Source organism: Variovorax sp. MHTC-1, from assembly GCF_003984645.1.
Classification (GTDB): domain Bacteria; phylum Pseudomonadota; class Gammaproteobacteria; order Burkholderiales; family Burkholderiaceae_C; genus Variovorax.
Map to the genome: position 1 here is coordinate 55511 of NZ_RWKI01000015.1, position 56922 is coordinate 112432.

Here is a 56922-nt window from a genome sequence, read left to right on the forward strand (position 1 = left end):
GATGAAGGCACAGGCGGGCGCCAGCGCGGATAGATACGCGCCCGCTTCGTGAGCGAGCCTTCGAAGGAGGTGCGCTCGTCGGAGCGGATGCGTGCCAGGTCGGCCGCGTACAGGTTGCAGTCGCGCAGCTGTGCCGAGAAGACCTCGGCGTTGCTCAGGATGGCGTCCATCAGATTCGCACCGCTCAGATCGGCCCGCTCCAGCAGCGCCTTGCGAAAGCTGGCCTCGCGCAGGTCCGCGTGCCTGAAGGCGGCACCGGCAAGGTTGCAGGCGGTGAAGTCCGCCTGGCGCGCCTGCACGCGGTCGAAGCGGCCGCCGCTCAGGTCGCTGCCCTGGCCGAAGTACGCGCCGGCCAGGTTGGCGCCGTCGAAGAGCGCGCCGGCGAGATCGATCGCCTCGACGAAACGAGTGCCCGGCAAGCTGGCATTCGAGAAATCGGCGCCGCGGCAGGCGAACTTGTAGAACACGGCGGTGCCGCCGGTGCACCGCAGCCACCGCGCGCCCTCGGCCTTGCAAGCGATGAACTGGGCGCCGCCGAAATCGGCATGGCTGAGGTCGGCCGACGACAGGTCGCACTCGATGAATTGGGCGTCGGCGAGCTCCGCATGCGAGAGGTCGACGCCGATCAACGATGCGCGGTAGAACTGGGCGGCCCCCAGGATTGCGCGCGCCAGTCCGGCTTGCTCGAGCCGCGCCTCCCACAGGTTCGCTCCGGCGAACACCGCGCCGGCCGCGTCCACGCCGGTCAGGTTCGCCTTCCCCAGATTGGCGTTGCTGAAGTCGCAGCCGGCCGCGAGGGCTTCGCCCAGGTCGGCGCGCACCAGCACGGCTGCGTCGAAGCTGGCGCCGGCGAGCTGCATGCCATGGAGGTTCGCTGCTTCGAGCATGGCGCCGGTGCAATCCACACCGCGAAGATCGAAGCGGCGCAGATCGGCGCCCGTGAGATCGAGGCCGCGCAGGCCGTGACCGGCAGCGAGCCGCTCTTCCACCCAGCGATGCTGCCGCTCGGCGAACCTGCCGGTCGCGACGGGCGCGGGATGCATGTGCTGGGCATGGCGGGAATAGATGTCGCGCAGCTGCCGGTCCTGCTGATCCCAGCGTGCGTGCAGCTTCTCGTCGGCCAGCATCTCGTCGACTTCGTCCAGCGGGGTATTGCTGCGCTTCGCCACGCCCTGGAGCTCGTTGAGCGTGTCCATCGTCTGCGGCTTCAGCGGCTTGGGCGGACCGCCCTGCCCCACGCCTGCCAACTCGTCGCGAACGACGTCGAACGAAAGGCCCTGCTGCGTGTACGCCGCTTCCGACGCCTGCAGCATCGCGGCGGCCGCCTTCTTGCCCTGCTCGATCCGCTTCCGCCCGTCCAGCGCGAGATTGCGCATGAACTCGCCGAGCTGGGGCAGCGGCGGCATGGGTGGAAGCGCCCCGAGCGTGGCCGCGGGCGCATGCGCGTCGGGATCGAGGCCCAGGGCGATCACCTCGTCGCGGCCCGCCTTCAGCTGCGCTTCCGCGCGCCTGCGCAGGCGCTCGCCGTAGCTGTCGGTGGACGGCTTGCGGTTGAGATCGAAATCGGCCGGCAGCAGGCCTTCGAAGGGCAGGTCCTCGGGCAGCAGCTGCTCGTCCATCAAGGACAGCAATGCCGCGTCTTCGGACTCGACGCGGTCGAGCAGCACCTGCTTGTAGTGCCCGCGCACGCGCGGGCGGCCGATGTGTTCGGCGGCCACCATCACAGCCTGGATGTCGCCGGCATCATCGTCCGCCACCTTGCACAGGCCTTGCCAGACCAGCACGACCCGGTCGACCTCGGGCAGGAAGACGACGGTGCGCAGCGCCGTGCTCAGTTCCTCCATCTCGTACGCCGCGCTCTTGCGCTGGATGAACGCGCGCACCGCGACGCCCGGCAGCGCGCCGCGCACGAGCGGCTCCGAAGCCGAGAGATGCACCAGTTCGTAGCGCTCGTCGCCGGCAAAGGGCGCAGCGGTGCGCTGGTCGACGGGCGCGATGTTGTGGATGCACAGGTCCGCATCGAGCGCCAGCCCGGGAAACTCGGTCTTCAGCCAGGCGTCGTCATAAGTGCCGGCGCAGGCGAGTCGCTCCGGATGCGCGAGATCGAGCACGCCGAAGCCCATCGGCCGGTTGCGTGCCGCATCCGGATGCCAAGGCTCGTCCACCGCCTCGATGCACGGCAACGGAAGATAGCCGTCGGGCCGGACGGACGAGGGATGCCCGCATCCGCGCACGTTGAGCGGGAACTCCTCGCCGCCATAGGCATTCGCCCAATCGAGGGCGACGCGCGTGAGCAACTCCTGATGGACGATCGCCTGGCCGTCGCCGAACCGCCGTCCGTGCGCCAGCGCGATCTTCTCGATGCCGGCGAAGCGAATGCCGAAAGAGATGCTCGCCGCCTGCGACCCCGGCGGCGCGTGGACGGCGCCCGCCAGCAGGAACTCGCCGCCCTTCTTGGGCGCACCTGCTTCGGCGAATTCGGGAAAGGCCCGCGGCAACACCGTCCAAAGATTCTGCTCGGAGAACAGCATGGCCGCCTCTCGCAGCGGAACCATCGCAAGAGTCGACACGCAAAGGAACAGCTCCCGCCTGTGCTCGATGCATCGGGGGAGCACGCTGAGGCAGTTGGGCTTGACGATTCTCATGAGGCTCGGGCTCGCTCACCCGATCAGATGCAGGCCGGCCTTGTCCACCACCACGGCGGCCTTCTTCAGCACCGGACCGGCGTTCTCGAGGAAGCTTCCCAGATGCAGCAGCGCCACCCCGGCTTTCTTGTTGAAGAGGCCGCCCTCGTCGATCTTGATGCCGCAGGCCTCGGCCTTGAAGCCCGTGCCCTCGATGCTCATCGGCGTCAGCTTGACGATGTTGTTGTAGTTCTCGAGCAGGTTGCCGCCCAGGCGGCTGAAGAAGCTGTCGATGTATTTCACGCCTCCCGGTGCGCAGACCGTCAAGCCTCCGGTCGCGGTGATGGTGTAGGCACCGGCCGTCGTCGTCGTGATGCCGCCGGCGACGGTCTGCTTGAGCGAGCCGCCGATACTCTGGGTCATCGACCCGCCGACCGTGTCGGTGCGCGAGGCGCCGACGGTGATGCTTTCGCCGGCACCCACGGTCTTCGTGTCGTCCGCGCCGATGGTGTGATCCCGCGCCGCGCCGATCGTCACGGTCTCGCTGGCGCCGACGGACTCGGTGCGGTTCGACGCGATGGTGATGTCCTCGTTGGCGCCAACGGTCTCGGTGCGATTGGCGCCGATGTCGATCTTCTCGTCGACGCCGACCTTTTCGGTGCGGTTGTTCTTGATCGCGCTGGTCTCGTCGTTGTCCACCGTCTTCTTGCGGTCGTGACCCACCCAGTGCGTCTCGTCGTTCTCGACCTCGATGTCCTGGTTCTTCTCGGCATGCAGGAAGACCTGCTCCGAGCCCTTTTTGTCCTCGAAGCGCAGCTCGTTGCAATTGGCCGCGCTGCCCTTGGGCGTGGAGCGCGTGCGAATGCCGCTCTGCGTGTGCGAGTCGAAGGGGATCGGCTGGTCGTCGTTGTAGACGCGTCCGACGATGATCGGGCGGTCCGGGTCGCCGTTCAGGAAATCGACGATCACCTCCTGCCCGATGCGCGGGATGAAGTAGCCGCCCCAGCCCTTGCCGGCCCAGGGCTGCGACACGCGCACCCAGCAGGTGGATTTCTCGTTGCTCTCGTCGTAGCGATCCCAGTGGAAATGCACCTTCACGCGGCCGAAGTCGTCGGCATGGATCTCCTCGCCCTTCGGCCCGACCACGATCGCGCTCTGCGGGCCGGGCATGGTCACGCGCGGCGTCAGCCGCGGCGGGCGGAACAGGGTTTCGGCCGGCAGCACGGTGAGCAGGAAGACGCCGTTGCCGCGCACCGGCTGGGAAAGCTCCGGCGAGGCGCGCACGATGTCCTGCAGCGCCTCGATCCAGTGCGCGTTGATCGGGTCCTCGCGCAGCAGATCGAGCAGCACTTGGCCCTGCCGCTCGACCTGGCTGTCGCTCTCGCTCATGCTCTCGTAGCCCGGATGCGTCACGACGAAGGCGCAGCTCGCGATCAGGTAGTCGCCGTCGGCGCCGCCGGCCGGATGGCCCTTGAAGCTGAAGTTCATCCCCGCGGCGACGTCGGGCCAGCGCGTGATCGCCCAGTTCAGGCGACGGCGCGCCACCAGCTCCTCGGTGCGCACCTTGGCGGCGTCCTCGGTGTCGGCTTCGCGAAAGTAGCCGCCGGGAAATTCGAAGGTTTCGAAATCGGCCAGCTCGTGCACGTCCGGGTCGCCCTTGTCGGCGCTGAGCTTCTTGCGGATCGCCTTGAAGTCGCTGTCGCGCGAGGCGAAGCTTCCGGTGTCGAGGCGGCGCGAATCCACCCACAGGCTGATCTCGTTGAAGCGCGCCTCGCTCGCGCCGGTGGACAGGTAGTTCAGCGTGTCGACGACCGGCAGCTTCTTGTGCGCCACGTCGCTCGCGTCGGCCAGGTGCATGGTGCCGGGCGCGTCGTGCGCGTCGAACCAGTAGTAGACGCCCTCGTCCTCGAGCAGCCGCGAGAGGTACTGGTAGTCGCTCTCCTGGTGCTGCACGCTGTAGCGCCGCGCATCGTGCGTGCCGATGACCTTGTCGGTCTTGATCTTCTTGAAGCGCTTGATCGGACTGTCCTCGAACACCGCGTCGAGCAGGTCCAGCACCGGCTTGTCCTGCAGGATGCGCGAGTTGCTGCGCTTGGTGAGCAGCCAGAACCACGAGCGCAGCGTGAAGCGGTATTCGAAGTAGCGCCCCACGCTGCCCTTGCGCATGAAGCGCACCGCATGCCCCTGGCAGTGGCGCTCATGCTTGGCGCCGTCGGCATCGAGGAACTCGAACACCACGTCGAAGGCGCGGCCGAGAATGTCCTTGGCGTCGATCTTCTCGTTCGCCGACAGCACGGTCAGCTCGTAGATCGCCGGCCGCGACAGGCTTTCCTGGCCCACCACGCTCCAGAACATCAGGTCGTCGTTGACGGGCGAATCGCTCTTGATGATGAACTGCGTATCGGCCATTGCCTTTTCTTTCTGTGTGCTTTTCTAGGACGAACGGGAGGTCGCCGCTTCGCGGGCTTGCGCCGAAACGATCCAGCCGTCGACCGGCTTGCCGCCTTCGATGCGCAGGTGCGCGGCCGCCACCGCGCCGGCGACCATCCCCGCTTCCGCAAGCACTTCGCGCAGGTAGCTGTCGCGATGGCTGTAGCGGCCGTGGTGGTGCAGATGGAAGCCCGCCTCCTTCGCATCCTCCTGCGCATCGAGGGCCTCGACGGTGAACACCAGCCAGCCGCCCGGCCGCAACGCCCTGGCCGTGGCCTTGGCCACCGCACGCAGGTCGCCGAAGTAGCACAAGGTGTCGGCCGAGATGACGAGGTCGTAGGAAGCCGGCGCCGCGCCTTCGATGAAGGCCGTGAGCTCGGCCTTGGCCAGCGCGTCGTAGACCTGCCGCAGACGGGCCCGGGCCAGCATCCGCTGCGAGAGATCGACGCCTTCCAGGCGCCGCGCGTAGGGCGCGAGCAGCGGGCCGCACAGCCCGGTGCCGCAGCCGGCGTCGAGCACGTCGAGCTCGCCGCGCGGCGCGCCCAGCAGCCCGGCCACGGTCTGCGCGATCAGCTCGGGCGCGCGGTAGTGCAGGTGCGCCAGCTTGGCGTCGAAGCTGTCGGCAAACCCGTCGAACACCTTCTCCACGTAGTCGTCGGCAGCACGCTCCGGCACGCCTTCGCCCGAGCAGGCCGCGAGATGATGGCGGGCCGCCGGGTTGCCGGGTTCGTCCGCCAGCCAGTCGCGGTACACCTGCGCCGCCTCCTCGAAGCGCCCGAGCGTGTAGTAGGCCAGGCCGAGCGCCTCGCGCGCCGGCGCATGGCCGGGCTTCAGCAGCAGGGCCTCGCAGAAGCAGCGCATCGATTCCTCTTCGCGCCCGAGGCCGTTGAGCAGGCGACCGAGATTGGTGTGGGCCTCGACGTTCTTCGGATCCAGCTCGATGGCGCGCCGGTAGGCGCTCTCGGCCGCTTCGGCGCGGCCCTGCTCGCGCCGCAGCACGCCGAGGTTGTTGTGGATGTCGGCGCGCGCAGGCGCCAGGCGCGCGGCCTGCTCGTAGGCATCGGCGGCGGCGTCGACCTGGCCGGTTTCGAGCAGCACGTTGCCCAGGTTGTTGTGCCAGTCGGGCACGGCCGCGTTCAAGGCGATGGAGCCGCGGATCAGCTCCAGGGCCTGTTCGCTGCGGCCGCGCTGGTGCGCCAGCACGCCCTTGAAGTGCATCGCATCGGCGTGGGCCGGCGCTACCTGGAGGATGCGCTCGTAGAGTTTCTCCGCATCGTCGAGTCCTCCGGCGCGGTGCAACTGCACGGCCAGCGCCAGAGCCTGGTGAGGCCCCAGCCCCTCGGCGAGCGGCACGAGACGACGATGGGAGCGCGTCTTCCGTTTCTGCATCCTAGATCGTTTTCAAGAAGCTGATGGCGTAGTACGACCAGCAGTCGGCCAGCTGGCGTGCATCGCCGGGGTTCGTCCGGGCCAGCGCCCTGCATCCGGGAATGCCATAGACCAGCGCTCCCGCGGAGTCCTTGTCCGTGGTGCCCAGCACCTTGTGCGTCAGCTCGTGGTAGATGGTCGCGGCCGGCCCTTCGTAGCGGTCGGGCTTGGTGAGGAAGCGCTGGTTGATCACCACGCGCATGCCCGAGCCCGTGTGGTTGCCGGCATTCCACACATAGCCGTAGACGCCGGGTCCGACCACGTCGTCCACCGTCGGCCCGAGCGGATCCACGCCATTGATGTAGTGGTTCGTGATGGTTTCGCGCAGCACGAAGGTGACGGGCCGCGTCTTCATGGCCAGCAGCATGGTCTCGGCCTTCTGCAGCATGTCCTCCATGGCCGCTCTCGACGCGGTGCCGAACCAGGTGGTGTAGCGCTCGAGCTCGGGCGAGCCGGCGCCGCGTCCGGTGGCCACGCCCATCAGCGCTGCGCGCATGCCCATGGTCGCCTTCTGCGCGCCGAGCATCGCGTCGGCGTAGCCGAGCCGCGCCTTCTGCAGCTTCTCGCCCGCGAAGCCTTCGTAGCGCACGTTGTCGAAGTTGGGGTCCGTCTCAAGCTTCAGCAGCATGCCGCTGTAGTCCGCGCCGAGCTGGCCGGCAGCCAGCTTGCCCGCGCCGCCGGCGATCTCGCCCAACAGGCCGGCGGGCCGGTTCATGCGCTGGATGCTGCTCTTGGCCGTCTGGTGCTGCGCGCTGGCCTTGTCCTCCTCGCCCAGCTGGCGCAGAAGGTCAGCCACCGCCCCATCGCTGTTGCGGATGCTCCTCAGGGGCTCGTCCTTGGAGTCCGTCCAGTTCTTCACTGCCAGCTTGAGCGCTCCCAGGGTCTGCGAGTCAGGGCGCTCGGTGAAGGACTTCAGCGCGGCATCGACCACGCGCAGTTCGGAGCTGCGCGGCTTCGTCAGGCCGCGGCGCGTGCGCCGCATCCAGGTGTCGTAGCTCATGACGGGCATGCTCGTCTCCTCGACGTCAGTGGAACCTGTAGGAGAAGCCGCCGTCGGCCACGCCCACCTCGACCTTCTCGATCGCCTTGCCTTCCATCATCCGATTCAGGAACTCGCGGCTGACGTCGGGCAGCATGGTGTTGGTGAGGATGGCGTCGATCATCCGGCCGCCCGACTCGCTCTCGGTGCAGCGGCTGACCACCAGCTTCACCACATCGTCCGAGTAGTCGAACGGGATCTGGTAGCGCGCCTCGACCCGCTTCTTGATGCGCTTCAACTGCAGCTCGACGATCCTGCCCAGCATCTCGTCGGAGAGCGGGTAGTACGGGATGGTGACCAGCCGGCCCAGCAGCGCGGGCGGGAAGATCTTCAACAGCGGATCGCGCAGCGCCTTGGCCATGCCTTCGGGCTCGGGCATGAGCTCCGGGTCCTTGCACATGCTGGCGATCAGGTCGGTGCCGGCGTTGGTGGTGAGCAGGATCAGCGTGTTCTTGAAGTCGATGCTGCGGCCTTCGCCGTCTTCCATGAAGCCCTTGTCGAAGACCTGGAAGAAGAGCTCGTGCACATCGGGATGGGCCTTCTCCACCTCGTCCAGCAGCACCACGCTGTAGGGCCGGCGGCGCACGGCCTCGGTGAGCACGCCGCCTTCGCCGTAGCCGACGTAGCCGGGCGGCGCGCCCTTGAGCGAGCTCACGGTGTGCGCCTCCTGGTACTCGCTCATGTTGATGACGATCATGTTCTGCTCGCCGCCGTACAGCGCCTCGGCCAGCGCGATCGCGGTCTCGGTCTTGCCGACGCCGGAGGTGCCGGCCAGCATGAACACGCCGATCGGCTTGCTCGGGTTGTCCAGCCCCGCGCGCGAGGTCTGGATGCGCTTGGCGATCATCTCCATCGCGTGGTCCTGGCCGATCACGCGCTGGCCCAGCAGCTTCGGCAGATTGAGCACGGTCTCGATCTCGTTGCGCTGCATGCGCCCGACCGGGATGCCGGTCCAGTCGGCCACCACCGAGGACACGGCCTGCGAATCGACCGAGGGCAGGATCAGCGGAGACTCGCCCTGCACGCTGCTGATCTTGGCTTGCAGTTCGTGGAGCTCGGCGAGCAATGCGGCGCGGTCTCCAACTTCTGGTGTCTCCGCATCCACCGGCTTGTTGCCGGCGCGCAGCTTGCCGCGCAACTCGAGCAGTCGGTCGACCAGCCCCTTCTCTTCCTTCCAGCGCGCATTGAGTTTCTCGAGTTCGGCATTGGATTCGGCAAGCAGCGCCTGCGCCTGCGTCGAGCGCTTGCGCACGTCGATGCCGATCGCCTCCTCGCGGCCGATGATCTCGCTCTCGACCGTGAGCGCCTCGATGCGGCGCTGGCAGTCTTCCACTTCGGGCGGCATCGCGTGCTGCGACACGGCGACGCGCGCACAGGCGGTGTCGAGCAGGCTCACGGCCTTGTCGGGCAATTGCCGCGCGGGGATGTAGCGGTGCGACAGCTTCACCGCCGCCTCGATCGCCTCGTCGAGCAGCTGCACGCGGTGGTGCTTCTCGAGCACGCTGGCGACGCCGCGCAGCATCAGGATCGCCTTGGTCTCGTCGGGCTCGGGCACCTGCACGACCTGGAAGCGCCGCGTCAGCGCCGGGTCCTTCTCGATGTACTTCTTGTACTCGGCCCAGGTGGTGGCGCCGATGGTGCGCAGGTTGCCGCGCGCCAGCGCCGGCTTCAGCAGGTTGGCCGCATCGCCGGTGCCCGCCGCGCCGCCCGCGCCCACCAGCGTGTGGATCTCGTCGATGAACAGGATGATCGGCGTGGGCGAAGCCTGCACCTCGTCGATCACCTGCCGCAGGCGTTGCTCGAACTCGCCCTTCATGCTGGCGCCGGCCTGCAGGAGGCCGATGTCGAGCGTGAGCAGCTTCACGTCCTTGAGCTGCGGCGGCACGTCGCCGCGCGCCAGGCGCTGCGCGAAGCCTTCCACCACCGCCGTCTTGCCGACGCCCGCCTCACCCGTCAGCAGCGGGTTGTTCTGGCGGCGCCGCATCAGGATGTCGACGATCTGGCGGATTTCCTCGTCCCGCCCGGTCACCGGATCCATCTCTCCCTTCTTCGCCTTCTCCGTGAGGTCGACAGCAAACTTCTTCAGCGCATCGCCCTTGCCCATGGCGGCCGGCGCCATCGCGCCGCTCTCCTCGCCGGGGGCGCCGCTTCCGATGCCGGTGCCGTCCTGCGCGCGCATCTTCGATTCGGGCGAGGCATCGCAGATCCTGGCGAAGTTGTCGGCCAGGTCCTCGAGCTTGACCTTGTCGAACTGCTTGGACAGGCCGAGCAGCGGATTGCGCAGGCTCGGCGTCTTCAGCATGCCGACCAGCAGGTAGCCGGTGCGCACCTGCGCCTCGCCGAACTGCAGGGTGGCGTAGGTCCAGGCGCGCTCGATCGCGTTCTCGATGTGCGGCGAGAAGTCGCTGATCGCCGTTGCGCCGCGCGGCAGGCGGTCGAGCGCGGCCGTCATGTCCTTGGCGATGACGGAGATGTCCAGTTGGTAGTGCTGGATCACGCGGTGCAGGTCGGAGTCCTGCGCCTGCAGCAGCTGGGCGAACCAGTGCTCCAGCTCGACGTACGGGTTCCCGCGCATCTTGCAGAACACCGTGGCGCCCTCGATCGCCTTGTAGGCCAGCGAATTGAGCTTGCCGAACAAGGCCGTGCGGCTGATTTCACTCATGAGTTTCTCCGTGTGTGCATGACGAACCACTTCCGTGTTTATTGAAGTGCCGCTCGATGGACAGGCGCGTCGCCGTCGATGCGGACATCGAGCGCATCGCGCGTGCGCTTGCACTCGCCGAGCCATGAAGCCCAGCCCAGGCGCGGCGCGTTGCCCTTCCGCTCGCCGAGGCGCGTGGGCGGCACCTGCTGCTTTTCCAGAATCAACTCGGCATCCCAGTGCAGCTCGTCGCCCAAGAGCTGCTGCATCCAGCGCTGCAGCGCGGGCCGCGCCGAACCGTTCGGCAGGAACATGCGATAGCGCTCGAAACCGAGCGGCCCCAGGTGCAGCCGCACGCTGTGCTGGCGATCCCAGGCGCGCCGGCCGAGCATCGCGCCCATGCCCAGAGAACGCGACGCCTCGCCGCGGCCCAGGCGCGTGAGTTCCTCCGCGGGCAGCGTCATCCAGTGCCCGACCCAGGGCTCGAGCCGCACCGGCACGCCGAAGTAGCCTTGCAGCACCGCCTCCACGCCCTCGGCGTTGTGCACGCGGCGTGCGAGCCAGCCTGAGAAGTGCAGCCGCGCGTCGTCGTGGATCTCGTCGCGCTCCTGCCGCGCGGCGGTGCCGATGCCGACCAGCGCGCCCACCTGGCGGCGAAAGGCATCCTCCTTCGGCCGGTCGAGCCCCACCGCCGGCCGGGCCTGGGCCCAGGCGCGGTAGAAGAACAGGCTGAAGCGGTGCGCGAAGCTGTCGAGGAAAGCGAGCCAGGTCGGATCGCCATGGTTGATCGTGCGCTCGCGGATGAAGTCGCTCAGGTGCACCGGCAGCGGTCCGTTGGGGCCGAGGTAGCCGAAGAAATGCTGGCGCAGCCGCGGCGGCGAATGCGCGCCGGCCGGCTCGAAGCGGCTGAAGCTCGCCGGCGCGAAGGACAGCGATGGCTCCTGCCCGACGCGCACCGGTTCGGCGCCGGGCAGCAGCGCGCGGCCCCAGCGCGGCGACGGCGCGGCGAGCGCCTCGAGCCGCCGCATGAGGGCGAAGTAGTCGTAGGCCCAGGGCTGGTCCGCGCACGCCTGCACGCGCTCGGCCACGCTCTCGGGCCGCGACGCCGGCACGGCTACAGGATCGGGCGTGCCCCGCACAGCGGCCTCCATCGCATGATCTCGCCCTTGCCCGAGGCCGTGAGCACGGTCTCGACGAAGTGGTTGACCTCCACGTGGCGCGCCAGATAGCGCGCCATGACGGCGCCGAACACGAAGGCGCTGTGGCCGTGGAAGGCATTGCGGTCGACCTCGAGCGTGACTTCGAGCCCGCGGCCGAAGGCGATCGGCCCGGCCAGCGGCAGCCGGCGCGCCACCGGCTTGGCGCGCACCGACAGCAGCCCGCGCACCTGGCTCTGGCGCACCTCGTCGGCGTGCGTCGCATAGAGCATCAGCATCTCGCGCAGCGCCGCTGCGCCCTCCTCGCGCGAGCTGTCGGCAAGCGACAGGTAGTTGAGCGCCAGGTGGTCCACCACGCGCCAGCCCAGGCCCTGGCCCACCACCGGCGAAATCGGACGCGAGGGGCCGCGCACCATGCGTATGCGCTGCACCGGCGACGAATCGATGCAGTCGAAGTCGCTCTCGCGGCCGAGCGGCATCAGGAGCGGCAGGTCGCGGTTGGTCACCAGCGCGGTCACCGCCAGCTGCCGCAGCGCGCCGGAATACGGCGCCTGCTGCGGATCGACGATCTGCATGTAGAGCTCGGAGCCGATGTGGCTGCTGCGATGCCCCTCGGTGCGCTGCTTGGCCGAGAGCATGCGCGGCTCGCGCGTGGTGGTGAAGTAGGCCGGGTGGCTGTGGCGGCTGCCGTGGAAGGCCGCATAGAAGGGCAGGAAGAGCTGCTCCAGCGCCGCGCCGGGGGTGCCGGGGTTGCCGTGGCCGACCACCTCGGTGACGGTGTGCACCTCGAAGTCCTGCGGGCGCGTGCGGTCGGGCACCAGGTGGAACTGGCTCACGCCCTCGGTCACGGCCACGCGGTCGAGCCGCTTGCCGAAGAGGTTGACGACCGGCACGCAATGCAGCTGCACGTTGTCGGCGCTCACCAGTTTCTCGAGCGCCGCATCGCCGCGCGAGAACAGCACCACGATCTCCACCTCGGTCACCACCATCGACGCGAGCACGCGCTGCAAGCCAGTGATGCGCGCGAACTGGAAGCGCTGCGGAAAGGCGAAGTACTCCTGCACCAGCCGATGACCGGAAAAGCCGGTTGCGGTGACGGGCAGGAGCGCCTCGTCGTCCTCGAAGCCCGCGGGCTGCACCGCGCTCGCGGGCAGGTGGCGCACCGCGCTGCCCGCCGCACCCGAGGCCGCGCCGCCGGCGGCCAGCGGCTGCACCATCACGCCGATGGGTTTGCCAAGCATGCACTCGTGCAGCTGCCAGGCGACGTCTTCGGCGCCGCCGAAATGGATCAGCAGTTCGTCGAGCGGGATCTGGTCGAACTTGAGGCCGGCGGTGGCGCGCAGCGCGATGCGCAGGCCGCCGCGGATCTCGCGCGACTGCGCATGCTGGGCGAGCGGCAGGTCGGGCGCGTAGCTGAAGTACTGCGCCCGCAGCACTTCGATTGGCCAGAGTCGCAGCGCCCGCGCGGTGCGGAACTCGCAGTGCGTGTTCTGCCCGACGGCCTGGCGCGCGCGCAACCCGCTGCCGCGCGGCAGCGTGGGCCCGGTCGCGAGATTGGCATCGTCGGGATCGGCCGTCATCGACACCACGGCCATCGATGGCGTGGGCGCCATGAAGTGCGGATAGACGATGTCGAGCAGGTGCCCGGTGAAGCGCGGGTATTCGGCATCGAGCTTCAAGGCGACGCGCGCCGACAGGAAGGCGGTGGCCTCGATCAGCCGTTCGACATAGGGGTCGGCGACCTCCTGGCCCTCGATGCCCAGGCGGTTGGCGATCTTCGGGAAGGCGCGCGCGAACTCCGCCGAGCTCTCGCGGAAGTAGCGCAGTTCCTGTTCGTACAGGGTCAGCAGGCGCGGGTCCATGACTGGGTTACCTCCGGGCGCCGCCGGGCCGCCCCAAGGCGGCCGGGCCTCCCCCACGGGGGGTGGCGAAGTACGCAAAGCGACAAGCCGGGGGGCTCATGTTCTCGGGCTTGTCATGTCCTCAATCTCGATCCGGCCCTCCTCTAGATCGATCCGGCTGCGCATCAGGAACTCCAGCGGCACGGGCTGGGCCCAGAGCATGCCGCGGATCCGAAGGCCGATGCGGTTGTGAGAATCAAGTGCCGAGCCTTCCATGACGAGTTCAACTTCGAGTGTGCGAGGCAGGATGCGGGGCTCGAACTGCAGGATGGCGTTCTTCAGAGCCTGTTCCATGCTGACACGCTGAACGGAGGACGTGAACTGGCCGGACAGCATAGGCAATCCGTAGTTGAGCACCGAGCGCGCCGCGTTCGGAAAGCGCTTGTCGTCGAAGGCGAGGCCATGGCCCGTGGCATTGAAGAGCCAGCTCAGGTCGCGCAGCACGGCCTGGCGCAGCGCCTGCCGGGTCAGGGTGCGCTTGTCGTCGCTCTCGCGCTGCTCGCCGGGCGCATGGTCGACCAGGCGATCGAGCAGCGAAGGCTGCAGGCGTTCCTGTGCGGTGAGCTCAGGCATCGCCGGTCGAGAACAGGATCTCGCGCACGTCCATCAGCGCATGCTCGGCGCCGTCGCTGCTGCTCAGCATGCGCTGGCCGAGCCCGGCCCAGACCTCGGGCTGCAGTTCGCGCCACTCGGTCCTGCGCGCGAGCTGCAATGCGCCGTCGCTGCTCTTCTCGGTGCCTTCGTAGCGCACGGGCACCAGGGCCAGCGTCTCGCCGCCGTTCTCGAATTGCAGATGCGCCGGCAGCCAAACGCAGTCGCGCAGGTCTTCGGGCGGATCGAGCTTCACGTGCGCCAGCCGCGCATAGGGAATCCAGTAGTAGCGGCCGTTGACGAAGGCTTCGAGCACCGGGCCCAGGCGCATGTCGGCATCGGCGAGCCATTCGAAGGGCTTGCCGTCGAGCGTGCCCGGCGTCGCGGGCGCGGCGTCGAAGGCGCGCCGGCGCAGGTCTTCGGCCAGCTTCGCATCGCCCACGCCCTGGCGCAGCAGCGACTCGATCAGCAGCGCAAGCCATTCGTCGGGCTGGCCGAAGACCATCGGCGTGCGCGTGCCGGCGAACACCTCGGCACGCAGGCCCTCGCAGCGCACGGCCTCGCCGTAGACCTGCTTCATCGGAATGGCCATCGCATCGAGCTCGGCCGCGACGTTGAGCTGGTTGAGCGCGCGCTCCCACTGGCCGAGCACGCACAGCAGCTGGGCCAGGAAGACGCGCAGCTTGCTGTCGGCGGGCTTGGCGCGCACCTCGTCGGTCAGGGCCTTGAGCGCGGACGCGGGGTCGGCGGACTGGAGGAATTCGGCAGAGCTGGTCATCTCAGTGACTCCTTGGCGCGATGCGCAATGCATGAAACAGTCGTAACCCATTCGGGGAACACCGCGGAACCGGCTTCGCCGGGCCGCTGGTGTTGCCCCCTGCAAGGGGGTTGGCGGCCACACGAAGTAGGCAAGCCTGGGGGTGGGTTCATTTTTTGATGGTGCAAGTGCGCACCGCGCCGCGCAGGCCGGTCTCGCTCTGCGGCGCGGAGCGGATCTCGAGGCCCTGGTACTCGATCTGGATGATTTCGCGCGGCCGCGCCGACCTGGCGGCGGTGAGCATCGTGTGGTTCAGCAGGCGCGCCTGGGTCAGCTCCAGCTCCAGGTGCGGCTGCAGGTCCTTCGAGGTGTCGCCGCCGGCCTTGTAGACCGAGATCACCACCTTCAGGTCATTCACCTGGTCGCGCAGCAGGCTCGCGATCGACGCGCTCGCGGCATCGCAATCGCGAACGACGAAGACCGCGGCGGCGCGCAGCTGTCCCTTGGTGGAACCCGGGGGCGAGAAAACGTCCAACTGATAGCGGAAGCCGCCGACTTCCAGGCGCGGCTTGCCGTCCGCGAAGGGGCGCGCCGAATCGCCTTCGATCGCCTTGCCCTTGGATTCGAGCAGCATCCAGTAGTCGTCGCCCGCCTCTTCGGAAACGAGGTCGAGCAGGCGCAGGCCCTCGTCCGGGTCCACCGCGCCATCAGAAGTCCAGCCCATGTCGATCTCCTAGAAAAAAACCATCGCGGCAAAGAGCTGCCGCTCCTTCGGTGCACCGAGCTGCCCGCGCACGCGCAGATCGGCCAGGGCCGGATCGACGCCCGCGCCGAACAGGCGCGGCGCGCTGTGCGGCACGGCCGGCGTCGCCAGCACGAAGAGGCGCGCACCCGCGCCCGCCAGCCACGGCAGCTCGAACTGCTTGGCCGCCGGCTGCTCGCGCGTGCCGCGTTCGAAACGGTTGCTTGCGCCGGCGGCATCGGGATACACCGGCCGCAGGCCGCCTTCCGCATCGATGCCGACGATCACCATGTCGAGCGAGGTCCCGCCGGTGTTGCGCACGTGGAGCACGAGGCGCTCGCCCGCGAGCAACGGGTTCGGCGTGGCGCTGCGGGCGAGGGGCTCGCTGCGCAGCAGGCGGTCGGCGCGCCAGGTTTCCAGCGCGGCCTCGAAGCCGTCGAGGCGCGCGCTGCCGGCCAGCCGGTTCAGTTCGCCGAGCCACTTGAGACGCGCGAGGCCCTGCAGGCGCTCGCGCAAGGCCGCGGGGTCGGCCGCGATCCCACTGGTGCCCGTTCCGAGCGCGGGCGAGAGCGGCTCCAGCCGGTGGCCGGCGGCGCCGAGATCGGTCCAGCGCAGATCGGCCTCGCTCGCGTCCTCGCCCGCGCGCGCCAGGCGGATGGAAGCGGGGTAGTCGAGGCTCAGTCCCGCGGGCAAGGGCTTGTCGGCGCGCACGCGCAGCGCGAAGGCGGCCGGCTCGGCCAGCGGGGTCACGCTCCACAGCGCGCTGCCCGGCACATCGCGCAGCGCGGCCGGCACCGGCAGCTGCGCGCTGCCGAGTTCGAGCTGCGCGAGCGTGGCAGAGGCGCTGCGCCGGGTGCCGTCGTCCAGGCTCGCGAGTACGCGCAGGTCCTGCCGCGGCACCAGCCCGTCGAGCTGGCCGGCCTGGATCGCGAGGCTCGCACCGCTGCGCTGCGCACGCCACACCGGACGCGTGCCGAGCGGCTGCGCACTGTTGGCGAACAGCGGCGCATCGAGATTGCCTTCGGCCACCGGCGACGGCAGCTCGCGCTGCGGAAAGCGCGCCTCGAGCTCGGCGATCACCGGCGGGTAGAGCGCGAGCACGCCGTCGAAGAGTTCGCGCCAGGTCGCGGGCCGGCGCTGCAATGCCTCCGCCACGGCCCAGGTCAGGAGGCCCTGGGGCTGCGCGTCGCGGCTCTTGCGCGGCAGCCGCAGCTCGGGCGTGACCTGGTGGCTTTCGGAGGCGAAGAAGGCCACGTAGCGCGCTCGCGGCACGGCCGGCGCCGCGGGCGCGGGCGGCACGGCGGCGCCGGCCGTGCCCTGCGCCAGCGAGTCCGCGCGGATGCCGCGAAAGCGCACCTCGTCGTCCGGCGAGCCCGCGACAAGCTCGGCGCCCGCGGGCGCGCGGCCGCGCGTCATCGACGCGGCCGAGCAGGTGTCGAACACCGACCAGACGAACACGTTGCGCGCCAGGAAGGCCTGCACCCAGCGGTCGACATCGACGTCGCGCAGGCCGCCCGGCAAGGCGCCGCTGCCGCCCACCGCGCCACGCACATCGCGCGCGAGGAAGTTCTCGGCCAGGCCGTCCGGCTCCTGGTAGCGCTTGCTCGCATCGCGCCAACGCGTGCCGTGGCCCGAGAAGTAGAGCAGCACGAAGTCGCCGCTCTTCGACTGTTCGAGCAGCCGGGCCAGCGCCTCGTGGATGCGCTCTGCCTCGGGCAGCGCGGCGCCGCTCACGCCGTCGGCCAGCACCGCGATGTCGGCGGCCGCGAAGCCATGCTCGAGCAAGGCCTGGCGCATCAGCATCACGTCGTTGCGCGGCGCCTGCAGCCACAGCGACGCCGGCTGATGGACCAGCTCGGACACGCCCACCAGCAAGGCGCGCTGCGCCGCACTCGCGCAGGCGGCTGCGGCCAGCATGGCCAGCAGCAGCACGATGCGCAGGCGGCGCCTCGTCATGGCGGTCCGACCGATTCGACCAGCGGCGAGCCGGCCAGCATGACGCGGCCCTGTGCCGCATCGGCCACGAAGCGCAGGCGCCAGCGGCCATCGGCATCCGGTCCGCCCACCGTCTCGGCGCCGGCCGAGCGCAGCAGCGCGCTCGCATCGTCCATGCCGACGCCGGCCTTCCAGCGCAGGCTCAGCTCGGCCGGCGCGGCGGAAGTGACGGGGCCCTGCACCGAGCGGAACCTGACCTCGTCGTCTTCGGCGCCGGGCCGCAGCAGCGCCGCGTTCTGCACCACGACCACCAGCGCCAGCAGCGCCAGTGCGGGGCGCACCACGCGGTCGGCGCCGAACCAGGTCTTCACGCGCGGCCACCAGCCCTCTCCTGCCGGCGCCGCGACGGCAGGATTGCCGGGCTTCGGCGTCGCCTGCAGCGGCGTGGCGAGCCGCGCCGCGGCTTCGAGGTAGAGGCTCTGGTAGTCGGCGCGCGGATCGCCCACGCCCAGCGGCGTGCCCGAGAGCACGGAGAACACGCCGCCGGCCGTTCGCAGCGCGATGCGGCCGGGCTCGGGCTCGATGGCCAGCGGCTGCTGCACGGCCCATTCGTCGTGCACCGCGCGGATCGCGGCCAGCCGCGTGGCCGAGACCTCGCCGAGCACGCGGGCGCAGAGTTGCGGCGTCTGTTCGAGCGTGAGCACGTTCCAGGTCTGGATGAGCCCGAACATAGGCTCGAAGGGTTCGTCGCCGGGTTCGAGCAGCACGTCGAAGGCGCTGGCCCAGTCGGCTTCGCCGGCGGCCATCCACCCGCGCCACAGCGTGTCATGCAGGCACTTGTCGAGCAGCACGCCGAGCAGTCGACCCTCGTGCAGCACGCTCACCAGGCGGCCCGGCGCCCAGCGGGCCGGAAAGGCGCGCTGCGCCAAGGCCTCGCGGCGGCGGGCCAGCTCCGTCAAGGGCAGCAGCAGGGTCTGGTCGGACTGTCGCGCCGGCATCGCGGCCGACTCGGCCAGCGTGGCAGCGCCCTCGCCAGCAGCGGCGAGATCGCCACCGCGCCCGAGGGTGCCGCGGATGAGGCTGAGCGGGGGCCAGAGGTCGATGGGCATGGTGCTTTGTCCTATGTCTTCAGGCATAAGACGCTTCAGCGCCCAGGATTTTGAAAACCTGCAGGATCGCACCCATGTTGCCGGCCTCGATCGCGATGCCGAGGGTCTGCGAGATCCACTGGCCCAGCGTGGTGCGCGCATAGTCGGCCGGCAGGCCTTCGCGCTTGTGCACGAGGCCGAGCCGGCCGGCGCGGTAGTGGTAGGAGGCGATGGCATGGCGCGCGGCCACGCCCGACAGGCCGCCCGCCGCCTCGCGGCCGAAGCCTTCGCACAGGAGGATGCGCTCGGGCTCGGGCAGCCCCGCGATGAAAGCACGCGCCGCGGCGTGCACCGAGGGCGCACTGAGGCCGTGCTCGGCCAGCTCGTCCTGCGCGTTGTCGGCTGCGCCGACGTGGGCCTCGAGCTGGCTCTCGGTGATCTGGTCGCCGATCGAGAGCTTGCGGCGGAAGGCGCTCGCGCGCGTGCAGTCGATCAGGTAACGCCGGAAGTAGGCGCACAGCGCGAAGGCGCTCGAGGGCGCACTGTGGCTCGCGGCCTCGCTGCGCGCGGCATCGTCCGCTTCGTCCGGATCGGCGTCGAGCCGCAGCACCTTGACGTAGATGAACTGGGCCACCAGTTCCTGCCGGCCTTCGCCGAGCACGCGCAGCTCGGGCGGGTTGCAGCTGCGCAGCGCGTCGCCGACCATGCGGTACATCTCGCCCATCTCTGCCGCAGACAGCGTCTGCCTGCGCCGCCAGAGACGGACGAGTTCGATGCTTTGTTCCGAGGACAGGGTTTCCTGCATGGCGTTGTTTCGGCTAAAGCAGGTTCTCGCTTTGGGCCGTTCGCTCGGGATGTGGTGCGGGTGGTCGATATGTGCGTGCGCCAGGGATGCCCAGCGCCCCCACCCCCGCCCTCCCCCAGAGGGGGAGGGAGTCATACCGCCTGCGCGCCAGAGAATCGCATCGCATCCTGTCTTGCTCCCTCCCCCTCTGGGGGAGGGTTGGGGTGGGGGCACCGGGCGCGTCCACACCGCCCGCCGCCGCGCCCATCAGCATTCCGCCTTTCCTAGTCATCGACGCACGCGCCTTCTTCAGGCACAAGGCATTGCGGCAAGTCGGCACCGACCGCCGCCCCGCGCGTGCGGATGGTCGAGGTCGCAGCCGCCGCCACGGCGAGCCCGCGCGGCAGCAGGATCCACAGCTGGCCGCGCTCCTTCATGCGCCGGGCCTGGGTCGCGGCCTGCTGGCCGTTGCCGAAGAAATAGTCGGCGCGCACCGCGCCGCGGATCGCGCCGCCGGTGTCCTGCGCGATGGTGAGCCGCTGCATCGGCGTGCCGGTGCCGGGCGCACGCGTGGAGACGAAGACCGGATAGCCCAGCGGCGTGCTGCGCGGATCGACGGCGATCGAGCGGCCGGCCGACAGCGGCACGCCGAAGGCACCGACCGGCCCGCCGCCGGTGCTCGGCGACTCCTTGAAGAACACATAGCTCGGGTCCTTGATGCCGGTGCCGATCACCGGCCCGGTCGCGCGCCGCCCCGGCACCACGACGGCGCCGCTGTTGACCGGGCGCGCGAGCGTGAAGCCGCGCGTGCGAATCACCGAGGTGTCGTTGTCGTCCTCCTCGTCGTCGCCGTCGTCGAGCTCGAGTTCGATCGCGCCGCCGCGCACCTTGACCGGACTGCGCGCCTTGCCCGACGAGGACCGCGCCAGCGTCGGCCGGAAGGGCTGGCCGTTCTGCTCGGCATAGGCGACGCGGATCACATCGCCGTTGGGCAGGCGGATGCGGCCCGAGCCCTGGATCTGCATCTCGTAAAGCGCGGTGGCGCTGTTCACGAAGGCCAGCACGCGGGCGTTGGGCGCGCCCTTGGTCTCGATCTCCTCGCGCGTGTAGTAGGGCAGGAGACGCTTGCCCTCGATGCGCAGGCGCACCTTGCGGTCCAGCGTGTCGCGCGTGACGGCCGAGAGGTCGAGCGCATAGAGGCCGGGCGCCCCCATGTCGCGCGTGCTGAGGCCGCTCTGCACCACCACGTTGCGGCCTACGACGCGCGCTGCCACCGTGCCGCTGCCGGCCGGCAGCTTGCGCGCATCTGCGAACAGCATGTCCTCGGGCTGTCCGTACACCGGGTAGATGAAGGGCGGCGCGTACTGCCGGCTGCCGGTGATCTCGGGCTCGAAGTAACCGGTCACCACGCCGTCGGGCCTTCGGTCGTCGTCGCGGATCTGGTAGGCCGAGAACTCGCGCTCGAAGAAGCCGCGGATCGCCGGGTTGTTCTTGTCGTCGACGGCGCGGGCGCGCTCGCAGACCTGCCGCCACTCGGTGCCGCGGCCGGTCAGCACCTTGCAGCTGCCGAGGAAGGCGGGCCAGCTCTCGGCGAAATCGTCGCGGCCCCAGCCCGGCACCGCGTCGAAGCCGACAGAGGTGTAGGTCGCGAGCTGGGTCGAGAAGGTGCGCGACTGGCCGGCGACGCTGGCGCCTGTCGAAGGCGGACGCGAGGCGGCGGGTGCGGGCGCGGCCGGTGCCGGCGCGGGTGCCGCAGGCGCGACGACCGAGGCGCTGGCCGAGGCCGGCGCGGGCGCCGGAGCCGGAGCCGGAGCCGGAGCCGGAGCCGGAGCCGCAGTGGAACTGATGGCACCCGGTCCCGGCATCGTGCCGCAGGCCGCGAGCGCGGCCATGGCGACGAGGGCGGCACCCCGGCGGGCGGGTGAAGCGAAGATCGGCGAAGAGAGCTTGTTCATGAAGAACTCCTGGTCTGGGGGGCGAGGCCTGGCAGGCCGCTGCCCCACAGACGATTACTTCTCGGTGATTCTGAAAAACGCCGTGCCATAGACGTCGCTGCACGGCGTGTTGGGCGCGCACACCGGCTTGCCTGCGAGCGGCGGCGGCCCGCTGCCTCGTGCAGCCTCGAGCGCGGCCAGCACGGACAGCGGGAACTGCGGGAACACGCCGTCGTTCTGGACGCCCGAGGCGCTGAAGTCGCGCTCGTGCTCGCTGACCAGCACGGCGAACTCGTTGATGCCGGCCGGCCCCCCCGCATCCATCGGCCACGAGGCGCGCGGCAGCGAGAGCGAAGCGCCGGCGGCGATCTTGTTGTGCTTGTCGAGCAGGTTCGGGAACAGCAGGAACATCTCGCCGCCGCTGGACAACAGGTAGACGTAGACGAAGCCTTCGCGCTTGCTGCGCACCTCGAAGCCGAGCCTGTCCTTGCCGACCGCCACCTCGGCCTTGCGCGGGCTCGCCGTCACTTCGAAGCCCGGCGCGGCGCCTTCGGCCAGCGACCGCAGCGACTCGGCCGGCGTGCGCGGCTTGGCCGGCGGCGGAGGCGGCGGCGGTGGAGGCGCCGGTGCCTGGGCGACTTCGCTGGGCGGCGGGGGAGCGGCAGCTGCCGGCGTCGCGTCGTCGGACTGGCCCTGGAACCACCACCACCCGCCCGCGGCGGCAAGAGCCGCCACCGAAGCCACGGCGGCGATCGCCGCGCCCTTGCCCTTGGGAGCCGGTGCGGGCGCGGGCACGGCAGGACTTGCGCCGGCAGCACGCCCACCCGCGGCAGCGGACGAAGGCGCCGGCGGACGGATCACCGTCCGGTCGCCCTCCAGGCCCAGCGCCGCGCGCAGCGCTTCCATCGACTGCGGCCGCGATTCCGGCCGCACGCCCAGGCCGGCATCGATGGCCGCGAGCAGCCCGGGGCTGTAGCGCTGCAGCAGCGCGTCGTTGCCCGCCAGCGGCACATAGCTGTCGGCCAGCAGGCGTGCGACCGAGGGCGGCGGCGCGCGGCCGCTGACGGCCACGTGCATCACGGCCGCGAGCGCATAGACATCGGTCCATGCGCCCTGCGACATGTCGGGCATCTCGGCGTACTGCTCGATCGGCGCGTAGCCGGGCTTGAGGATGACGGTGATCGCCTGCGTCTTGTCGGTGATCACGCGCCGCGCGGCACCGAAGTCCAGCACCACCGGCCGGCCCGAGCCTTCGAGCAGGATGATGTTGTCGGGCGCGATGTCGCGGTGGTAGCAGTGGGCGTGGTGCATCACCGCGAGCGCCTGCGTCACGCCGTCCATGATGCGCATCAGCCAGGCTTCGTCGACGCCTCCCGGCATGCTAGCCAGCGCCTGCCGCAGCGTGTCGCCGCGGTAGAAGGGCATCACCATGTAGGTGGTGCCGCGCTCCTGCCAGAAACGATAGACCTTCAGCAGCGAGGGATGGTCGAACTGGGCCAGCAGGCGCGCCTCGTTGATGAAGCTGCGCATGCCGAGCTCGAAGGTCTCGCGATGCCGTTCCGAGAGCGGCGCGACCGTGCCGTCCAGCTGGCGCGTCGAGAGCGAGGTCGGCAGGTACTCCTTGATCGCGACCACGCGTTCGAGCGTCGGGTCCCAGGCCTCGTAGACCACGCCGAAGCCGCCCTGTCCGACGATGCGCGTGACCTCGAACTCGGCCAGCCGGCTGCCCACCGGCAGCAGCCCGGCCTCGGCGTTGCTCGGCGCCTTCTCGGCGCGCGTGATGCCGGCGCCGGTGGGCATCTCGCTCGAAGGCAGCGCCGCGCCGCCCGAGATGACCGTCGCGCCTTCGTCGGGCGCGGGCGCAGGCACGGGCCGGCCGGTGACGACCTGCGTGCGGTCGTCGCCCTCTTGCGGCGGCGCGCCGGGGGGCCGGTCGTCGTCGGGCGTGGCGTTCATCGGGCAAGCTCCGCGCTGCGCGCTGCGGTATTCGCCTCGGGAGCGGCCCGGCGGCTCATGGTGCCTCTCCCTCCTGCGCCGCCGCATCGGGCCCGAAGCCGAACAGCGCATCGAACTGGTCGTCCTGCGGCAGGCCCTTGCTGGTCATACCGGGGCCTCTTTCGGCCACCGGATCGGTGAACCACAGCGAGTGGCGCGCCACCGGCAGCGCCAACGGCGGCCTGTCGCCCTCGCCCGCTTCGGCCGCGAAGCCCGCAAACAATTCCTGCAGGCGCGCATCGAAGCGCTGCGCATCGAGATCGTGCTCCAGCCCTTCGAGCGCGACCTGCGCGGCCAGCGTCCACCAGTGCTGCGTGCGCGCCAGCACCGGGCCTTGCAGCGCGGGGCGCGAGGACACCAGCTCGGCCGCGATCGTGAAGGGAAAGTAACGCCCCACGCCGTCCACCGAAGGCATCATCACGCCGAGCCAGCCGCCGGCGCCGATCACACCCTCGCCGAGCACGAAGCACCACAGCGGCGCCTGGAGATAGCGATCGGTCCAGTCCTCGTGCCGCAGGCGCAGGCGCGCCAGCCCTTGCTGCAGCCAGCGGTCCCACTCGCTGCGAAAGGTCTCGGGCAAGCGGCGGTTCGCAAAGTCGCCCATGCCGGGCAGCTTGCCGAACCAGCCCGGCGCCATGTTCGAAGCGGCATCCTGCTGCGAAGTCACAAGCCCTCCGGACATGCGAACTCGCGCAGCTCGCGCAAGCGGATCGGATGCTGCACGCTGTTGGTCGTGACCTCGAAGCGGGTCTTGCGCGCGCCGATCTGGAAGGTGATGAAGAACTTCTCGGGCGCGTCGCCGGCTTCGAGCTGGCCGTCGTCGAGCACGCGGAACAGGGCCCAGGGCCCGTCGACCGCCATGCCCGAGCTGCCGCTGGTCGAGGGCGGACTGACCTGCACGCGCACCTGGTTGCTGCCCTTGGGACCGGGCCACTGCACGGCCATCGGCACCACCGGGCCGTGCGCGTACTTCACGAGCTGGCTGTCGACGTCGAGGATGAACTGCGTGATGCCGGCATCCATCTCGACCGGCTTGAAATCCAGCCGCATCGCGGGCGTGCGGCCGGCGGCGCGGAAGAAGATGTCCTTGATGCGCGCCGCGCGCTCGAACTGCGCGATGGCCTGGACCGTGATCGCGCCCTGCTCCGCCACCGGCTTGTAGCGCCAGGGCCGCGTGCTGGTGTCGACCAGCGAAGCCAGCCGCTTCTGGAAGAACTCGTCCATCAGGCCGCCGGGGCCGAACATCTGGCCGAAATCCTCGGGCAGCACGTCGCGCTTGCTGCTCTGGACGAAGGGGTAGCGCCCGGCGATCGCGCGGGTGCAGAACTCGGTCACCGGACGCAGGTCCTGGCTCAGGCTGCCGCGCTCGGCCACGCGTGCCTGCGTGGCGCCGGCCTGGCTCAGGTTCTCGACCATGGTGCGCACCGGTTCCGGCAGGCGCCCGGCATCGGACTTGAGCTTGCCCGCCACGTCGCCGGGCGGCGGCGAACTGCGGCTCTTGACCGCGGTATCGACCGCGGTGAGGTAGACGTAGACCTCGTTGAAGAGCTTGAGCGCATCGTCGATCGGCGCCGGCCCGTTGGGCGTGGGCGAAGTGACGAGCCGGCGCAATGGCTCGAAGCGATCGTCGACGATGCTCTCGATGCGCCTGGGCGCGGCCGTCGGCTTGCCGGGGTCGCCGCCGAACAGGTCTTCGAGGCCCTTGCGGGTGTTGCGCACGGTCTCGGTGGCCTTGCTCACCACGTCCTTGCCGGTCTCGGCCGGCGTCAGCGTGGTCTCCTTGACCACCGCGCGCAGGAAGCTCGCGAGGGGCGAGCCGGTGCCCGAGAGGATGCGCGCGGTCTCGATGTTCTTCTCCAGGCCGGTGGCGCGCACCAGGCGCACGTCGGACAGGAGCGCCTCCCACACCTTGACGTATTCCTCGAGGTAGAGCCGGCGCACGCGGTCGGTCAGCGCGCCGAGCGCGGCGGCGTCGCGCAGCCGGTCGGCCGCGCCGCGCTCCTGGCCCAGCACCCACGGGTCTTCGCCGGCGAGCAGGCCGGTGAGCACCGTGACCTCGTTCTGGAAGCGCTTGTGGTAGCCGTCGTAGGTGAACATGCCCGGCACGCCGTCTGCGAGCGGCTTGCCGCTGATACGCTCGAACACCAGCGGGCCCGCGGGGCCGGCGGCGCTCGCGACGCTGAAGGGCGGAATGTCCTTGCCGAGACGCTGGCGCTTGAGGCGGCTGAAGACGCGCTGCTCCAGCGGGTAGCTCGCGAGCACGGCGCGCACGTTGCGCACCAGGTTCTCGTCCATCTTGAGCGGCGAGCGCGGCGGGCCCTGGGCGATCAGCACGTCGAGCTGGTCCTCCAGCAGCTTGCGCTGTTCTTCGGGAACGCCGCGGTCGAGGCTGCGCGCCCAGTCGAGCGTGATCCAGGCCTTGAGCGCATCGGCATCGAAGCGCTCGGGCTGATGCAGCATCAGGTAGGTCTTGAGCGCCTCGTAGCTGAACTCGAGATTGTCCTTCTGCGCGGTGCGCAGCTGATCCTCGATGCGCTTGGCGAGCTGCGGCAGGAAGGCTTCGTTCAACGCGCGCTGATGCGCCAGCATCGCGGCGGCATCGAGCTTGTCGCCCTGGTAGAGGCCGAGCGTCATCGACAGCGGTTCCTCGCCTTCGCGGTTCTCGGGCGTCTTCCAGATGTTGCGCAAGGCCTGCAGCACCGGCGCCACTTCGACCAGGTTCGACACGCGTGCAGGCAGCGCCGCCAGCGTCTGCCGCGCCGGCTCGACGCGCGCCTCGACTGCCTTCAGGTAGTTCATGTTCTGCCAGGTGCTCCAGCCCCAGGCGGCGAGCAGCGCGACGGTGAGCAGCGTCATCGCGGCCACGCCGACCAGGCGCAGCACATTGCGGCGGCGTTCGAGCTTGACGTCGGCGCCGGCTAGACGCTGCTCGGGGAACACCACGTCGCGCAACAGCGAGGTGAGGAAGTAGCTGCGCCCGCTGCTCTTCTGCGGCGGGAGCATGGCGCGTTCGAGTCCGAAGCTGCGCGCGAGGCTGCCCATCACGCGGTCGATCGGGCTGCCTTCCTGCGTACCGCTGGTGAAGTAGACGCCCCGCACCCAGGGCGGCTGCGCGAAGCGCGAGCCGGTGAAGACTTGGTCGAGCAGGTCGGACAAGAGCGGCCCGATGGAGCCGAACTGCGCCGGAAAGCCGAAGATCGCGGCGCGGCGCGTGCCGTCGGTCTCGCGCTGCATGCGCTGGATCAGGCCGTCGTTGATGCGCTCGTGCAGCAGGCCGAACTCGCGCTGGAAGGCGGTGGCGAGCCCCTTCTCGTCGACCTGAGCGCCCTCATCGACCGGCAGCGTGAACCCGAAGACCTGCGCGCGCTGCTCCTTGCCGAGGTCGGCGAAGTATTCGCTGAAGCCGTAGAGCAGATCGCTCTTGGTCACCAGCACATAGACCGGCAGGCGCGTCGTGAGCTTGGCGTCGAGCTCCAGCAGGCGCGCGCGGATCGAGGCCGCGAGCGTGCTGCGCGCCTCGGTGCCCTGGCTCAGCAGGTCGGCCACGCTGACGGTGAGGAACACGCCGTTGAGGGGGCGCCGCGGCCGCACCTTCTTCAACAGGCCGAGGAAGCCTTCCCATGCGCTCTTGTCTTCGGTCTGGTGGCTGTCCTGCGTGGTGTAGCGGCCGGCGGTGTCGATGAGCACCGCGTCGTCGGTGAACCACCAGTCGCAGTTGCGCGTGCCGCCGACGCCGCGGATCGCGCCGGGACCGAACTTGTCGGCGAGCGGAAACGAGAGGCCGGAGTTGATCAGCGCCGTGGTCTTGCCCGCGCCGGGCGCACCGATGAACACGTACCACGGCAGGTCGTAGAGGTAGTTGCCGCCCGAGAGCGAGAGCCAGTCGCGCCAGCCCGGCTTCTTGCCGGCCGCGTGCAGGCGCATCTGCCTCAAGGTGGCCACGGCTTCGGTGAAGCGCGTGTTGAGCACCTTCTGTTCGCCGTTGTCGGCGCCGGCCGCGGGCTGCGCGGTGGGCGCCTTCATGAGGCCGTCGGTGAGATGCCGGCTGGCCTTGCGCGTGCGCCAGCGGCGGTAGACGGCGCGCAGCGCCACCAGCAGCACGATCGCGCCGATCAGCACGGCACGCGAGAGCTCGCTTTCGAGCGGGGCCAGGGCGCCGATCTTGATCAGCGGGCCGATCCACCAGATCAGCAGCGCGACGACGAGCAGCGCCAGCGCGGTCAGCAGGAGGGGATGGAAGAGCCATCCGAAGAGCTTTTTCATCGCTTCGCTCCCGCGAGCTCGGCGGCCACCTGGTCCGGCGGGCTCAGGAGCACGATGTCGACGCGGCGGTTGCGCGCGCGGTTGGCCGGCGTGTCGTTGGCCGCGACCGGCTCCGCATCGGCCTTGCCGTCGGAACGCATGCGCGCCGGCTCGACGTAGTTGGAGAGCGCGCCCTTCACCGCATCGGCGCGCGCGGCCGAGAGATGCCAGTTGGACGGATAACGCATCGAGCGGATCGGCTGGTTGTCGGAATGGCCGGTGATCAGCACGTCGCCCTTGACCTCGGCCAGCGCCTCGCCGACGCGCTTCAACACCGGCAGCGATTGCGCCATCGGATCGGCGCTGCCGGAGCCGAAGAAGCTGTCGCCGCGCAGCCGCACGGTGCTGCGGTCGGCCTCGTCTGTGACGGTGACCAGGCCCTGCTTGATCTCGGGCTCGAGGAACTTGGCGAGCCGCGGCGACTTCGCCAGGATGGCGGGCGGCGCGATCTGCAGGTGCGGCACGCGCAGGCTGGACACGGCCGCGTAGGTGGTGTCGGAACGGTGGTTGAGCGTGAGCCGCAGGCCGAACCACGCGAGCGCCAGCAAGAGCGCGAAGCCGGCCGCGAAGACCCACATCGGCAGCGATTCGCGCAAGCGCGCCGAGCCCGTGCCCTGCCCGCGCCAGTGCGGCGAGAGCTCGGCCTCGACCGGCGGACGGTCTTTCGCGATCAGGTCGGCCAGGCGCTGGCGCACGGTGTCGAGCTGCGCGCGGCCGTTGTCGATCACGCGGTAGCGGCCTTCGAAGCCGAGTGCGAGCACGCTGTAGATCAGCTCCAGCAGCTGGCGGTGCGTGGGCACGTCCTGCGCGAGCTTGGCCAGCAGCTGGAAGATTTTTTCGCCGCCCCAAGTCTCGTTGTGGAACTGCACCAGGAGGCTCTGCTTGTTCCAGCCGCCCTGCACGCCCCAGGGCGTGTTGGCCACCGCTTCGTCGAGAGAGGTGCAGAGGACGTAGCGCGCGGCCAGCACCGTCTCGTTGGAGATGCCGGCGCGGCGCGCGGCGGCATCGAACTGGTTCACCGCATCGGCGGTCGATGCCCGCAGCGCCGGCACATTGGGCGCATGCGCCAGATTGCGCAGCTTGCCGATCAACACCAAGAGCTTGGCCGCGGCCGACACCAGCGGGTTGAGCAGGCCCAGCTCGCCGATCTCGGCCGGCAGCGGATCGGCGCCGCCGCCCATCGAGTTGGGCGGCACGGCCGGCGTGTTGCCCGGCCCGCGCGGCTTCGGCTTGATGACCGTGCGCTCCGACTCGAAGGCGGCGAAGGGGTCGGGGGTTGTCATGGCAGTGTGGCGCCGGATGCCGGCACATCACCCGGCCCTGGACGCGATGAAGGGAAACGAACTCGGGAGACACCGCGGAGCCGGCTTTGCCGGGCCGCTGGTGTCGCCCCCGGCGAGGGGGTTGGCGTAGCGACACGAAGTGCGCGAAGCCTGGGGGAGAGCAACAAGCCTTCGCGGAACCGGCTTTGCCGGGCCGCTGGTGTCGCCCCCGGCGAGGGGGTTGGCGTAGCGACGTGAAGTGCGCGAAGCCTGGGGGAGGTCATGATCGGATGGCCCAGAACGCCAGGTCGAGACCCGGGAAATCGCCCGCGATATGCATCGCGACGCCGCCCGACTGCTCGAGCTGGCGCCAGAGGTCGCTGTTGCGCGTGTCGAGCTCGAAGTAGTTGGCCCCTGAATGAAAGGGGATCTGCCGCGGCGCTACCGGCAGCGGCATCAGCGTGACGCCCGGCAACGCGAGGTTGACCAGGTCGCGGATGCGCTCGACCGGCGCGATCTTCACCTGCGTGGGGAAGCGCGCGCGCAGCGCCTCGCTCGGCATCTGCGCGTTGACGGCGAGCACGAAGGTGGCGTTGCGCTGCAGCTCGACGTCGGGAATCACGGCCACGCGCACGCCGTGCTTGCGGTCGTGCAGCTCGATGCGGATGGCCGACTGCTCCAGCACCATCGAGAGGCTGCGCCGCAGGTCGTCCATCACCGGCTTGAAGCTCAGCGCCAGGTCGTCGTGCACGTAAGGCCCGAAGCGCGCGACGCGGCGCGAATCGCGAAAGCTCGCCAGGTCGCCGGCCAGCGCCAGCGCGTGTTCGTAGAAGTGCTGCGGATGCAGCATCGCGCTCCTTGCCAGGTGCGCGAACACGGCCTCGTTGCGGTTGACTGTCTGCAGCAGCATGAAGTCCGCGATCTCGGCCACGCCGCCGGTGCCGCCCTGGCTCATGCGCCCGGCCAGCGCCTCGCCGCGCTGGCGCAGCAGGCCCAGCAGCTCGTCTAGCCATCCGCGGATGACCGCATGGCCCGCCACGTCGAGCAGCGGCGGCAGCAGCACGCGGTCGAGCTGCACCTGGTTGTCGACGCGCCGCTCGACGACGCGCGCGACGTTGAGCGTGGTCCAGGCATCGGTCGCGTCGCCGGCACGCATCAGGCGCGTGTGCAGTTGGCCCAGCTGCAACATCGCGGTGCGCTCGCCGGCGGTGTTGGAATCGGGCACATCGGACTCCAGCACGCGATGGCGCACCAGGTCGTCGTAGGCTTCGGCATCGGCCTCGCGCGCGCCCGCGCGGCGCAGCGGCAGGGCCAGCACCACCGCCTCGTCGCGCATGGTGCCCGGAATGTCGATGGGCTCGGGCAGCGGATCGACGGCCGGCATGTCGAACACCGTGCCGTCGCCGAACACGCCGACCGCGCGCACCAGCGCCAGCTTCCCCAGCGAGAGCGCGGCCTGATCGATCTCGAGCTCGGCAAAACCCCAGGCGTAGGGCGTGGTGCTTCGCAACAGAAGATGCCGCGCATGATCGGCATGGCGCTCGCTTTGCTGCAGGTGCTGAGGCTGCAGCAGCATCCCCTCGCTCCAAACCACTTTAGTTCGCCAACTCATCCGCGCTCCGTCGACGGCGGGGGCTCCCGCCTGAATGGAAACATCTAGTTTCCGGCGCGAGGGGGCCCAGGCAAATCTGGCTAATGGCCTAGGCGACGGGGACGGGATAGTGCTAAGGGGCTAGGCGCAATGAAGCGCGAGCCCTCGCAGAAATGCGATTGCCATCGCGTTGTGGCAGGCGGATATTGATGGCATGTCCGCCTCGCATGCCGCCGACGTTCCAGACGCGATGAGTGCGCTCATGCGCCGACTGCTCGGAATGCTGATGCTGACGCTGTCCGTCGCACTCGCACTTGCGCTGGCGGCAGCCGTCCCTGCGCAGGCCCAGCCGACCGACAAGCGCATCGCGCTCGTGATCGGCAATGCGCGCTATCCGAAGGTGCCGCTGGACAACCCGGAGAACGACGCGCGGCTGATCGCAAACAACCTGCGCAAGCTGGGCTTCGACGTCAACGAGCAGCTCAACGTCAACGTGCTGCAGTTCAGGCGCGCGCTGCGCGAGTTCGCGCGCCGGGTGCAGGAGGACGATGCGATCGCGGTGCTGTACTACGCCGGCCACGGGGTGCAGATCGACGGCCGCAATTTCCTGCTGCCGGTCGACATCAACCTGCGCGACCAGGAAGAAGTGAAGGACGAGTCGGTCGACATCGAGGAGCTGTTCCTCTCCCGCATCGAGAAGGCACGCTCGCACCCGCGCATCGTGATCCTCGACGCCTGCCGGGACAATCCCTTCGCCGGCAAGACGCGCAATATCCGCTCGGCCGGCGGGCTGGCGGAGATGGGTGCGCGCGGTACGCTGATCGCCTTTGCATCGGCCCCCGGCGCGCCGGCCGAAGACGGCCCGAGCGGCCGCAACAGCGTCTACACCAAGCACCTGGCCACGGAGATGATGGTGCCGGGCCTGGAGGTCGAGCAGATGTTCAAGAACGTGCGCGTCAAGGTGCTGCGCGACACCCGCGAGCGGCAGCTGCCCTGGGTCAACACCTCGCTGACCTCGAACTTCAGCTTCAATCCGGTACGGGATGCGCAGCCGGCCCGAGAGCAATCGACCCGGGAGCAATCGGCCCGAGAGCAGCCGGCGGCGCGCGAAGCAGTGCAGAAGCCGCCGGCACGCGAACCTGGGGGCCGGCGCTTCGAGCCGAACGAACTCGAGAAGCAGCTCGAGCGCGCGCAGCGCGAACTCGATGCGGGCCGCGCAACGGCGTCGCCGCCCATCCAGCCACCGGCGCCGCAGCCCCCGCCACAGCCGGCCGCACAGCCGGCCGCGCAGCCGGCCCCGCAGGTGGCGGCGCTCTCGCCTCCGGCGAGCAGCGCCACACTCGCCTCGGCGGCGCGCAAGTTCCTGGACCGCGCCGAGGTGGAGCAACTCCTCGTCGGCAAGACGCACACCCTCAAGGACATCGGTGCCGGCTACCTGATGCGCTGGGACCTGCGAAGCGGCGGCCTCATCTACTACAACAGCCAGAGCATCGGCAACGCGAGCAGCAACGGCTCGGGCCGCTGGGAACTAAAGAACGACGGCAGCCTCTGCGCCAGGTTCAATCCCGTGCCGCCGGGCCGGCTGACCGACGCGCGCAGGCCCGATGACGGTTGCTGGCACTTCTACCGCGACGGCGAGAAGCTCATGCGCGCCAGCGCCGCGGCGCCGCAGGCCCAGCCGCAAGCGGAGATCGTGAGGATCCAGTAGCGAGTGGCTAGGTCTACTCGGCGCGGATGTCGTTCGCCTTGACCACGTCGCCCAGCAGCTTGTAGTAGTCGCGCGTGAGCTGCCCCAGCTGCTCGGGCGTGCCGCCGCCGGCTTCGTCGCCGCGGTCGGCGATGGTCTTCTGCACGTTCGGGTCCTTGAGGGCGCTGTTCATCGCCGTGTTGACCTTCTTCACGATGTCGGCATTCAAGCCGCCCGGGCCGTACAGGCCGATGAAGGAGATGACCTGGAAGTCCTTGATGCCCTTCTCGGTTGCGGTGGGCACGTCGGGGAAGGCCGGCACGCGCTTGGCGCCGGTGGATACCAGCGCCTTGAGCTGGCCGGACTTGAGGAAGGGCGCGACCACGGACGAAGCGTCGAACATGGCGGGAATGCGCCCGGCGATCAGGTCGGTCATCGCCGGGCTGCTGCCCTTGTACGGCACGTGGCTCATCTTGGGCTTGCCGATGCGTTCGCGGAACAGCTCCATCGCCGTCTGCACCAGGCTGCCGGGGCCGCCCGAGGCGTAGTCCACGGTCTTGCCTTCCTTGTCCTGCGCCTTGACCCAGGCGATGAATTCCTCGAGGTTCTTGACCGGAAGGCTGGCCGGCACCACCAGCATCAGCGACGAGGTCAGCAGGAGGCCGATGGGCGTGAGCTTCAGAGGATCCGCCACCGGCGTGTTGCGGTAGGTGTGCGGGTTGAGCACCATGTTGCTGCCGTTGCCCACCAAGAGCCTGTAGCCGTCGGGCGGCTGCTTCGAGACGAAGTCGGTCGCGATGTTGCCATTGACGCCGGGCTTGTTGTCGATCACCACGCTCTGGCCCAGGCTGGCCTGCATGCCGGCGGTGAGGATGCGGCCCGCGAAGTCCGTCTGTCCGCCGGGTGGATAACCGACCACCAGCGTGATCGATTTGGTGGGCCAGGCACCCTGGGCGGCGGCGAATCCGGGAAGCATGTTCGCGCCGAGGCCTCCCAATGCGAGTTGCAACGCGGTGCGCCGCGACAGGGAGGCGTTCGGCTCGATGGGCATGGTGGTCTTCTCCAGATGTTGGGGGTGTGAGCGGCACATCTTAGAAGCGCGCCGAGCGCCCCACAAGGCTCACCTGGCCGCGCCGGCGCCCGTCGAGAAAACGAAGCTCTTGGCGAAGGACACGCCGTCGTTGGTGCCGGCGACCCTCACCGCGTAGTCGGTGTTCGGCATGAGCGAAGCATCGGGAATGATCAACGCCTGGTTGGCAGCCAGCACTGCGTTGGGGTCGTTGTCCCGGGTCATCGTCGGCCGCAGCACCACGGGAACGTTCCCCGACACCGTCTGAATCGCGGCCGAGGAGATCGCGAGCGTCTGTCCGCTTCGCACGGCCACCAGCAGGCCGGGGCCGATCGGGCTGGCCCGCAGGTCGCGGCCCGGCACGGGGTTGGGGGTTTCGTTGGTGACCTCGAAGAAAATGCCGCTCGTTCCTTCGCAAGGATAGGTGAGCACCTGGTCGCTGGCCGGCTCCTGCCGCCCGGCATCGCGCTTGTAGCCCAGGTTGAACTGCTGCACGGTGCGCACGCCGAAGATGCCGCTGGTGCCGAGCTCGTCGCTGCCGCGGATCCCGATCCCCACATCGCGATAGCCTGCCAGCATGCCCGCCGCGTGGTACGGCAGCGCAAGCAGCGCGCGCACGGCGAATACGCCGGTGCCCGCGGTCGAACCGGAGTAGTAGAGGCCGGAGATCTCGTCGCCTACGCCGCCCAAGGGGTAGCCCGCTGCGGTGACGCGGTCTGCCGGGGTGGCGCCGGTGAAGCCGGTGGTGCCCGGCGTTTCGCTGTGACTCAGCTGGTTGTTCAGGATCTGCCAATCCGCATGCGCCGTGGCGGCGCTGTCGAGCTGCGCGTTCTGCGCCAGAAGACCGAATCCGCAGCGCCCGCGCTCCGCATTCAGCAGCACGAAGGCCTGGTGCGCCTCCGAAGATGCGCCGTAGCTGTCCGGCGGGACGGAGCTCACCAGCGTGGAGGCCTGCCCGCCATCGGCAGGCGCGCTCGGCGGGGTCGACACCGTCGTCCCCGGCGGCAGCGCCGCCACGCCGCCGCCTCCGCCCCCACCGCAGGCCGCGATCAAGGCGCAGGCGAGGGCTGCGAGCGCATGGGGGAAATGGTAAGCAGATATGGAAGAAGAAAGCGAACGCGTCATGGCGCCATGACGTCACGAAACCGCGAACCTTCTTGTCAGCGCGCGGCCATCGTTGACGTAGGCAGGCCGACCCCGGAGACTAGCCCCCGGCTAGGCAAGTCCCGAACAGACGCTGACGGCATCGCCGACTAAGCTCGAACCGACGGCGCATTCCTGCCGTGGCCAATCAACCAAGGAGCCGACATGCCTCGCTATGTAGTCGAACGCACCTTTCCCGAAGGCCTGGAGATCCCGGTGACCGATGTCGGCGCGCGGGCCTGCGGCATGGTGATCGCCAACAACGCCAAGAAAGGCGTGACCTGGGTCCATTCCTACGTGAGCAAGGACCATCGCAAGTCCTTCTGCGTCTACGATGGCCCGAACCCGGAGGCGATCCGCGAGGTGGCGGGCGACAACAGCCTGCCGGCGGAAGGCATCACGGAAGTGACTGTGCTCGATCCCTACTTCTATCGAGCCTAGGCGGCGCGCCCGTGCTTCGGGCCGGGACTCATCACGCCGACGATCATCGCGCCGGCGATGCCGAGCAGCGGGAGGGGCGTGTCCATGGTTGTGCTTTCGCTCCAAAAGCGCGATGGTATGTGCTTGTCTTCAGGCTCGCGATCACAGGAGAAAGCCATGCTTCAGAAGTCACCGATGTACGCCTACATCCCGGCGCAAGACGTTGCCCGTGCGAGGCAGTTCTACGAGCAGAAGCTCGGCTTCAAGCCCACGGCGGAAGTGGACGGCGGTGTCATCTACGACTGCGCAGGCGGCACCAGCTGCTTCCTGTACCCCACGCCCAACGCCGGCACCTCCAAAGCCAGCCAGGCCTTCTGGCAGGTCGAGAACATCGAGAGCGAAGTCGCCGACCTGAAGGCGCGCGGCGTCGTGTTCGAGGACTACGACATGCCGGGCAAGGACGAGAACGGCATCGTGAACCAGGGCGGGGCGAAGGCTGCGTGGTTCACGGATACGGAGGGGAACATCATGGCGGTGATACAGGGCGTTTGAATGCGCCCGTCTCCGGGTGTTGGAACTTAGAGCTCCCCAAGTGCTGCACCGTTGATAGGCTTTTGCAGCCATTTCGCGATATCGCCGCCCAGAGCGTAAGTCACCACACCCACCATGCTGCAGGTGCTGCGCGGCAGCCCGAAGTACATGAACATCTGTCGTTGCGCGGTGAACCCGGCGGGGGCCTCGCCCCGGCGCTCCAACGTGCCACGCAGCTGCACGATCTTGGGGCCGCCATAGAGGCCGCCAGCGTTCGCGAGGATGTCGGTGATCTCGATCTTCAGCACAGGTGCGCCGTCGACGCTGGATGCGGGAGGCGAAAGCAGGTATTCGTATGGCGTGAGCAACTGGTCTTGCACAGACTGCTGCAACGAAGTCGGCACATCGCATGGATCGTCTGCCTTCGACAATCGGATGCCCTTGGCGGTTGTGCCATACGCGATGGCGGGCATCACTACGGTGTTGTGCACGGCGGCAGCCGCTGGCGCTGCCTCGGGTCCCGGCGGTTGACGCGAGCCGCAAGCGGTCAATAGTGCCCCGACGATGAGCAAGGCGCTCATTTGTGCGGATGTTTGTTTGTTCATGATCGATCCCTGTGTGGGAGCGCTGGCGCGTCCGGTATTGGCGCGGCAACTTCTGTTGCAGGATCTGCTTCAGCTCCCTCGTCCTTTTAAGCGGCGAATTCTGGTGTGCACGCCCGCTGTTTTGGGCCGTGCCCGAAGAATCACCACGCTTTCGTGACTGAATGCGCGGCCGTCGACGAGTCGTGGTGATTGTCTTAAGTCGTTCGTGCTAACGCACTGATTTGCCCGGCGCGGCGCTCGGTGAGGAAGGACATCTGATGCTGCGATGGACGAGGGTGACCTGCGCGAGACGCCCGGAGAGAATGCGTCTCCCCCGGGGCGCAGGACGGAATACTTTGAGTCTTGATGAGGGTCCCGACAGGCAGGTTCTTCACGTGGGCCGCCCTTGACCGTGTCGCCGGCCACCTGCTCGCCTCTCATGTTGAGGTCGCCCGCCGCTCTTGATTTTTTTTGTGTCGGTCGCGGTGACGAGGGTGTTGTCGTAGCGAACTTCGTTGCCGATCGACTTGCCCTGGTTGCTGCCGGCGTTGGCTTGGAGGTGTTCCAGTCTTTCACCAGGGCACCCGTGCTCGTGGCGTCGCCCGTACGCACCGATGGGTCTCCGGCCAGTCCCGAGATGCCCGACTTCGTTGTGCTGGTCTGGCTGCCGCTGGCGCTACCCACACCGGCGCTGCCGCCCGGGCGCGCATTGCTCTGCGCATTGGCTGCCGCCTTCTTGTCCGCATCGGTCGTGGCCGTGCTCTGACCCCCCGCCGCAAACCCCACGCTGCCGCTCACCGAGTAGCTGCTGCCCTTCGAGGTGCTGTGGTTCTGGATGTCGCTGGTCGCGAGGCTGGCAGTCTGGAAGCGGTTCTTGTCCGCATCGATGGCCGCCTGGGTGCTGGAGATCACCCCGCCCTTCAGATCGGTGCGGCCCGCCACATTGACGTTGAAGCCCCCGTCCCCGGCCTTGATGCCCGACTGCTCCTTGACGCTGGTGAAGTCGCCATTGGCCTTGGCACTCGCGGCACTGCCGCCCACGGTGCTGACGCCGTAGCAGATCGGCGGAATGCACAGGCTCACGTTCAGGCCCGAGCTGCTTTGCTTCGATGTCTGGGTGCTGGTGTCCTGCAGGCTCTCGATGTTGAGGTTGCCGCCGATGTCGGCCTTGACCGTGTCGCTGGCCACCTGCGCGCCTCGCAGGTTGAGGTCGCCGCCGCTCTTGATCTTGAGGGTGTCGGTGGCGGTGACGAGGGTGTTTAGCGCATGTGCCGCAACGTGCCTTCGAATAGCTCGCCCGTATCAAACTTCCTTGAAAACACGGAGCGCGGTGGAGACATCGGATAGAACGCCACGGGCGTTCAGATCGAAAAATTCACACCCCCACGTTTCGCTTCAATCTAGAAATCCTCTGACGAACACCCTGCGCCCAACTTTTTCTAATAACCAAATCCTTCAATACATCGTCGAGTGCTGGAATTTCTCTCGCGCTGTCACCAATCCAGTCCAATGCTTTTGAAGCCCAGTAGTCTGACCCAGGGTAATTTAACGCACTAGACAACAACAACGCTTCCGGGAATTTTTCGCGCCATTTTGAGACGACGGGAAATTGCTCAATATTTTTATAAAGCCATGCGCGACTGTATTCAAGGAGCGGCAGCAAAAAAGCACAGTCGCCGTGATTTTCGATTAATTTGACTCTTCCGCTCACTCTAATTGCCCATCCGTCGAGCGAATGAACACCCAGCCAAACCTTGCCTTGCCCCATTTCCGCAATCCACCACCACGGAGGCTCGGCAATCTCAGTAGAAAAGAAGCTAATCATCAATACCCCACGATGGTCCACAGGCCTATTCACTCGACTACTTAGCCATTTTTGAAAATCTGCTCGAATTTCCGGCGTCCAATTCTGCCCAGCTTCTAGGCGTCGTAGCCGGCCTTCAGCGCCAGCGCACCCTGCAAGCGGCTGTCGTCCGTGTTCTTCGACTCCTGCGCCATGTCGTAGGCGCGCGTGATGGCGCCGCCGACCGTGCCGGTCAGCTGGGCGCCGATGGTGTGGTTCTTGACTTCCGCGCTGTGCGTGCTGCGGCCGCTGGAGGTGGCGGCGTTCAGGTTCACTGCGTTGCCGGAGAGCGTGACCTTGTCTTTCGCCAGCAGGTCCGCGCCTTCGGTCGTGATGTTGCCTTGGCCCGACCCGCTGTACTTGGAATCCAGCCCGGCCACCATCGTGAGGTTGCCGCCGTTGGCGCTGAGCAGGCTGGTAACGGCGGTGCTGGAATCCCCGGTGCCGTTCTCCGTCCCTCTGACGTTCGCGTACGCCGTGTGCCGCGGCGCCAGGCCGGGCTGGAATCCGAAGGTCTTGTTCGCGTGGGTGCCGACGGAGCTGGAGCCAATGCTGCGGACGTCCTCTGCGGGAGCATTGGCGCGAGGCGCTTCCGATTATTTCCCAGAAGCCAAGCCGGCCTCTTCCAACTGTCGAACAGGGTTCCAATTAGTAGATGACGGCAAATATTCACTCCACCATTTCATCCCGCCATTCACCCATTTTTCGCGCAAAACGGAATGAGAAACTTCAGAATCATCATATCCAAACTCTGTCCCGCAACATGGACAGATGCTATACGTGGCGCATCCAAAACTGTCATATGGAGCCTCATTAAGGTCTGGATAACCACATACAGGACACATAAATGACGATGATTTATTGAGCATTGAAATAGTCCAAATTAGATCCCTTTCCGTGCACTGCCGGATCGGGCTTGTAGTATGTCCGAATGACCCCGCTACCAGAGACCACGCCAAACTCACCGGTTGACGGATTGAAGCGAACAATGTCTCCGTTCGCCCTCACCTTCTCAAGCACTCCAGGAGACCTAGAATTCCCCAAGAATACCGCCGCTTGAGCCTGATATTCTCGCGCGCTCTTCGCGCCAAAATCTCCCCCGTGGCGTGCAAAGTGATCCTGAAGCTTGGCTTGATCCCCAAATTTTGAGCCAATTTCAACCCCTTTGGCCGTTTTAGTTGCTGAAGCGGCTTCCAATGCCAACTGATCCGCCGTCTTTATCACACCTCCAACGCGCTTGATGCTTCCAACTCCCATCGGCAGGTTTGCCAGCACCTCGCCACCGATCTTGCCGATGGCATAAGCATCCCCGCGCTCGTAGGCAGAGGCAAGCTGCTCGCGTTGTGATTCGTTTGCCGCGCTGAGGACTTGCGCCAGGAGCGTGGGATCCGCGAGAGCCATGGCGCTTCCCACAAACTCCGACACGCGCTCGCCGGCTTTGGCGTCGCCTTGTCCGGCCAGCACCAGTGTGCCGATTCCATCGGCGAGCGCCTCTAGCCCTTCGGCCGTCGCTTGCGCGAAACCTGCCGCGAGGCCGGCCGTCTTGCCGGCGGTAGAGAGAGTCCCGTCGGCCTGCGCCTGCGTGTGCAGGCGCTCGAGCTGCGCCGTAACGCTGGCTTCGCTGAGCCCCAAACGGATGATGTCCGCGTAGGCGGAGCGAACTTCAGCTTGCTTCGACGTGCAATCTGCACTTAGTTGATTCGCGCAGGCGTTCGCCAATTCGCGGTCACGCTGCGCGCTCAGCGCGTCGAGCTGTCGGACGGTTTCGCAAGCCTCCTTGTTTCCACCGTCGCACTGCTGCTGAGCAACGATCTTCTTCTCGATCTCATCGTGCTTGAGGTAGTTGTGCACCGTCGCGTTGTTGGCCACGGTGGCACCCAGGCCCGCATTGCCGCCTGCCGCGCCGATCGTTGCACCCAGCAGCGTCGATCCGGCCGTGAGCATCGCGTCAAACTCTGCTTTTTTTTGCGCGCTCTGCTCCGGGGTCAGCGCAGGGTCGTCATAGTCATAGCCGTTCCTCTTCAGATAGTCGGCCATCACCGGCAACAGCGCTTCATTGAGTACACCCGCCGTGGCCCCCACCAGCGCGCTGCCGTCGCTGACCGTGGCCTGGATGACCCCCGCCAGCCCATGCAGGACGATCTTCTCGGTCGAGCCGTCCGCCCATGCAGTGACCACCCTTGGCGCCTCGCCTGCGGCTGTGGCCCGCTGGTTCTCCTGCTCCTGCGCCTGCCGATTCAGCGACTGGCTCACATCCCCGATGACGTTGTCGATCACGCTGCCCACCAGCTGCGCTGCACGCTGCCGATCCTGCGCTTCCTGCTGCAGCCTGGGGATCTCCTTGGCCTGCTGCAGGGTCAGCGTGTTGACCAGCGCGCCGTTGGCCGTCTCCGGGTCTCGGGTGGTGAGGGTTGCGACGTTGGTGTTGCTCTTGTCATCGACCTCCTTGACGCCGGTGCCCACGATCTTGATGGTGCCCGGGCTGATGACGCTCAGCGTCTGGCTGGTCTGGTTGTTGTTGCCGGGCAGGCCCCTGCCGCCGTTGAGGTTGGCCAGCGCGGTGTTGGTCACGCTGCGCGCGGCGTTGGTGGCGGCGCTGGTTCCGGCGCTGTAGGCGTTCGCACCCGAACTGACGCTCACGCTGACGCTCGTGCTGCTCGAGTTCGTTCGCTGCTTGTTCTCCAGGTCGCTGGTGGTCAGGCTGCCGGTGGTGAAGCTGTTCTTGTCGATGGGCGCGGTGCTGGTGATGGCGCCGCCCTTCAAGTCGGTGTTGCCCTTGACGGTGATGTCGAAGCCGCCATTGCCTGCAACGATGCCGCTCTGGCCGGTGGCGCTGCGGTAGTTGTGGTTGACTCTCTGCTTGGAGTAGTCGACCGTGGCCGAGACGTACTCGCCGTAGCAGATGGGCGGGATGCACAGGCTGACGTTGACGCCGCCGCTGCTTTGCTGGCTCGCGTAGTTGGTGATGTCCTGCAGGCTCTCGATGTTGAGGTTGCCGCCGATGTCGGCCTTGACCGTGTCGCCGGCCACCTGCGCGCCTCGCAGGTTGAGGTCGCCGCCGCTCTTGATCTTGAGGGTGTCGGTGGCGGTGACGAGGGTGTTGTCGTAGCGGACCTCGCTGCCGATCGACTTGCCCTGGTTGCTGCCGGCGTTGACCTGGATGCTGAAGCCGTTCTGCGAGCCGAAGCCGAAGGTGACGCCGCCGCCGAAGGAACGGCCGGAGCTGTTGCCCGCGGTGGCGGCGGTGTTCTCCCTTGAATTGATCCGGGAGTCATCGCTAAGCCGATGGCTGAACGAGACCCCGGAGATAGGTAAAGCGGCCTGCCTTCAAATCGGCGTGCAACTCTTTGCCAAGCTCAAACTAAAGGGTCGATAGGCACCCCCTCCTCGCACAGGTAATCGCATAAGGTCTCCAGAGCAAGCCGACTTTCCCCATGAAGCGCGTACCTTCGCACGAAATCTACCGACTCGGCATCGAGCCTGCGACGAAACGCTTCAGCTATTTGGTCAATCTGAACAGCAAGGGTGGTCATCTAAGAGGCCAAACGACTGATGGAACACCGTCGGAAGGCTTCGTTGATCACGCCGATCCGACTCATGCAACTTGCATAAGCAGCGCCAGGGGGGTCGCCGATCAAATGGGTTTTTCACCCTCAAACAAGGTCACAACCGATCCATCTTCAAAGTAGCTTCTGAATGCGTAGGCTGCCTCCGCAAGTCGGGCTGCAGAAGACTTGTCATTCAGCCTGAGCAGCACAAGTGACGCACCATTTTCGAGTCCGGCCTGGCTCGCAATTTCCCGCTCCACTTCCTGCAACGGCTTCGCAGAGGACAGAAGAAAGGAGTTGGCAAACAAATCCGTTCGATCTGATCTCATCTGGGCAATCTTCCGATCTGTTTCGTCCACCTGAGTTGCGCAATAACAAAAAATATCCACCGCCATCAACAGGACCTCAGCTGTGCAGCTTAAACACTCCGATCGATTATCGGACGCCCAATCACCCCAGACAATTACGCTTAAATGACGTTGCAACTGCCTGCGCGATCCGGCGTCCTCCAAGCATCGATGGTTCAATATTTTTAACAAAATCTTCTGGGACGGAACACACAGTCCGCAAATCCAAAATTTCTACATGATTGGCGAGTGCAATCTTTGTTATTCGATCATTGAAAAAAGATAGGGCACTGCTCACGCGGCGTTGGTAGTCTTCGTCGGCAAAACTCCCTTCGTAGATCGTGCAGACGCTCATACGAGACACCATCTTTAGACACCTGGAAACAATTAAATTGTAGGTAGCCTCAAAGGAGTTACCGATATTTGAAAAAATTCGAAGCACGTCCGCAGAAGAGGCGACAGGAGTATCGAGAAGCGCAGCGTGTAGTAGCGCATCATTGCCACCGACGCTCAAGAACAATTGCGCGGACCTGGAATCAAAGTTTTTCTGTTGCGCGAGGACATCCGCCGTAGTCGCACCGTCAGCTGCCAGCATAGAAATTCGTGTATGCGGCAGCATTTCTTGAAGATGATCCTTGACGCTCTGGCCCACAGCAACATGCATACGATTATCAAAAATCGAATCGCCCAGCAATACGACTTCACTACTCATGCTCGTACCCTGCAAGAGGAAAGACCTTGAGTATATTTGCCATTGCGAACATCACTTCATCGCTCGGCGTCCAGATTTCCACGCCCTCGAGGCCCAGCATCAATGATTTTGCCTTGTCTTTTCTGGCAACCCCTCCTTCTTTGTCACGGAATTCGATACGACGATCGATGTCTGCTAGCGCAATTGTCTTCAGCCCGTTCTCACCACTGGAAATAACCTCCCTTGTGGTAATCAAGGTCCACAGCTGCGTTGAGGCCTTCGCTAAGAGCAGTGGCTTGCCATCGATCTTTCGGTCTGCCGGAAGTAGCTCAGAAGTCGAAGGCAAGTCATTTATCAAATGACAATAAGGGAGCGATGAGAAGCGCTGCAGGCGCGCGCGATGCAAGATTCGGTTCTCATGCCATTCATCAATCTTAGTAAACAATGAAGTAATCTCCTGATTTATTTTGATTTCTCTCCACTCGACCGCCAAAGAATGGTTTTCCGTCGTTAGCTCTTCGAGCCAAAAATTCATCGAGCTTTGGGTTTGCAAGATATCCGGTATCGACTTTGGCACTAGTGGCGCCCTGCGATTTAACGTAAGAAACCAATTTCTGAATGTCAGAGGCACTTATCTCCATCGTAAGATCAATCCGAACCGTGGCCACGCCGTCGACGATGACGATCTTGCCAAGATCAACCCCAAGCCGCGTCGCCTCAGCCGTAGGAACTCGTGCACCAATACCTGGCGGGGCGATTGCAGAAGAGTTCCCTGCATTTCCCACATTGCTGGCTGTGGCCCCGATAAGCGCACCGCCGAACGCGTCCTTCATACTGATGCCATCACCTGCTGCTTGGGAGGCCCGCGCCACGTAGGAATTGAGACCAATTAGATCAGCTTGGTCGGTGGTGACCCCTCTGGCCTTCATATCAGACCGCACTGCCTGCAGTTGCACCAGCGATCCGACTGCGCACGTCGTATCGCCCACCGCACACTGATCGAAGGCCTTCATGGCGTTGATCGCCGTGATCGTCGTCTCCGCGCGATCGCTCACCAGTCGGTCATAACGCTTGTTGACATCGTCGACGCAACCCTTCGCCCCTCGGCACGCCTCGATGTTGCGGTCCTTGGCCTGTTGCTCTTGCGGGTTCAGCCCACCAACGTTCCGCGGATCGATCGCGTTCAAGCGATCCAGGCGTTGATCGGCTTCGGTGTAGTTGAACAACGTCGCCGTCTGAGCGTTGCGAAGCAGCTCGAGCGCGCGGGTGTACTCGCCATCGGCATTGTTCGCAACTGCCTGCTCCGTGGCTTGCAAGGACGCCCTCGCGGGATCGTCATCCCGCTTGCCCGCAGCACAATGCACGAGATAGCAGGCCGCGTCCGTGAGTTGCTGCTCCAGCACCGGATCACCGTTCGCCAACTGCTTGATCTTGGCCTTCTCGTTTTCGTGCAGAAGACGGTTGTTGACGGTGGCGTTGTGAGTCACCATCGCGCCCAAGCCTGCGTTCCCCGTGGCCGCGCCGACTGCGGCTCCCAACATGGTGGAGGCAGCCGTCAGCAGTTGATTGAACTCTTGGTTGGGTGTTCCATCCCTGTTGTAGCGATTGATGCCCTCGTCCTTGAGGATTTGTTCCAACTGCGGCATCAGGGCTTCATTCAGCGCACCGGCAACGGCGCCCGTCAACGCACTTCCGTCTCCGACCCTGGCCTGGATGGCCCCCGACAGCGCGTGCAATGCAATCTTCGGTGCGCTGCCCTCGGCCCAGCCCTGCCTCTGCGCCACATCGCCGATGACGTTGTCGATCACGCTGCCCACCAGCTGCGCTGCGCGCTGCCGATCCTGCGCTTCCTGCTGCAGCCTGGGGATCTCCTTGGCCTGCTGCAGGGTCAGCGTGTTGACCAGCGCGCCGTTGGCCGTCTCCGAGTCTCTTGAGGTGAGGGTCGCGACGTTGACGTTGCTCTTGTCATCGACCTCCTTGACGCCGGTGCCCACGATCTTGATGGTGCCCGGGCTGATGACGCTCAGGGTCTGGCTGGTCTGGTCGTTGTTGCCGGGCAGGCCCCTGCCGCCGTTGAGGTTGGCCAGCGCGGTGCTGGTCACGCTGCGCGCGGCGTTGGTGGCGGCGCTGGTTCCGGCGCTGTAGGCGTTCGCACCCGAACTGACGCTCACGCTGACGCTCGTGCTGCTCGAGTTCGTTCGCTGCTTGTTCTCCAGGTCGCTGGTGGTCAGGCTGCCGGTGGTGAAGCTGTTCTTGTCGATGGGCGCGGTGCTGGTGATGGCGCCGCCCTTCAAGTCGGTGTTGCCCTTGACGGTGATGTCGAAGCCGCCATTGCCTGCAACGATGCCGCTCTGGCCGGTGGCGCTGCGGTAGTTGTGGTTGACTCTCTGCTTGGAGTAGTCGACCGTGGCCGAGACGAACTCGCCGAAGCAGATGGGCGGGATGCACAGGCTGACGTTGACGCCGCCGCTGCTTTGCTGGCTCGCGTACTCGGTGCGGTCCTGCAGGCTCTCGATGTTGAGGTTGCCGCCGATGTCGGCCTTGACCGTGTCGCCGGCCACCTGCGCGCCTCGCATGTTGAGGTCGCCGCCGCTCTTGATCTTCAGGGTGTCGGTGGCGGTGACGAGGGTGTTTAGCGCATGTGCCGCAACGTGCCTTCGGATAGCTTGCCCGTATCAAACTTCCTTGAAAACACGGAGCGCGGTGGAGACATCGGATAGAACGCCACCGGCGTCCATCAGATCGAAAAATTCACACCCCCACATTTCGCTTCAATCTAGAAATCCTCTGACGAACACCCTGCGCCCAACTTTTTCTAATAACCAAATCCTTCAATACATCGTCGAGTGCTGGGATTTCTCTCGCGTTGTCACCAATCCAGTCCAATGCTTTTGAAGCCCAGTAGTCTGACCCAGGGTAATTTAACGCACTAGACAACAACAACGCTTCCGGGAATTTTTCGCGCCATTTTGAGACGACGAGAAATTGCTCAATATTTTTATAAAACCATGCGCGGCTGTATTCAAGGAGCGGCAGCAAAAAAGCACAGTCGCCGTGATTTTCGATTAATTTGACTCTTCCGCTCACTCGAATTACCCATCCGTCGAGCGAATGAACACCCAGCCAAACCTTGCCTTGCCCCATTTCCGCGATCCAGCACCACGGAGGCTCGTCAATTTCAGTAGAAAAGAAGCTAATCATCAATTACCCCACGATTGATGGTCCACAGGCCTATTCGCTCGACCACTTAGCCATTTTTGAAAATCTGCTCGAATTTCCGGCGTCCAATTCTGCCCATAGTGCCCACTATTTTCATTGGTATAAAACTCTCCATTTGGCCCCCTTTGCATAGTGCCACCAACTACTTTACTCTCATTCGCGCCGATTGAACGTGCAAGTTGCTCATGTGCAGATCCGTCAAATTGCCCTCGTGCAGGCTTCCCGGCAGCGAATGTCCTTGTTGCCGGGTCATACACGAATTCTGTGCCTCCGCCACGCGGATAGTAATTTTGAAGGGCCGTTACTGGGGTATCGTCGGTAATTCCGATAACTCCGCGCGCCGGCCCCGAACCTGCCCACGGCCGAGCATTTGGCGGTGGAACAATTTCTTCCGCAATCTGCTTGCCACTCTTGCCCGTTACCTTGATACCACCCGGCAAGATCACCGCGCCCGCGACATCGATGAACGTGCCAGCACGGAAGTTCTGAAGGTCTTTGGCTTCCTGCGGCGTCAAGTAGGCTAGTTCAGATGGGCTGCCGTAAGTTGTGCCCAGCGTGCTCTGAGCGATGCTCGCCAGCTCTTCGAGGTTGGTCCGGTACTTCTCCAGCAACTGCTTGATGTTGTTGGACTCCTCTGGCGTGTATTGATTGAGGCCCTTGCCGGTGCCGTTCTTCGCAAGTTCGGCGAGGTCGGCCTGCATCTCCGCGATGTTGGCGCGGCACGCCTGTGCGCCGCCGTTGATGCAACTGTCCTGGATCTGCGCATTGCGATCCTGGCTCACCTTGTCCCACTTGGCTTCGATCTTCGTCCGACACTCGTCTGTGGCGCAGGCCTTGAGCTCCGCATCCTTCTTCACCAGCTCTGCATGCTTGAGGTAGTTGTTCACCGTCGCGTTGTTGGCCACGGTGGCACCCAGGCCCGCATCGCCGGTAGCTGCGCCAACTGCCGTCCCCAGCAAGGTCGATCCGGTACGCCGTGTGCCGCGGCGCCAGGCCGGGCTGGAAGCCGAAGGTCTTGTTCGCGTGGGTGCCGACGGAGCTGGAGCCAATGCTGCGGACGTCCTCTGCGGGAGCATTGGCGCGAGGCGCTTCCGATTATTTCCCAGAAGCCAAGCCGGCCTCTTCCAACTGTCGAACAGGGTTCCAATTAGTAGATGACGGCAAATATTCACTCCACCATTTCATCCCGCCATTCACCCATTTTTCGCGCAAAACGGAATGAGAAACTTCAGAATCATCATATCCAAATTCTGTCCCGCAACATGGACAGATGCTATACGTGGCGCATCCAAAACTGTCATATGGAGCCTCATTAAGGTCTGGATAACCACATACAGGACACATAAATGACAATGATTTATTGAGCATTAATCAAGTCGCACTGCTGTGGCCGCTTTTTCTTAGAAAACGGGGTGTTAAGCTTGATCAACCCATCAGGTTGAATCATCCCTCCATGACCGGACCCATTGCGGCGGCGGAACTTATCGGAAATTAAGACTCTCCGTTACCATCCAAGATTTCCTTGCTTTCTAACAAACTTGGAATCTCAACCACGTACTGTTCCATATTTCCAGTCGCCTGAGGCACGCGCGGCCGATCTTTCAATGCCGAGCGCAAAACTCATAGGTACCGCAATGGATCGCTGGCCTGACGTCGACTACGTGATTGCCCTTGGTATTCGACCGACATCTCCGTTCCCACCATAAGGACTCGCAGCCAAATACCAAATAAGGTAGTTAGCCCCATCCCATGCGCTTGAAAAGAAGGCTGGAGCACATCTTTTCCCTCGCTCGGCAATATAGAACACCCACATACCGTTTTCATCATGAAAGCACACAACCCCATCATCACCGGCATCAGGCATCCCAATCACACAATCCTGAGCTGAAATGGAAAGTCTTTGGAGTTCGCGACGAATTGCGCCATAGACAGTCTCGCGCAGCGATTCGAGCTCCTGAGCCGCCATCCCACCTAATTGATATCTCTTATCCAACAAGAAACCAGTCATCATTTCACCTTGATGTATTCATACTTAAGCAAGTCATTTACGGTTGCAGCTCGGCCATCGACCTCGGGAATTCTGAATTGATATTGATATCCTCCTCCAGGCTGATCAAAGGCTGGGGCGATGACGGATCTCTCGCCATTAATCGGCCGGAGTATTTCGTACTCTGCATAGCCGTTTGCTTTTGAGCCGGGGCCAAGGGCGCGTTGCTCATAGGGTGTGCCCGCAGGAGAAAAGAACGAGCCAAAGCGACTGCCAAATCTATCAAGTGTTCCAGTCTCAAGGGTTACGGCTTGAGTAGTTCCAGGCACAGCGCCATTGTTCGGGGCCATCCTTGACCAATCCCACTCGCCCCCTTTTCGTGGCGAGTTGGCCATTCTGTAGGGGTCGTATTGCTGATAGTCGTCTGCGCGTGCATTTAGTTCAATTTTCAGCTTGTCCGCTGCTTGCTGCTCAGCCGTAACCGCCGCCCTGGACTCGACTTGCTTGACGATGCCTGCATAACCCACTTGCCCCAACTTGGCCGTCACCGCCGTAGCTACACCCCCGAGAGCCAGCGCGTCCACCAGCGCCTCGCCCTTCACCTGCGGATCATCGCTTGCGAGCCTGTTCTTCAACTCCGCCGGCAAGCCCGCAATGCCTTGTGCGAGTGACACTGCGGTATCGGTCAACCCGTTGTTGAGGATCGCCGTCGTCAATTCGTACGCCGCAATGCCGCTGCCCGCCACCAGCCCGGCTGGCGTGATCTTGCTCAGGCCCTTGCCGATGCCGGCCAGATAGTTGGCGTTGTCCCTGCAAGCCTGCGTCGTGCACTGCCGCTGATCAAGACCGTTGCGGATGATGGTCTGCGCGTTGGTCTCGAGGTTCAGGATACGGCCCACATCTGCCGGATCCATGCCTGCGCCGATGAGATCCTGGATGGCACCGTAGCCTTTGCGATATTCGGCCTTGAGTTCGTCGCAGTTGTTCGTGGCTCTGCAGTTCAGCAGCTCGATGTCGTTGGCCGTACTGACTCGGTAAGCATCGTCGATGGCCTTGTCCTTGCACACCGTATCTGCGCCGCAGTCCTTGATTTTCTTGGCGAGCTTGTCGACATCCTTGTGCTTGAGATAGTTGTTCACCGTCGCGTTGTTGGCCACGGTGGCACCTAGCCCCGCATCGCCGGTGGCCGCACCGACTGCAGCACCCAGCAAGGTCGATCCGGCCGTCAGCAGGCTATCGAAGGCCTGCTTCTTCTGCGCTTTCTGTTCCCGCGTCAGCGCTGGATCCTCGTAGTCGTACCCGTTCTTCTTCAAGTACTCCACCAGCACGGGCAGCATCGCCTCGTTGATCGCACCCGCCGTGGCCCCCACCAGCACGCTGCCGTCGCTCACCCTGGCCTGGATGACCCCCGCCAGCCCATGCAGGACGATCTTCTCGGTCGAGCCGTCCGCCCACGCAGTGACCACCCTCGGTGCCTCGCCTGCTGCGGTGGCCCGCTGGTTCTCCTGCTCCTGCGCCTGCCGATTCAGCGAGTGGCTCACATCCCCGATGACGTTGTCGACCACGCTGCCCACCAGCTGCGCTGCGCGCTGCCGATCCTGCGCTTCCTGCTGCAGCCTGGGGATCTCCTTGGCCTGCTGCAGGGTCAGCGTGTTGACCAGCGCGCCGTTGGCCGTCTCCGGGTCTCGGGTGGTGAGGGTTGCGACGTTGGTGTTGCTCTTGTCATCGACCTCCTTGACGCCGGTGCCCACGATCTTGATGGTGCCCGGGCTGATGACGCTCAGGGTCTGGCTGGTCTGGTTGGTGTTGCCGGGCAGGCCCCTGCCGCCGTTGAGGTTGGCCAGCGCGGTGCTGGTCACGCTGCGCGCGGCGTTGGTGGCGGCGCTGGTTCCGGCGCTGTAGGCGTTCGCCCCCGAACTGACGCTCACGCTGACGCTCGTGCTGCTCGAGTTCGTTCGCTGCTTGTTCTCCAGGTCGCTGGTGGTCAGGCTGCCTGTCGTGAAGCTGTTCTTGTCGATGGGCGCGGTGCTGGTGATGGCGCCGCCCTTCAAGTCGGTGTTGCCCTTGACGCTGATGTCGAAGCCGCCATTGCCCGCGACGATGCCGCTCTGGCCGGTGGCGCTCCGGTAGTTGTGGTTGACTCTCTGCTTGGAGTAGTCGACCGTGGCCGAGGCGAGCTCGCCGTAGCAGATGGGCGGGATGCACAAGCTGACGTTGACGCCGCCGCTGCTTTGCTGGCTCGCGTACTCGGTGCGGTCCTGCAGGCTCTCGATGTTGAGGTTGCCGCCGATGTCGGCCTTGACCGTGTCGCCGGCCACCTGCGCGCCTCGCATGTTGAGGTCGCCGCCGCTCTTGATCTTCAGGGTGTCGGTGGCGGTGACGAGGGTGTTGTCGTAGCGGACCTCGTTGCCGGTCGACTTGCCCTGGTTGCTGCCGGCGTTGACCTGGATGCTGAAGCCGTTCTGCGAGCCGAAGCCGAAGGTGACGCCGCCGCCGAAGGAACGGCCGGAGCTGTTGCCCGCGGTGGCGGCGGTGTTCTGGGCGGCGAGCAGGTTGATGTCGCGCTTCGCGTCCAGGCTGATGTCGCGCGCCTGCAGCTTGGCGCCGGTCATGTTGATGTCGGTCTCGCGCGCAGTGATGTCGATGCTGCCGGCCTGGATGTTGGTGCCGCGCTGGGTGGTGGCGCTCTCCGCGCTCGCCGAGCGTTGCTTGCTGCGCTGCTCGCTCACGCTCACGCCGAAGGCGGCGCCGGCGGGGTCGCCGCTCGCCCCGGGCGCGCTCAGGCCCTGGATGCCCTGGCCCAGCGCGCCGTCGGTGGCGAGCTTGTAGGCGTCGTAGCCGGCCTTCAGGGCCAACGCGCCTTGCAAGCGGCTGTCGTCGGTGTTCTTCGACTCCTGCGCCATGTCGTAGGCGCGCGTGATGGCGCCGCCGACCGTGCCGGTCAGCTGCGCGCCGATGGTGTGGTTCTTGACTTCCGCGCTGTGCGTGCTGCGGCCGCTGGAGGTGGCGGCGTTCAGGTTCACGGCGTTGCCGGAGAGCGTGACCTTGTCTTTCGCCAGCAGGTCCGCGCCTTCGGTCGTGATGTTGCCTTGGCCCGACCCGCTGTACTTGGAATCCAGCCCGGCCACCATCGTGAGGTTGCCGCCGTTGGCGCTGAGCAGGCTGGTAACGGCGGTGCTGGAATCCCCGGTGCCGTTCTCCGTCCCTCTGACGTTCGCGTACGCCGTGTGCCGCGGCGCCAGGCCGGGCTGGAATCCGAAGGTCTTGTTCGCGTGGGTGCCGACGGAGCTGGAGCTTTGAACGTCCTGCGCAGAGAGGATGTCGATGTTCCGGCCAGCGGTGATGGCGATGTTCTTGTCGGCCAGCACGTTGCTGGCAATGACCTGCACATCGCGCCCGCCGTCGATGCTGACGTTGCCGCCGCTGACCGTGCTGCCGACCTGCGTGGTGCTGCTTCCGGCCTCGGCGCGGTTGTTGAAGCCGCTGCCGTAGCTGAGGCCGCTGGCCCAGCTCGCCGAGTACCCCTTCTTGCTGCTGGCCGAGTAGCTGCTGCCGTTGCCGTGGTCTTGCGAGCTTTCGATGCGCACGTCGCGCCCGGCGCTCAGGCTCAGCAGATCCTGCGCGACGACGCTGCTGCCCCTGACGGCAAGGTCGTTGCCGGCGGAGATGACCACGTTGCCGCCGCTGAAGCTGCTGCCGATCGAGGTGTTGTCGGCCTCGGAGCCGATGAGCGTCGAGGTCCTCTTGGAGAAGGTGGACTTCTTCTCCTCATAGGATGCGAACGCCGTCGAACGGGTCGCACGCCCTTCGGTGATGTTGACGTCGCGATCGGCAATGACCACCAGGGTGCCCTCTGCGGCAACGCCGGCGGCTCTGGCATTGATGTCGTTGGCAGCCTTGAGCGTGACGCTTCCTCCCCCGACGACCTGGCTGCCGACTTCCTGGCTGCTGGCTTCCACGCGGAAGTTGCGCGCGTTGAAAAGCATCGCGCTGTTCCGGGCTTCGGTCACGGTGCCGAGGTTGATGTCGTGGCCCGCGTTGATCAGCGTGCGGCTGTCCTTGCCCGTGTTGGCGATGATGGCGCCGACCACGTTGACGTCATTGCCCGCGCTGGCGACCAGCGTGCCGCCGGGGTTGGTGACGTACACGCCCGCCACGCGGTCGATGTTGGTCATGCCGGCCTGGGCACCCTTCTGCGTGCTGGTCGTGGTCTCGATGTTGATGTTGCGGCCGGCCGTCAGAACGGCGGCGTCGTGCGCAGTGATGCTGCCGCCGATGTTGTTGAGGTCGTTCCTGGCATCGAGCGCGACGCTGCCTCCGGCGATGCGACCGCCCAGGTTGTTGATGTTGTCGGCGTTGATGGAGACCAGCGTGCGCCCGGCAATGGTGCCGCGGTTGATGAGGTCACCCCCTCCCGGCGCACCCTTGATGACCATTCGGTCGGCCGACAGCAGCGAGCCGCTGCCGTCGATGTCGCCGGGCTGCACCCGCACATACACCTGCGGCACGAGCACGCGCTGGGTGCTGCCGTCAGGGAGCGTCACGGTCTGCTCGACCAGCCACACGATGTCGCTGGTCAGCTGGGCCATCTGCTCGGCTGTCAGCGCCACGCCCGGACGCAGGCCGTACGCCTTCGCGAAGGTGGCCCCGGCATTCATCAACGCGGTGTACTGCTCTTCGTCCGAGTAGAAGCCGTCGAGATAGCGGTAGCCGGTGAGCTGGGCGACCTGCTCGCGGATGAGCTTCTGCTCATAGAACCCGTCGCCCAGGCGTTTTTGGAGGAAGTTGGGGTCCAGACCCAGCGCGTTGAGCAGGTAGTCGCTGGACAGCCATTGCCGGTAGTTGGCGAAGCGCGGGTCGGTCTCGACGAGGTAGCTGCCGGGCCCCGCGTGGAGCCCGAACAGGCTCGCGCTCGGAATGGTGGTGTTCGGCGTGCTGGTGCGAACGACCAGCGCGATGGTGCTGCTGCCGGCGGTGCCCGATGCGCCAGCGGCCGAACCAGTCGCATCGGCGGTGCTGCTGCTGGTCTTGACGACCCCACCGACGGCGGAGGGGACTTCCAGGATCGCTCCCGCCCGCCCACCAGAGACGCCGCTGCCCGCGGCCCCCGCCTGGGCCGCAACACTGACGGAACGTGCCACACCGGGCCCCTGGATCGAGGTGGCGTTGGTGAACTGCTCGATCCGGTTGGTGCCCACCGCGATGGTGCGAACTTCCTGCTCTATCGGAATGGCGAAAGGGACCATGTTGTTGCCCGTGACGCCGGGCACGAAGATGCCGGTCCCCCCGTGGTCGATCACCTCCTGCCCCATCGTCGGGGTGTTGTCGACATTGGCGGGGTCGATGGTCAATCGGCCGCCCGACAACACATGGCTGTCGCGGTTGTGCAGCATGCCGTCGATGGTCATGTCCCCGCCCGACACGATACGGCCGGGATCGGCGGGATTGACCGCCTCGTCGCGGTGCACGGTATCCGTGCGCGTCATCACGGTCCAGCCCTTGCCGGTGACGAGTTGACCGTTTTGGATCGTGGCCCAGTTCCTGGCGTCGTCCGTCGCGATGTACGCGGGCTCCCACGGCATCTCCACGCCCAGCCCGGTAGGAATGATCGTCACGGGATGCGCAGGGTCGCTCGGCGTGGGAGCATAGTCACGCCGCACCACTTGCATGTGCGCATCGATGTTGTTGATAGCGACCGCAGCCAGGCTCATGGCGCCGAGCGACTCGATGGTGGCACTGGCGTTGTTGATCGCTCCTGCTTTGCCGATGGCGAAGCGGTTGGCGTCCAATGCGCCGCCGATGTACATGTCACCCACGCTGAAGATCAGTGCGTGCTCGCGGTTGTTGAGGGTGCCTGCGCCGATGTCCAGATCGCCGCGTGCGGCGATCGAGCCGCTCCTCGTCTGGCCGTTGATGGTTTCAACGTCGTTGTTGAGAGTGCCGGCCGAGATGGAGATGCGGTCGCCGTAGATTCGCCCGGCGCCTACGTTGTTCAGCATGCCGGCATCGATCTGCGTCTCCCCGCTGCTGTCGATCAGGCCACGGTTGGTGAGCGTGCCGGCGGCACTGACGGCCGTGTTCGTGCCGGTCATCTCCGCAGCGGAGGTGTTGTCGACGTTGTTGCCGCCCACCGTGAGCGTGCCACCTGCCAGCAACTTGCCGTTGTTGGTGAGGTTGCCTGTCGTCGCGTAGGTCAGGTCACCGTTGGCGCTGACTTCCGCGTTGTTCACGAGGTCCTGCGTGAGCCTGATGCTCAGGTCTTGGCCCGCGACGGCTTTGCCATCGCCACTGAAGGCCGCCGCATCGAGCCGCAGGCTCTTGTCGGCAACCAGCGTGCCGTTGGTGTTCGTGATGGCAAGCGTCTTCGCTGCCGGATTGGCCGCGTTCGTATCCTTGATCTGGAGCGCGCCGACCGCCGAGATGAGCCCTGCCGTGTTGTTGACAGTGCCGCCGCTGGCGATGGTGACATTGACATCGGCGCGAATCGCGCCGGAGGTGTTGTCGAGATGGCCCGCGCCGATGACAACGTTCTTGCCCTCGATGCCTTGGTCCGTGCCCTGCGTGCTGGCGTTCGCCAGCGCGCCCGCATTCAGCGTCGTCGTCGCGAGCGAGCGGATCAGGCTGGCGGTGTTGTCGATGGCGCCAGCATCGATGCGCAGGTCGCCGATGGCCTGCGTCTGGCCGCCGCGGTTGTCGTAGCCGGCGCCGTTGGTGTGGATGGTCACCGCGCCCTGGCCGAGCACCAGGCCGCCGGTGGCATTGGTAAAGGCTTGCGTGCTGGCGCTCAGCGCGCCCTTCGCGCCGATGAAGCCAGCCGTGTTGTTCACGGCGCCGGTGCTTAACGTCAGCGTGTCGCCGCTGGTGATGCCGCCCTGCTTGTTGTCGTAGCTGGCGGCTGCAGTATTGATGAGCGCCTGGCCATTGGTGTCGATGCGCACCGCGCCGCCGGACTGGATCAGGCCGGCGGTGTTGGTGAGCGCGCCCGATTTCAGGTCGACGCCCTGCGTCGCCGCCAGCGTGCCCTGCGTGTTGTCGAGCGCATTGCCGCGGGTGTCGACCGAGAGGCTGTTGCCGCCGACCTTGCCGCCGATGTTCACCAGCCCGCCGTTGGCCAGCGCGACGTTGCCGCCGGCTTGCAGCTTGCCAGCGGTGTTGGTGGTGACGCCCGCAGTGGTGACGCGCAGATCGCCGTTGACAGCTGCGGCGGTGCCGCGGGTGTTGTCCAGGTCCGCGGCTTCAATGGTGGTATTGCCGTTGGCAGCCAGGGTGCCGTCGACGTTGGCCAGGGTACCGGCGACGGTCGCGCTGAGATCGCCCACCGCGGTGACCCGCCCTTCGGCGCTGTTGTTCAGGCTGCCGGCATTCAGCGTGGTGCTGCCGCCGGCGCCGATCTCGCCCTTGCTGTTGTCCAGCATGCCGCCGACTGTCAGGCCAAGGTTCGAAGTCTCGGCCGCACGGATCGTGCCGCCCTGGTTGCTCAAGCTGCCTGCGGCAACGGCAGTGTTTCCGTTGCTGGCGATGGTGCCGGCGTTGTTGTTCAAGGCGCCCACCACCGTGATGCGCGTGGCGCCTGCTTCGCCCTGGACGATCTTGCCGCCCTGGTTGCTCAAGGCGCCGGCATCGAGGGTGATTTGCTTGGCGTAGGTGTTGCCGCCGTCCTGGTTGAAGGCGCCCGCAAGGTTGACGACCAGCGCCCCGTTACCGGTGATCTGGCCGTTGGCGCCGCTGTAGCTGCCGCCGCCAATGCTCAGGGTGCCGCTGCCCGCGTGCTCGATCTGGCCTGCGGTGCTGGTGATGCTCGCGGCCGAGAGGCTCAGGTCCTGGCCGTTGGTGGCAATGCGGCCCTGGGTGTTGTCGATGGCACCCGAGGTGGCGATGGTGGTGGCACCGGTGCCGGTCTGCACGATCTCGCCACCATTCGCATTGGTGACGTTCGAGGCGCGGAGGTCGAGCTGGCCCGCATTGAGGGTGCCCGCATCGTTCACCAGCGTTTGAGCGGACTGCACGTTGGCGCTCACGCTCAGCGTGCCCGGCGTGACGACCGTCGCACCGCTCGTGCTGACGTTGCCCTGGGTGGCGGTCAGCGCGAGGTTCGCAGCGCTGGTGCTGCTCGAGGACAGATCGATGCTCGCGCCCTGCAGCGCGGCACCGCCCGCGGCGAGCTGGGTGCCTGTAGCCACCAGCGCACCGGTGGTCGTCACGCGCAGATCGCCGGCGCTGCCGAGCTTGCCGTCGGCCTGGATGCCGGCGCCGAGCACGCCGGTGCTCTGCAGGCTGCCGGCGGTGATCGTCGTGTGGCGGCCGGACGTGATGCTGCCGTCGTTGATGAGCGTGCCGGCGACCTCGAGCGCTGTGTCGTTGCCGCCGCGCAAACTGCCGCTGTTGTTCAGGCTCCCCGCCTGGACCGACAGGTCGGTGGCCGCGCCGATCGTGCCCTCTGCATTGAGCACCTGGTTCGCCACCGTGAGCCGCGTGCCGGCGGTGGCCGACTGGATGATGCCCTTGCTGTTGTCGAGCGACTGCACATCGAGGGCAACGCCCTGGTTGGCCAGCAAGGTGCCGGCGCTGTTGTCGAGTGCGCCGCTGGCATTGGCCGTCAAGCTGCCCGCGGCCGAGACGATGCCTCGCGCGTTGTGGAGCGCGCCGCCCGCGCTCAGGCTCGCATCGCCATTGCTCTCGAGCTTGCCGTCCTGGTTGACCAGGTCGCCCGCGGCGGCGATGTTCAGGCTGCCGGCGCGCAGCGTGCCGCCGGTGTTGTCGAAGCGGTCGACATGGGCGCTGAAGTTGTTCGCAACGTTGACCGTGCCGCCCACGTTGCTGAAGCTCGGGCCACTGGCCGCCAGGCTGGTCGTCGCGAGCGTGCCGCCGTTGTTGTTGACCTGCGGCGTTTGCAGCGCGATCGGGCCGCCCGCGTAGATGCGCCCGCCATCGTTGAGGATGGAACCCGCTGCGGTGACGCTGCCGGGGGCGGGAGGCATGTAGGGCTGTGACGGCGCCGTGCCGCCGCTGCTGCCGGTGCCAGTGCCAGTGCCAGTGCCAGTGCCACCACCATCGCCCGTGGTCGGCGTGCCGGGGTCCGTGGTGCCGCCGGTGCCTGTGCCGCCCGTGCCTGTGCCGGGATTGGGCTGCGCAGGCGCCTCGGGAATCGGCTCCGCCCCGATCACGCCACCCGCGGTATTGCTCAAGCGCGGCGCCGCCACCGTCAGGCCGACGCCGCTGGTCTGGCGGATGGTGCCGCCGCGGTTGTCGATGTCGCCGCCCGCGCTCGCGAATTCGACCCTCGGGCCTTCGAGCGTGCCGCCCGCGTTCCCGAGCGTGCCCTGGGTGGCGATCTTGAGTTCGCCGCCGCTGGCGATGCTGCCGCTGTTGGCCAGGCTGTCGGCGGACAGGTTGGCACCAGCGCTGGCCTGCAGGGTGCCGATGTTCTCCAGCCGCCCGGCCGCGGTGACGACGAGCTGACCGGCCCCGGCCAAGGTGCCCGCGCCGTTCGCAGCCTGGATGGTGCCGGCATTGCGCGCGCCGAGCCCGGCCTCGGTGCCGATCAGCATGATCTTGTTGGCGTACATGCCGCCGAGCTGGGCGACATCGAGCGCGAAGGTGGGTGCAGGCCCGGTCCCTGCGGTCGGGCTGATTTGCCCGTGATCGGCCGAGA

General features: G+C 66.6%; 38 protein-coding genes (1 of these 38 running past the window's edge). 3 read left to right on the top strand and 35 right to left on the bottom strand.

The window, feature by feature from the left end; genetic code table 11:
* The 19 genes from EJI01_RS21210 to tssK form a co-directional block, all read right to left on the bottom strand.
* Window positions 1-2645, bottom strand: partial view of a DUF2169 domain-containing protein gene (locus EJI01_RS21210; RefSeq protein ID WP_126839109.1) — the 5' portion only. It extends 7 nt beyond the left edge of the window; only the first 2645 of its 2652 coding nucleotides appear in the window; the start codon lies at window positions 2643-2645; its stop codon lies beyond the left edge, outside the window.
* 15 nt (window positions 2646-2660) lie between these two features.
* Window positions 2661-5033, bottom strand: a complete 2373-nt coding sequence (locus EJI01_RS21215) for a type VI secretion system Vgr family protein (protein ID WP_126839110.1) — start codon at window positions 5031-5033, stop codon at window positions 2661-2663.
* Window positions 5034-5057: 24 nt separating this feature from the next.
* Window positions 5058-6443 carry a tetratricopeptide repeat protein gene (locus EJI01_RS21220; RefSeq protein ID WP_126839111.1) on the bottom strand — a complete coding sequence of 462 codons (1386 nt, stop codon included), beginning with the start codon at window positions 6441-6443 and terminating at the stop codon, window positions 5058-5060.
* A gap of 1 nt (window position 6444) precedes the next feature.
* Window positions 6445-7491 carry a M35 family metallo-endopeptidase gene (locus EJI01_RS21225; protein ID WP_126839112.1) on the bottom strand — a complete coding sequence of 349 codons (1047 nt, stop codon included), beginning with the start codon at window positions 7489-7491 and terminating at the stop codon, window positions 6445-6447.
* Window positions 7492-7507: 16 nt separating this feature from the next.
* Window positions 7508-10183, bottom strand: a complete 2676-nt coding sequence (tssH, locus tag EJI01_RS21230; protein WP_126839113.1) for a type VI secretion system ATPase TssH — start codon at window positions 10181-10183, stop codon at window positions 7508-7510.
* A gap of 38 nt (window positions 10184-10221) precedes the next feature.
* Complete coding sequence (gene tssG, locus EJI01_RS21235) at window positions 10222-11313, bottom strand: type VI secretion system baseplate subunit TssG (RefSeq protein WP_126839114.1); 1092 nt, start codon at window positions 11311-11313, stop codon at window positions 10222-10224.
* A complete protein-coding gene (tssF, locus tag EJI01_RS21240; RefSeq protein WP_126839115.1) occupies window positions 11277-13181 on the bottom strand; it encodes a type VI secretion system baseplate subunit TssF in 1905 nt (634 codons plus the stop codon). Before tssF ends, tssG begins: the two co-directional genes overlap by 37 nt.
* Before the next feature lie 96 nt (window positions 13182-13277).
* The gene (gene tssE / locus EJI01_RS21245; protein WP_126839116.1) at window positions 13278-13793 is read right to left on the bottom strand and encodes a type VI secretion system baseplate subunit TssE; all 516 of its coding nucleotides are present in this window, start codon (window positions 13791-13793) and stop codon (window positions 13278-13280) included.
* Window positions 13786-14589 (bottom strand): type VI secretion system accessory protein TagJ, encoded by an 804-nt coding sequence (locus EJI01_RS21250; protein ID WP_126839117.1) that lies wholly within the window; start codon window positions 14587-14589, stop codon window positions 13786-13788. The genes tssE and EJI01_RS21250 overlap by 8 nt, the downstream gene beginning before the upstream one ends.
* Before the next feature lie 148 nt (window positions 14590-14737).
* Window positions 14738-15292 carry a type VI secretion system tube protein Hcp gene (locus EJI01_RS21255; protein WP_126839118.1) on the bottom strand — a complete coding sequence of 185 codons (555 nt, stop codon included), beginning with the start codon at window positions 15290-15292 and terminating at the stop codon, window positions 14738-14740.
* Between the two features lie 9 nt (window positions 15293-15301).
* Window positions 15302-17266 (bottom strand): caspase family protein, encoded by a 1965-nt coding sequence (locus tag EJI01_RS21260; RefSeq protein WP_126839119.1) that lies wholly within the window; start codon window positions 17264-17266, stop codon window positions 15302-15304.
* Window positions 17263-18354: a hypothetical protein gene (locus tag EJI01_RS21265; protein ID WP_126839120.1), complete on the bottom strand. Its 1092-nt coding sequence runs from the start codon at window positions 18352-18354 to the stop codon at window positions 17263-17265. Before EJI01_RS21265 ends, EJI01_RS21260 begins: the two co-directional genes overlap by 4 nt.
* A 19-nt stretch (window positions 18355-18373) precedes the next feature.
* Window positions 18374-19138: a hypothetical protein gene (locus EJI01_RS21270; protein WP_126839121.1), complete on the bottom strand. Its 765-nt coding sequence runs from the start codon at window positions 19136-19138 to the stop codon at window positions 18374-18376.
* A 263-nt stretch (window positions 19139-19401) separates the two neighbouring features.
* Entirely contained in the window at window positions 19402-21072 is a 1671-nt protein-coding gene (locus EJI01_RS21275) for a murein transglycosylase A (RefSeq protein ID WP_260602563.1), read from the bottom strand.
* Between the two features lie 54 nt (window positions 21073-21126).
* Window positions 21127-23007: a serine/threonine-protein kinase gene (locus EJI01_RS21280; RefSeq protein WP_260602564.1), complete on the bottom strand. Its 1881-nt coding sequence runs from the start codon at window positions 23005-23007 to the stop codon at window positions 21127-21129.
* 55 nt (window positions 23008-23062) lie between these two features.
* Window positions 23063-23713, bottom strand: a complete 651-nt coding sequence (gene tagF, locus EJI01_RS21285; RefSeq protein ID WP_260602565.1) for a type VI secretion system-associated protein TagF — start codon at window positions 23711-23713, stop codon at window positions 23063-23065.
* On the bottom strand, window positions 23710-27309 hold the full coding sequence (gene tssM, locus EJI01_RS21290) for a type VI secretion system membrane subunit TssM (protein WP_126839122.1): 3600 nt from the start codon (window positions 27307-27309) through the stop codon (window positions 23710-23712). The genes tagF and tssM overlap by 4 nt, the downstream gene beginning before the upstream one ends.
* On the bottom strand, window positions 27306-28631 hold the full coding sequence (locus EJI01_RS21295) for a DotU family type VI secretion system protein (RefSeq protein WP_126839123.1): 1326 nt from the start codon (window positions 28629-28631) through the stop codon (window positions 27306-27308). Before EJI01_RS21295 ends, tssM begins: the two co-directional genes overlap by 4 nt.
* Before the next feature lie 259 nt (window positions 28632-28890).
* Entirely contained in the window at window positions 28891-30222 is a 1332-nt protein-coding gene (gene tssK / locus EJI01_RS21300; protein ID WP_126839124.1) for a type VI secretion system baseplate subunit TssK, read from the bottom strand.
* 193 nt (window positions 30223-30415) lie between these two features.
* On the opposite strand from tssK, the gene EJI01_RS21305 reads away from it, so the two are divergent.
* Window positions 30416-31909, top strand: coding sequence for a caspase domain-containing protein (locus EJI01_RS21305; protein WP_126839125.1), 1494 nt, complete (start codon window positions 30416-30418; stop codon window positions 31907-31909).
* A gap of 13 nt (window positions 31910-31922) precedes the next feature.
* On the opposite strand, the gene EJI01_RS21310 is transcribed toward EJI01_RS21305, so the two are convergent.
* Window positions 31923-32939, bottom strand: a complete 1017-nt coding sequence (locus tag EJI01_RS21310; RefSeq protein ID WP_126839126.1) for a Bug family tripartite tricarboxylate transporter substrate binding protein — start codon at window positions 32937-32939, stop codon at window positions 31923-31925.
* 69 nt (window positions 32940-33008) lie between these two features.
* Window positions 33009-34082, bottom strand: a complete 1074-nt coding sequence (locus EJI01_RS21315; protein ID WP_126839127.1) for a CAP domain-containing protein — start codon at window positions 34080-34082, stop codon at window positions 33009-33011.
* Between the two features lie 183 nt (window positions 34083-34265).
* Here EJI01_RS21315 and EJI01_RS21320 point away from each other — a divergent pair, with 183 nt between their 5' ends.
* Window positions 34266-34541, top strand: a complete 276-nt coding sequence (locus EJI01_RS21320; protein ID WP_126839128.1) for a DUF4242 domain-containing protein — start codon at window positions 34266-34268, stop codon at window positions 34539-34541.
* A gap of 156 nt (window positions 34542-34697) precedes the next feature.
* Complete coding sequence (locus tag EJI01_RS21325) at window positions 34698-35072, top strand: VOC family protein (RefSeq protein WP_126839129.1); 375 nt, start codon at window positions 34698-34700, stop codon at window positions 35070-35072.
* A 26-nt stretch (window positions 35073-35098) separates the two neighbouring features.
* Here the strand turns inward: EJI01_RS21325 and EJI01_RS21330 are convergent, their stop codons facing one another.
* The 14 genes from EJI01_RS21330 to EJI01_RS21405 all read right to left on the bottom strand — a co-directional run bounded on the left by EJI01_RS21330 (window position 35099) and on the right by EJI01_RS21405 (window position 56836).
* The gene (locus EJI01_RS21330) at window positions 35099-35656 is read right to left on the bottom strand and encodes a hypothetical protein (protein WP_126839130.1); all 558 of its coding nucleotides are present in this window, start codon (window positions 35654-35656) and stop codon (window positions 35099-35101) included.
* 69 nt (window positions 35657-35725) lie between these two features.
* A complete protein-coding gene (locus tag EJI01_RS21335; protein ID WP_126839131.1) occupies window positions 35726-36925 on the bottom strand; it encodes a hemagglutinin repeat-containing protein in 1200 nt (399 codons plus the stop codon).
* A gap of 85 nt (window positions 36926-37010) precedes the next feature.
* Window positions 37011-37460, bottom strand: coding sequence for a hypothetical protein (locus EJI01_RS21340; RefSeq protein ID WP_185878998.1), 450 nt, complete (start codon window positions 37458-37460; stop codon window positions 37011-37013).
* A 95-nt stretch (window positions 37461-37555) separates the two neighbouring features.
* Window positions 37556-37861 carry a hypothetical protein gene (locus EJI01_RS21345; protein WP_126839133.1) on the bottom strand — a complete coding sequence of 102 codons (306 nt, stop codon included), beginning with the start codon at window positions 37859-37861 and terminating at the stop codon, window positions 37556-37558.
* A 475-nt stretch (window positions 37862-38336) separates the two neighbouring features.
* Complete coding sequence (locus tag EJI01_RS21355) at window positions 38337-40787, bottom strand: hemagglutinin repeat-containing protein (RefSeq protein WP_126839135.1); 2451 nt, start codon at window positions 40785-40787, stop codon at window positions 38337-38339.
* Between the two features lie 47 nt (window positions 40788-40834).
* The gene (locus tag EJI01_RS29700) at window positions 40835-41011 is read right to left on the bottom strand and encodes a MafI family immunity protein (RefSeq protein ID WP_126839136.1); all 177 of its coding nucleotides are present in this window, start codon (window positions 41009-41011) and stop codon (window positions 40835-40837) included.
* A gap of 101 nt (window positions 41012-41112) precedes the next feature.
* Complete coding sequence (locus EJI01_RS21365; protein WP_126839137.1) at window positions 41113-41421, bottom strand: hypothetical protein; 309 nt, start codon at window positions 41419-41421, stop codon at window positions 41113-41115.
* 55 nt (window positions 41422-41476) lie between these two features.
* Window positions 41477-42085, bottom strand: coding sequence for an SGNH/GDSL hydrolase family protein (locus EJI01_RS21370; protein ID WP_126839138.1), 609 nt, complete (start codon window positions 42083-42085; stop codon window positions 41477-41479).
* On the bottom strand, window positions 42078-42509 hold the full coding sequence (locus tag EJI01_RS21375) for a hypothetical protein (RefSeq protein ID WP_185878999.1): 432 nt from the start codon (window positions 42507-42509) through the stop codon (window positions 42078-42080). Before EJI01_RS21375 ends, EJI01_RS21370 begins: the two co-directional genes overlap by 8 nt.
* A complete protein-coding gene (locus EJI01_RS21380; RefSeq protein ID WP_126839140.1) occupies window positions 42499-44727 on the bottom strand; it encodes a hemagglutinin repeat-containing protein in 2229 nt (742 codons plus the stop codon). The genes EJI01_RS21375 and EJI01_RS21380 overlap by 11 nt, the downstream gene beginning before the upstream one ends.
* An 88-nt stretch (window positions 44728-44815) precedes the next feature.
* A complete protein-coding gene (locus EJI01_RS21385) occupies window positions 44816-45265 on the bottom strand; it encodes a hypothetical protein (protein ID WP_126839141.1) in 450 nt (149 codons plus the stop codon).
* Entirely contained in the window at window positions 45265-46188 is a 924-nt protein-coding gene (locus tag EJI01_RS21390; protein WP_185879000.1) for a polymorphic toxin type 43 domain-containing protein, read from the bottom strand. Before EJI01_RS21390 ends, EJI01_RS21385 begins: the two co-directional genes overlap by 1 nt.
* Window positions 46189-46940: 752 nt before the next feature.
* Complete coding sequence (locus tag EJI01_RS21400; RefSeq protein WP_126839144.1) at window positions 46941-47294, bottom strand: hypothetical protein; 354 nt, start codon at window positions 47292-47294, stop codon at window positions 46941-46943.
* A complete protein-coding gene (locus tag EJI01_RS21405; RefSeq protein WP_260602566.1) occupies window positions 47291-56836 on the bottom strand; it encodes a hemagglutinin repeat-containing protein in 9546 nt (3181 codons plus the stop codon). Before EJI01_RS21405 ends, EJI01_RS21400 begins: the two co-directional genes overlap by 4 nt.
* Window positions 56837-56922: the final 86 nt, after the last annotated feature.

Coding starts and splice junctions, on each gene's coding strand:
- EJI01_RS21275 (WP_260602563.1), bottom strand. CDS start 21,072: ATGAACAAGCTCTCTTCGCCGATCTTCGCTTCACCCGCCCGCCGGGGT.
- EJI01_RS21325 (WP_126839129.1), top strand. CDS start 34,698: ATGCTTCAGAAGTCACCGATGTACGCCTACATCCCGGCGCAAGACGTT.
- EJI01_RS21315 (WP_126839127.1), bottom strand. CDS start 34,082: ATGACGCGTTCGCTTTCTTCTTCCATATCTGCTTACCATTTCCCCCAT.
- EJI01_RS21385 (WP_126839141.1), bottom strand. CDS start 45,265: ATGATTAGCTTCTTTTCTACTGAAATTGACGAGCCTCCGTGGTGCTGG.
- EJI01_RS21370 (WP_126839138.1), bottom strand. CDS start 42,085: ATGAGTAGTGAAGTCGTATTGCTGGGCGATTCGATTTTTGATAATCGT.
- EJI01_RS21215 (WP_126839110.1), bottom strand. CDS start 5,033: ATGGCCGATACGCAGTTCATCATCAAGAGCGATTCGCCCGTCAACGAC.
- tssM (WP_126839122.1), bottom strand. CDS start 27,309: ATGAAAAAGCTCTTCGGATGGCTCTTCCATCCCCTCCTGCTGACCGCG.
- EJI01_RS21310 (WP_126839126.1), bottom strand. CDS start 32,939: ATGCCCATCGAGCCGAACGCCTCCCTGTCGCGGCGCACCGCGTTGCAA.
- EJI01_RS21280 (WP_260602564.1), bottom strand. CDS start 23,007: ATGAACGCCACGCCCGACGACGACCGGCCCCCCGGCGCGCCGCCGCAA.
- EJI01_RS21405 (WP_260602566.1), bottom strand. CDS start 56,836: ATGTACGCCAACAAGATCATGCTGATCGGCACCGAGGCCGGGCTCGGC.
- EJI01_RS21345 (WP_126839133.1), bottom strand. CDS start 37,861: ATGGTGGCCGGGCTGGATTCCAAGTACAGCGGGTCGGGCCAAGGCAAC.
- EJI01_RS29700 (WP_126839136.1), bottom strand. CDS start 41,011: ATGACCACCCTTGCTGTTCAGATTGACCAAATAGCTGAAGCGTTTCGT.
- EJI01_RS21365 (WP_126839137.1), bottom strand. CDS start 41,421: ATGGCGGTGGATATTTTTTGTTATTGCGCAACTCAGGTGGACGAAACA.
- tssG (WP_126839114.1), bottom strand. CDS start 11,313: ATGGAGGCCGCTGTGCGGGGCACGCCCGATCCTGTAGCCGTGCCGGCG.
- EJI01_RS21220 (WP_126839111.1), bottom strand. CDS start 6,443: ATGCAGAAACGGAAGACGCGCTCCCATCGTCGTCTCGTGCCGCTCGCC.
- tssE (WP_126839116.1), bottom strand. CDS start 13,793: ATGCCTGAGCTCACCGCACAGGAACGCCTGCAGCCTTCGCTGCTCGAT.
- EJI01_RS21320 (WP_126839128.1), top strand. CDS start 34,266: ATGCCTCGCTATGTAGTCGAACGCACCTTTCCCGAAGGCCTGGAGATC.
- tssH (WP_126839113.1), bottom strand. CDS start 10,183: ATGAGTGAAATCAGCCGCACGGCCTTGTTCGGCAAGCTCAATTCGCTG.
- EJI01_RS21305 (WP_126839125.1), top strand. CDS start 30,416: ATGTCCGCCTCGCATGCCGCCGACGTTCCAGACGCGATGAGTGCGCTC.
- EJI01_RS21250 (WP_126839117.1), bottom strand. CDS start 14,589: ATGACCAGCTCTGCCGAATTCCTCCAGTCCGCCGACCCCGCGTCCGCG.
- EJI01_RS21330 (WP_126839130.1), bottom strand. CDS start 35,656: ATGAACAAACAAACATCCGCACAAATGAGCGCCTTGCTCATCGTCGGG.
- EJI01_RS21340 (WP_185878998.1), bottom strand. CDS start 37,460: ATGATTAGCTTCTTTTCTACTGAGATTGCCGAGCCTCCGTGGTGGTGG.
- tssF (WP_126839115.1), bottom strand. CDS start 13,181: ATGGACCCGCGCCTGCTGACCCTGTACGAACAGGAACTGCGCTACTTC.
- EJI01_RS21260 (WP_126839119.1), bottom strand. CDS start 17,266: ATGACGAGGCGCCGCCTGCGCATCGTGCTGCTGCTGGCCATGCTGGCC.
- tssK (WP_126839124.1), bottom strand. CDS start 30,222: ATGAGTTGGCGAACTAAAGTGGTTTGGAGCGAGGGGATGCTGCTGCAG.
- EJI01_RS21295 (WP_126839123.1), bottom strand. CDS start 28,631: ATGACAACCCCCGACCCCTTCGCCGCCTTCGAGTCGGAGCGCACGGTC.
- EJI01_RS21400 (WP_126839144.1), bottom strand. CDS start 47,294: ATGATGACTGGTTTCTTGTTGGATAAGAGATATCAATTAGGTGGGATG.
- EJI01_RS21265 (WP_126839120.1), bottom strand. CDS start 18,354: ATGCCCATCGACCTCTGGCCCCCGCTCAGCCTCATCCGCGGCACCCTC.
- EJI01_RS21255 (WP_126839118.1), bottom strand. CDS start 15,292: ATGGGCTGGACTTCTGATGGCGCGGTGGACCCGGACGAGGGCCTGCGC.
- EJI01_RS21225 (WP_126839112.1), bottom strand. CDS start 7,491: ATGCCCGTCATGAGCTACGACACCTGGATGCGGCGCACGCGCCGCGGC.
- EJI01_RS21270 (WP_126839121.1), bottom strand. CDS start 19,138: ATGCAGGAAACCCTGTCCTCGGAACAAAGCATCGAACTCGTCCGTCTC.